The following is a 57,671-nucleotide window of genomic DNA, read 5'->3' as shown; positions in this document are numbered from 1 at the left end:
GTGCTCGTACGGTTAATGAATATTGGACCGACATAACAGGGATGAACTGGAATATCTCAGGAGATAGCTTCGACCTGCGCTTTGTCTATTTCCAAAATGACCGAGATAGAGAAACAATTCAGCAAGATGGCAGCATTGACCCATATACGCCGTTCTCGCAAACGTTTGTTGGTTTAGGCGGTAACGTATCTCTTAATAAATTTACCTTATTGTTTGATTTCAACTTTGTTGAGTACGATGATGCTTTGGGCACAGAATTCCCAACCTACCTAGTATCGTTGGTTTACAACTGGGATGACTACCAGCCTTATATCTCTTACTCAAAAGCGGATCATGAACGTACCAAAGTGCCTACTGAAGACTTGGAAGAGCATTATGTATTAAGTTATGGCCTACGCTACAACTTCTTACCTAACGCCGCGTTTAAAGTACAGTACGACAAATTTGTAGACCAAGGCCATGCGCCTAGCGGTTGGGCCTATCATGGCGATGCTCGAGCGATTAGTATGGGTGTTGACTTTGTGTTTTAACAAACTTTGAATTTAATCTTGGTATCTGTCTGTACAGATACCAAGATTATTAACCTCCACAACGCTTTCCTTCACTTTGCAAACACACTTTCTGCTAGATGAATCGTTTAGCTCATGGTAAATGAGTGATATCATTTTGAAGTAGATTTTTCGCTGTCAATTTCCCACTCTGTGCTTAACATTGCATTTTCTATAGCCTATAGCGGAAACAGACAAGACAGCCGCAGCATAGTGAAAATAAGGTTACTAAAATAACATGAAAATCATCTCTTTTAATATCAATGGACTACGAGCCAGAATCCACCAATTGCAAGCCGTAATTGATAAACATCAGCCAGACATTATCGGATTACAAGAAATCAAAGTGCATGATGAGGCCTTCCCATTAGACGAAGTACAAGCACTGGGTTATCACGTTTACTTTCATGGTCAAAAAGCACATTATGGCGTTGCTCTGTTATCTAAAATGCCTGCCAAAAATATCCAAAAAGGATTTGCGACAGATACTGAAGAGTCACAAAAACGCATGATTATTGGTACCTTCGAAAGCGATTCAGGTAAAGAAGTAACTGTCATGAACGGTTACTTTCCACAAGGCGATAACATCAGCCATGAAGTTAAATTCCCTTATAAGCGTCAATTCTACGCTGATCTTATGACTCACCTAAATTCTCACTACGATAAAGAGCAAGCAATTGTCGTAATGGGTGACATTAATATTTCACCCACAGACCTAGATATAGGTATTGGTGAAGCCAATCGTAAGCGTTGGTTAAAAACAGGTAAATGCTCATTCCAACCTGAAGAGCGTCAATGGTTAGACACCCTATTGTCATGGGGACTAAAAGATACCTTCAGAGAGCTCAAACCAGATGATACTCAGCAATACTCGTGGTTTGACTATCGTTCTCGCGGATTTGATGACAATCGTGGGCTACGCATAGACGTAATTTTAGCGACAGATTCATTGATGGCCCACTGTGTTGAAAGCGACATTGATTATGAACTGCGTGGTATTGAAAAACCTTCGGATCACGCACCTATTTGGGCGACATTTGAAATTTAAGCATGTTCCTAACTATGCTCACAGCGGCAATGTTTGCCGCTACGTTCAACAAACAAACCTATCAGGCCTTGCTCACACGCCCTGCACGCCAAACTGGCGTGTTTGCTTGTGCTGTGTGCTTGGCGCTTATCTGGCAAATCCAAGCCGGTATATTAGAGCACCTCAACATTCATATTCTTGGCATAACCGCTGTCACATTAATCATGGGTTGGCGCTTGGCGTTTTTGTGTTCTTTACTTGCAAGTTTGCTACTGCTCTATTTTACCGAGCTATCTTCCAATCAGTTTGCACAATTTCTTCTACTTAGCACATTTATTCCCATCTACTTAAGCCATGCACTTTACTTGCTGTGTTATCGGTTTTTGCCCAAACATTTTTTTGTCTACATTTTTGTGTGCGCATTTTTGTGCGCAGGCTTTGTCGGGGCCGCGAAAATTCTTATCAGTGGAGGTTACTTTTACTTGCTTGGTCTGTATGATCTGCCCACATTACTCGATAATTATATGTTTTATGCCGTAATAATGTGGTTTCCAGAGGCCATGTTAAATGGCATGGTGATCACATTGCTCATTACCTACCGTCCTCACTGGGTGAAAACATTTTACGATCAGGAATACTTAAATAAATGACACTATTGTACCGATGCCCGTTGTGTTCTGGGCCTCTAGAGCAGACCAAGCAAAGCCTGTGCTGCAAAAATCGTCACCAGTTCGACTTCGCCAAAGAAGGCTATATCAACTTGCTCCCTGTGCAAAACAAAAAATCAAAACAACCTGGCGACAATCTGCAGATGGTACAGGCCAGAAGAGCATTCTTTTCCACTGATCATTATGTCTTTTTAAGAGAAAAGCTGGTTGAGATAGTCGCTAAAAGAGCACCTAATACTGTTATTGATCTTGGTTGTGGTGAAGGATTTTATACCCATGCAATAGCCGACTCAATTGCTGCACAGGTGTACGGTGTAGATATCTCAAAAGCAGCTGTTAAGTACGCAGCCAAGAGATATAAGCATGTTAACTTTAGCGTCGCTTCAATTAAGCAAACGCCTTTTTCAAATAGCTGTGCGGATGTACTTCTCAGTGTTTTTGCGCCTATTTTTGCAGAAGAACTTTATCGCTTGTGCAATGACAATGGCACCTTAGTCATCGTTAGCCCTGGACCAAAACACCTGTTTGAACTAAAGCAACAGATTTACGACGATGTGCAACTTCATGAAACAGTAAACACACCGCAAGGTTTTGTATTGCAAGAACACACCCTGTTAGAAGTGAGACAACACATAGATACAGACGTGCTCGAAGACCTTATCCAAATGACTCCCTTCGCGTGGAAGTTTAAAGACAATCACTACGAAGAACTACGCAAAGCTAAAGCGCACGCTGTTACATTGTCTTTCTACATCAGTGAGTTTAAAAAGGATAATAGCGAGCAGCCCTAAACCTAGAACTGCTCCTTGGTAAATGCCTTGTCCATCTTATTGAACATATCAGACAATAATTTGGCCAACTCTCTATAACGTGGCTTTTTAGAAGTTGAGGGAGCATCATAGCCATTGGCAACCATTTTGTGGTACAGCTCGTTATACCAGCTATTTAACGATGGGTTTAATGGGGTATCACAGCGCTTACCCAACCACAGCAGACCTTGCACAGGTAGTGACAGGAAAAACAGTGCCGCAGCTATCGCTTGCGGTAAATATTGCATACCCAACTGGCTTGTTTGAAAAAACACAGTAAAGATTGCCAATATCGGCATTACGGTTAAAGACAATTCTGTTGCCTTTATGACCCTATATTCAGCAAACATTGGCGCAAGCTCTTTACGCATGGGCCACTCCTTTGCATATTGGCGTCCAAGCTGCACTTGTGTAATAAGACTATTTTGCATCATCACTCCTAGGTGCTAACTTTTAAGTAAAATTTCGGGTAAAATTATCATTAATAAGTCAATTATACCTTTGTCTAGCGTGTCGCTTATTGGCCACTATGCTTTAAGCTTAATACGCGTTTACTGTTATTGTCAAAACGGAAAGTCATTATGTCATCTTCCCACGTTCTGGTTTTAAACTGTGGTAGCTCAAGTCTCAAGTTCGCCATTATTGATATTCACTCTGGTTCTGAAGAACTTTCTGGATTAGCGGAGTGCCTAGCCGAACAACAACCGCTAATAAAATACAAATACGATGGCACCAAACAAACGATCACTCTCAACGCTGGAGATGCTCATCAAGTCGCCATCTCCCGTTTAGTAGAACTGGTCAAGCAACTTAACCTAGACAAGCAACTGATAGCTGTAGGCCACCGTGTAGTGCATGGTGGAGAGCATTTCACGCACTCTGTACGTATTACTCCTGAAGTCATTGCAGCTATCAAGCAGACCAGCGCGTTGGCTCCATTACATAATCCCGCCAATTTGCTAGGGATTGAAGCGGCTCAACAGGCCTTTGCTAAGTTACCACAGGTCGCTGTATTTGATACTGCATTCCATCAAACCATGTCTCCAAGAGCATTTTTGTATGCACTACCCTATTCTTTGTACAAAAACCACGGTATTCGCCGCTATGGTTTCCATGGCACTAGCCACTATTATGTATCGACCCAAGCGCACGAAATTTTAGCGCTGAACAAAGATGACTCTCGTATTATCAGTGCGCATTTAGGCAATGGATGTTCTGTGGCTGCCATCAAAAATGGTCAATCAGTAGATACCAGTATGGGTCTAACGCCACTCGAAGGCTTGATGATGGGCACACGAAGTGGTGACATCGACCCTGGGATCTTCGCATTTTTAGTGAATCAACTTAAATACTCACCAACGCAAGTAGACTTACTTTTGAATAAGCAAAGCGGTCTACTCGGTATTAGCGAATTATCTAACGATTGCAGAACAATCGAAGAGGCGGCGGCACAAGGTCATGAACAAGCTCAGCTTGCGTTGGATATTTTCTGTTATCGGCTTGCTAAGCAAATTGCCGCATTCGCAGTGCCTCTTGGTGGCCTAGATGCACTTATTTTCACTGGCGGCATCGGTGAAAACTCAGACGTGATCCGTGACAAAGTAGTATCGCAATTAGGGTTTTTAGGCCTAACTCTTGATAAAGAAAAAAACCTAGCTGCACGATTTGGGCAACGAGGAGTAATCACCACAACTGACCGCCCTTGTGCAGTTGTCATCCCAACTAACGAAGAATGGGTTATTGCCACTGATGCAGCAGCCTTAGCACAGGAGCAGTAAAATGGGACGCCGTATTATGCTGATCCCCGTTTCAACGGGCGTAGGCTTGACTTCCGTATCTGTGGGCCTTGTCAGGGCCTTGGAACAAAAAACAGTAAAGGTTAACTTTTTTAAACCCATCGCCCAACCGCGTAAAGACGAACATGGCCCAGAGAAGTCGACTGTCATCGTTCGCCAAGGCTCTGCGGTAAATCCTCCTACACCTTTTGAACTGAGCTATGCTGAGCAAATGATAGGTGACGGCAAAGGAGATGATCTGCTTGAGGAGATAGTTGAACGTTTCGAGAGCTCAATACAAGATGACGAAGTTGCCATCATTGAAGGTATGGTGCCCACAAGGCTGCAACCATACGCAGGCAGAGTCAACCGTGAAATTGCTCAAACCTTAGGAGCTGACATTGTTTTTGTACTCACGCCTGGTAACGACAGCAATGAACAGCTAGAAGATCGCCTCGAAATAGCAGCCGGTAACTACGGCACAGTAAATCATAATCGCGTGCTTGGCTGTATTTTCAATAAAGTGAATGCCCCATTAGATGAACAAGGCCGTGCACGTGCTGATCTTGTCGACCAACACAACCCCGATGAACTCGAAAACGAAATGCATCGTCTTGCCTCTCTTCCCATTTTTAGAAAGCACCCATTTATGCTATTGGGCTGCATTCCTTGGGATTTTGATTTGGTTGCACCGCGAGTCATTGACTTATCAAATTATCTCAAGGCTGAAGTGATTAATGCGGGTGATATGGAACATCGGCGTTTGCGCCGAGTTACGTTTTGTGCTCGAACAGTATCAAACATCCTGAACCACTTTACGCCTGGTGCGCTGCTGGTTACCCCCGGTGACCGTTCCGACGTATTAGTCGCTGCATGCTTATCAGCAATGAATGGCACCAAACTGGGCGCTATCTTACTCACGGGTGGTTTTAAGCCAGAGCCACGCATCATGACACTATGTGAACAAGCGATGGAAACGGGTCTGCCTATTTTAGCTACAACAGCGGATACTTGGCGTACATCGTTATTGCTGCACAATTTCAACATGGAAGTTCCCAGTGATGATGATCAACGTATTGATAAAGTTAAGCAACACAATGCTGATCATATTGACTCAGATTGGCTGGATGAACTGGCTGTTGGCGTAGCTAGAACGCGTAAGCTCTCCCCACCAGCGTTTCGTTACTTGCTAACTGACTTAGCAAGAAAAGCCAATAAAACCATTGTCCTTCCAGAGGGTAATGAGCCAAGAACGATTAAAGCAGCAGCAATCTGCGGAGAACGCGGTATCGCCAAAACGGTGTTGTTAGGTGAACGCGAAGAAATAGAACGCATTGCCGCCCAGCAAGGTGTTGAGCTCAACGAAAATGTTACGATTCTAGAGCCTCATGATCATCTCAATAAATATGTTGAACCTATGGTTGAACTGCGTAAAGGAAAAGGTCTTACCGAAGTGGTTGCACAGGAGCAACTGCAAGACAACGTGGTGTTAGGAACCATGATGCTGGCGCTAAATGAGGTAGATGGTTTAGTCTCTGGCGCTGTACACACCACAGCTAATACCATTCGTCCACCATTGCAATTGATCAAAACCGCTCCGGGTTCATCTTTAGTCAGTTCCGTATTTTTTATGTTACTCCCAGACCAAGTCCTTGTATACGGAGATTGCGCTATTAACCCAGACCCTACCGCAGAGCAACTGGCTGATATCGCAATCCAATCGGCTGATTCAGCAGCCGCATTTGGTATTGAACCCCGTGTAGCAATGATTAGCTACAGCACTGGTACTTCAGGCCATGGAGCAGACGTAGATAAAGTGCGTGAAGCGACTAAACTTGCACAACAGAAAAGACCTGACCTTGATATTGATGGCCCATTGCAATATGACGCTGCAATTATGGAAAATGTCGCAAAGAAAAAAGCCCCTAATAGTAAGGTTGCAGGTAAAGCAACAGTGTTTGTCTTCCCAGATCTCAATACTGGGAATACAACATACAAGGCGGTGCAAAGAAGTGCTGATTTAATCAGTATCGGACCCATGCTACAGGGTATGCGAAAGCCGGTGAATGACTTAAGCCGTGGTGCCCTCGTTGAAGATATTGTCTATACTATTGCTCTTACCGCAATTCAAGCTCAGCAAATAGCTGATCAGCAACAATAATAGTAAAAGTGCCAAGTGTTAATAGGGTTCTCTTTCTTAACTCTTGGCTATACTATCTAGATAATGTTTTTGGATAGAGGTAGAGCATGTCAAAACAAACGCTGCAATTGCTCAGCCATAAATTTACCATTCACAGCCTAGATTGTGACGCAGTCATTCCTGGTCAGGTAATTAATGCCAATATATTTTTTATCGCTAAAACAGAAGACGAACTGTCTATTGTTTGCCCCAGTAGTATTAAGGTTGATAGCTTTGCAGCAGAGGATGGTTGGCGTGCTTTAGAGGTTATAGGTCCTCTAGGGTTTTCTCTAACCGGCATTATGGCGAATATATCTGGGGTATTGGCGAAAGCTCAAGTGTCTATTTTCTCGCTATCTACCTATGATACTGACTATATCTTAGTAAAAGAACAGCAAATTGAGGCTGCTATCAAAGCCCTCAAAAAAGATGGATACCTAGTTTTATAATGCAATTTTCTATACCTGTTGAATATGCGCCAATCACCACTATTCAAAATCCTTTAATGCATTTAGCCAGTCCATTTACAGGGAAAGTACTGCCTTTGCCCTCTCATCCAGACCCTTTGTTCGGCAAAGGTATGCTTGGTAGAGGAGTTTGCGTAGACATGACCAGCAACAAGGTCTGTTCGCCCGTTACGGGCCAAATAGAAAGAATTAAACGTAAAGGTAGTGAGTTCATTCTGGTCGCCAATAATGGTCTTAAGCTACTCGTGCACATTCAACTTCCTCCCGACTGCAATGCGATGGAGCGCCAACCAATCAACGCTTTTGGTAAAGAGCATGTGGAACAAGGCGAAATACTTGCCTACTTCGACCTACCCGGTTCCCAAACGAGAATGTTAGGTACTCTAATCGTACTCAATGCAGACAAACTCGGACCATGTTATTATCCTCTAAAACAAGTGAACGCTGGGCAAGACCCATTACTCACTATCACCAAGAAACAACCATAGAAAGGCCATAATAAATGACCATCATGTACGGCATTCCTAATTGCGACACCATAAAAAAAGCCAAAAAATTACTGTCTGATAATCACATTGAATTTACCTTCCACGACTACCGCAAAGAAGGTATTAGCCCCGAATTAATCGATATATTCTTCGCGCACCTCGGCTGGGAAAATGTACTCAATAAACGTGGTACAACCTATCGCTCACTTAGTGAAGATCAAAAGCAAAATTTAAATGAACAAACTGCCAAGCAAATTTTGCTGGACGCACCTGCCATGATTAAGCGCCCAATCATTCTACACAATGATAATTACCATCTAGGCTTCAAAAAAGAACAGTATTTAGAGATTTTTGCAATATGAGTGAACACCGTTGCAGTGACGTTATCGAACTTGCTCAAGCTCTTATTCAGCGTCCTTCGGTCACCCCTGAAGACGCGGGTTGTCAAACATTGATAAACAGAAGGCTGGCAGCAATCGGATTTAATGTTGAAGAACATTTCTTCGTCGATACCCTAAACACTTGGGCGCGAAAAGGCGACACCGGACCACATTTTTGTTTCGCAGGCCACACGGATGTTGTTCCAACAGGTGATGAATCCGCTTGGCTGTATCCACCCTTTGATGGTCAAATCCATGATGGCGTGCTTCATGGTCGGGGAGCTGCTGATATGAAAGGTTCATTAGCTGCTATGGTCGTAGCAACAGAACGTTTTGTCAAAAAGCACCCTAACCACAATGGTTCAATATCGTTCTTAATCACATCAGATGAAGAAGGTCCCTTTATCAACGGCACCACACGGGTGATAGATTTACTTGAAGCACGCAATGAAAAGATAGACATGTGTTTGGTCGGTGAACCATCATCACGTCACCAGCTAGGGGACGTCGTTAAGAATGGTCGTAGGGGCTCGCTGACAGGCCATTTGAAAGTTAAAGGTAAGCAAGGACACGTTGCCTACCCTCACCTCGCTGACAATCCAATTCATAAAGCAGCTCCTGCTCTTGCACAACTCAGTGAAACTGTGTGGGATCATGGTAATGAATACTTTCCAGCGACCAGCTTTCAAGTATCCAATATTCAAGGAGGAACAGGGGCTGGCAATGTGATCCCTGGAACTTTGTATGTACAATTCAATTTTCGCTTTAGTACAGAAGTAACAGCCGATGAGCTGAAACATCAGGTGGCACTTATTTTACAAAGTCATGGACTTGATTATGAGCTAGATTGGATTGTCAATGGCTTACCTTTTCTAACCGAGCCTGGCCCACTATTAGATGTAACACTCAGTGCGATTGAAGACGTTACTGGGATCATTAGTACCCCTGAAACCTCAGGAGGTACATCTGACGGACGCTTCATCGCGCAAACAGGTTGCAAGGTTATTGAGCTGGGCCCAATAAACGCTACGATCCACCAACTTAATGAGTGTGTAAGTACTCAAGACTTAGATAACTTAGCGCTCATTTACGAACGTATTTTAGAAAAGTTATTAACTTAAAGGTGTCTCATGGATTTGTCTCTTATCGCCTGCGGTCTCAGTGACGTACACCTAACTGATTGGTACGGTAAACAAGTTCACAAAAATATCGTCTCTGATCTAAAAGCGCTGAGTCGTGCGTCTAAACAAGCGGGATTTGATTTGGCAATTGCATCAGCGTTTCGAAGCTTCGAAAGACAGGCAAGTATTTGGAATGGCAAATTCTCAGGACTGCGCCCAGTGTACAATATTGATAACTGTGCAGTAGAAGTTTCTACACTCTCTGAAATAGAAAAGTGTCAGGCTATTATGTTGTTTTCAGCATTGCCAGGAGCCAGTCGTCATCACTTTGGCAGTGACCTAGATATTTATGCAAAGAATTGTCTCGGTCACGGGCAGTCCTTACAACTTGCTCCTTGGGAGTATCTGCATGGTGGTCCTTTCGCTGAATTTAGTCTCTGGCTTGATGAGAATCTAGCCGAATTTGGCTTTTTTAAACCCTATGCGCAATACAATGGAGGTATCGCACAAGAGCCTTGGCATATTAGTCATATCGCCACAGCTAAGTTACTTGAACAACATCAAAGTATTGATGTCATCGCCGATGCTATCAGTCGGCACGATGTCCTAGGCAAACAAACAATTCTAGCTAATCTATCTCATTTGCATGAAAGGTTTATTACCAATATAACCAAAGTGTAACTGCCAACCGTACAAGTACAGCCTGAGTCGACTGTACTTGTCGAATATTTTAAGATTGACGGTAGCCATCAAAAAAGCGTTGCATACGCTCCATTGCAGGTTCCAACTCATCTTTATGAGGTAGAAATACCAATCTAAAATGATCAGGCTCTGGCCAGTGAAATGCTCGACCGTGAACCAATAATATTCTCTCTTCTCGCAGCAGATCCAACATTAACTTTTCATCATTTTTAACGTTGAACTTAACTGTATCTATTTTGGCGAATGCGTACAATGCCCCTTTCGGTTTGACACAAGACACGCCGTCAATATTGTTAAGACCTTGATATGCGATGTTTCTTTGCTCATAAAGTCGACCACCGGGCTCAATTAGAGCATCTATAGACTGTACACCGCCTAGTGCTTGTTGAATCGCAAATTGAGCGGGCACGTTGGCACACAAACGCATAGAAGCAAGAATGTCTAACCCTGTGATCAGATCAGCCATATCACTGACCTTGCCACTTAGAATCATCCACCCCATTCGCAAACCAGCTGCACGATAGTTTTTTGCTAGGCCGTTAAAGGTAATAACTGGCAAATCATCACACAAAGAGGCAATCGGGATATGCTTCGCGTCGTCATACAGAATTTTTTCGTAAATCTCATCGCTCAATATTAGCAGCTGATGTTCACGGGCAATATCGATAAGCCCTTGTAACAAGGCTTCATCATATACTGCTCCTGTGGGATTATTGGGATTGATCAATAGCAACGCTTTAGTTCTGTTCGTTACTTTTTTTCGAATATCCTCTAAATCAGGAAACCAATCTTGTTCTTCGTCACAGCGATAATGCACAGGCGTGCCGCCAGATAATTTTACCGAAGCGGTCCACAATGGATAATCAGGTGATGGGATCAAAACTTCATCACCGTTGTTCAGCAATGCCTGCGTGGTCATCTGAATTAATTCACTAACCCCATTGCCAATATAAATGTTATCTACACTAATATTTGGCAACGACATTTGTTGATAATGTTGATACACCGCCACACGAGCAGAATACAAACCTTTTGAGTCACAATAGCCTTGCGCTGAGTACAAGTTGCGAATGATATCGCGGTGCATATCTTCTGGCATATCAAAGCCAAATGCTGCTGGATTTCCAACATTTAGCTTAAGTACCTTAAGCCCGTCTTCTTCCATTTTCTTTGCTTGACTCAGCACCGGTCCACGGATGTCGTAACAGACTCCATGCAATTTATTACTTTTTGATATTTTAGACATTCATCCCCCCATTTCCAGCGCTTAGCATAGCCCAAAGTTGACCATGAAAACTAGAGGGATAAACAAAGATAAAACAAGAATCTAAAAAAAATTATCGATTCATGGATAACCACTGTAGTAACTGAGATTTAGAACCTATAACTTGCTCGGAAATCAGTGCCATATTCTCGCTAACAGATGCATCATCTCCTTTCATTAATCCTTGTTCAATAGCTCTTGCAGTACTACTTAGACTAGTTGCACCAAACTGCGCAGCATTAGATTTCAAGCTATGCGCATGGCGAATAGCTTCTTGTCTGTTAGAATTTAGCGCAAGCTTAAGATCATTCTCCAACCTCTCAAATTCGCTACAGCAAAAAATCAATGTTTCTTCGAACTGTTCCCCAAGCAGCGACTGCATACTTTCCAGTGCACTGTTATCTATGCTTACATTCATAAAGTTCCCTTCTCACTATTGTTAGTATCAATGCTAGACAATTCAGTTCATGTTAGCAAAACAATTTGATATTTATGATAAGATTCTGCAAACGTTTTTGTTTTAGAACATATCATGAAAAGAAATTTTTGCCCAAAATGCCTCTATCCAATAACAACATGTGTTTGCAAATATGTTTCATCTCCTGTGCATACACAAACGCAAATAATTATTTTACAGCATCCAGATGAAGCTAACTTGGCAAAAAATACAGCGCGACTGTTACAGTTGCAACTCAATAATATACAACTTTATGTTGGACAAGACCCACAGGACTTCCAACAACTAAAAACATTAATGAGCAACAAGCACTGTGCGTTGTTATATCCTAGCGAAAACGCTGTCACAGTTGAGAAAATGCAACTACAGCCCGATCTCGATATACTCTTTGTGATTGATGGAACGTGGAAAAAGGCGCATAAAATACTGGCATTAAATCCGTGGCTGCTAGCACTACAGACAGTAACATTTGATACCATTCCTAAGAATCAATATGTAATCCGCAAGGCCGAGCAAGCACACAGCCTCTCTACACTTGAGTCTGTTTCTTTGTTTCTAGCTCAATATGAAGGGATTGATCAACAGCCACTACTCACGCTGTTAAACGGCATGATCACAGAACAAACCAAACTCATGCCAGACCACGTTAAAGCCAGATATGATTTATGAGCCGTATACCCCGCCTTACCGATGGATTTGTGAGACTCGGTCCCGACTATCGCTTTGATGACCAAACAGATTTTCAAGAAATCAAAGACACCTTCGGTTTTTGTACCATCACAGTAGGAAGCTGGGTAACGCCGACGGAACAGCGTATAAGCGCAAACCTTGTGTATGATGCGCTTGCAGATTTGGCACAAATTCTAGCGGTGCCGCCTTGGGTAATAGGTCTAAACGGTACTTTGAATTTTGCTTTTGGTGCAGGTGGACAACTTGGTGTGCAAGCCCATTACCAACCGTCATCAAGAACACTTGCATTGGCTAAAAATGCAGGTGCTGGCGCGCTTGCTCACGAATGGTGGCATGCATTTGATCACTACATTTGTAAAAAGCTCTTTACCGACACAAATGCAATGTCTTTCGCATCGAGCTCATGGCTACACAAACCAATAGCCCACCAACATCCTTTGAACTTACATTTAAATCAGTTTTTTAAACTCATATTTTTGGACCACAAGGGTCAGGGTCCTAGTCAGTATTTCTTAAATGCTAAATTACTGGATAACCACTACGAGCAATTTTATTTCAGCCGCCCTCAAGAGCTTAGCGCAAGAGCATTTGAAGCTTGCATTTGCCATAACCCTATAATTCGTAATGATTTCTTGGTCAGTGGCATTAATAACAGTAAACTAGCCAGCCAAGGTGGCTTTCCCAATTCAGAGCATCTAACGCAGCTATGTGACGTTATTTTTACCTATTTCAAAGTGCTAGGTACTGCTTTACATCATCGCTCTGGCTGACTTTATATAACCAAACCAAGTAATCCTCGTAGTTCATTGGCTTAGCTATAAAGTAGCCTTGGCCAAAGTCACACCCATAGTGCTCTAACCTCGTGTAACTCTCAATACTTTCAACTCCCTCAGCAACCACCTTCAATCCCAAACTGTGCGCCATGTCAGACATGGCTTTGGCAATGGTCTGGTTGCTCGGTGAGGTTTCAATGTCCATTATAAACTGCTTGTCGATTTTCAGTTCATCGAAACCAACTCGACTCAAGTAAGCTAATGACGAATACCCAGTACCAAAATCATCAATGGCTAACTTAACCCCCACACTTCGATAATCATCTAAGATACTCTTCAAGTTATCTTCGTTATCGATAGTTACTGACTCTGTAATCTCGAGAACTATTTGTGATGGGTTTAAGTTAAGTTCGTTCACTAAAGTGATCAAATGAACAAGCAATTCTTTTTTGGATAAGTCTTTACCCGACATATTGAGAGATAGCACATGCCCGGGGTACTGCTCAACGAGCTGCTTTTGATAGTTCAACCCTTTTTCAAACACCATTTCCGTCAATAAATGAATGAGCCCTGACGACTCCGCGATTGGAATGAACTCATCTGGGGGAACTTGTCCAAGTTTGGGGTGAAACCATCTCAGTAAACCTTCAGCACCATAGACTTTACCCGTCTTTAAATTAACTTGAGGCTGTAGGTATAAGCTAAAACTATCATTATCAATTGCATCTTTTAGCGCTGAGGACAATTGCATACGCCGTTCTGAGATCACAGAATTGGCAACATCAAAGATTTGCCACCTATCACTATCATGTGATTTGGTAGACAGCGCCAACATGGCTCTTTGTATCAACGCATCCGCTGTTTTTGCGTGAATCGGTGAATGTGCTACACCTATTTCTATTTCATCAACAAGCCGAGTCCCTTTATATTCAATGCCTTCTTCAAATACTGAAGATAAAATGCAAACATACTGCTCAATTTGACTTAGCGATAATTTGCCAATCAGAGTAATAGCAAAGGTGCTATCATCAAGCCTGAAAATTTCAGTTTTTGTTCCTTCTGACACTTCAAGTGTAACGGAACCATATGTATCAAGTTGAGTGTACAGCTTGCCAAACAATTCGTTTAAATGCTTATTTGCGTTTGCTACCCCCAAGTTCAAGCGTATCGAGTGAATGATCAACGGCCTAAACAACAACAGTGTATGGTGAGTGTTTTTATTGGCGAGCTGATCCAAGTAATTGTTGAGCGCAAAACGGTTAGAAAGCCCTGTATCTGGGTCATGTAGGCTGTAAAACAAAAATCTATCTTTTTGTTTTTTGTCGTGCATAAACACACTAACAGTTAACAGTAGAATATGAGTGGTGACGGCTAGTTTACTAATGCCGAGCATTCGTCCATTAGTTACTATACCAAGTTGCATACCTACCCATACGATCCCGAGCATAAACATCGGTAACCAAGCTGCACACACTAACCAGACATCCCGTCCAAAACCTTGTTTTGCACTACGATACATCATGCCCAACACCACCATAGTTCCTAAACTTGCTATCGCTTGAAGCTGTACCGACAAAGCGGAACCCATGCCAAAAGACATCACAGCCATACCAAGTAAAGCTGCCGCGCTTCCCCAAGTCACATGGCTTAGTGTTTTATTAGTTTGTGGTATTGAGAAATAAGATTGGTGATACAGCAAACACAGCGCGCAAGCCAAAATAAGCCAACTACCATTGAATGACGACACCAACTGACTAACATCCGAGGGCAAATAGAAGTAAATACTGCCATTATTCACGCTACATTGAATGGCCAAAAAGCTAACGTATACTGATAGCAATGCTAGGTACTGACGCCGACTGAGCAACGCCATGATTACTAGTGCCATAGCTATAAAATACAACAGACCTAACTCTAAACCATACCAAAACAACCTTGATTGACTGTGCTTTTTAAAAGCCTCTTCCGACACAACTTGAAAGTTAAACATGACTTTGTATGGAGAACGCAGCCTAATATATATCTGAGCACCTTCGTTTTGTGCTGAAAAATAAATATGAGGAAAAATGCTTTGCATTCTGGAAGGAGAGAAATTGTCGCTAGGTATGTGTATTTGCTGTAACAGTTTGCTTTGCTGGACCAAGTACAACTCAAGCTCGCTATTTAGTGGCTTGTCCACATACAAAACGCTGCGCCCTTTTGAAGGTGGCAGTTCAGATACATCAACTTTGACCCATGTAGATACAAGTTTTGGCGCGGTTAGTGCAGCTTCATCTAAATCAACAAATGATGTATCGTCTTTTAAGATATCATCTATGGTCTTTTGATTGCTCACATCGTTATATGTCGATGTCGGCAACGCGATGGAAATATGACTAAAGACGATTAAACAAAATAACGAAGCGATTTGAATAACTTTGCTGGCACCCATCTTAGCTCCTTTAACAATCTCCATAGCCATTGGCGTAGGGACATATTTTAGTATGGAAGCTTTATACAGTAATGCCAGCTAAAATTAGACAAAATAACACCGCGCCACGGTGTATAACTAAATTCTAAGCCTCTAAGTTGACCTAAAGGCTATTATTATCCGCGCTAATGCGACTAGCAACAGCGCTGTTTTGCCCTTTATATTTGGCATCTTTACGAATGTTATAGGGGTTTTCTGCTGCACTCGTCATAGTCTCAAAACTCAGCGCACCAATTTTCATTTTAGGCCTCAGTGCTAAAGGTAGTTTACCCGAATTATAAAACTCTAGAACAATATTGCCCGACCATCCAGGATCGATACGATGTGCTGTTACGTGAACCATTAGGCCCAAACGTGCCAACGATGACCGTCCGTCAAGCCAGCCTACTAAATCAGCCGGTAATGTCACGGATTCATAGGTGATTGCTAGCGCGAGTTGCCCTGGGTGTAAAAAAAATGCCTGACCATCTTGTAAGACGATTTCATCACTCATGATAGATTCCATCGCTTCATTGAGCTGGTCTTTCGGACCACTCAAATCCACATAAGGCGCACCATGATCTTGAAAGACCCTGAACTTGTTACCCAATCTTAAATCAACCGTAATACCAGAAATCATCTCTTCACTGGGTGCAGGTTCTATAATAATCTGCTGGTTATCTATCGCTTGCTTAATGTGTTTATCTGATAATCTCATTGATTAGTCATCCGTAATCACAATATCAACGGTGGGCGTTGATAGTGTTTGATAATAGAGCATGCTACTTATTGTCTGAGCACACGAAATGTAATGTTCTGCAATATCAACATGCTGTGTTAAAAGGTTTTGCCCTTGTTCAGACGCTTCTCTTATCTGAATATTGAGCGGGATCTGAGTAAGTAATGGCACACCGTGTCGCACCGCTAGTCGTTCTCCGCCTAAGTGTCCAAAAATATGATTCTTACCGCCACAGTGTGTGCAAATATAATGGCTCATATTTTCGATAAGGCCGAGAATAGGCAGATTGACCTGATTAAACATTGCAATCCCTTTTTGAGCATCAAGTAATGCCAAATCCTGTGGTGTTGTCACTATCAGAGCACCACTTGCGGGCACTTTCTGTGTCATCGTCAATTGAATGTCACCAGTGCCAGGCGGCATATCAACTATCAGGTAATCGAGTTCACCCCATTTGGTCTCGTTGAGTAGTTGATTTAGCGCTTGTGATGCCATTGGACCTCGCCACACCGTTGCATTGTCGGCCGGAACTAAAAATCCAATTGATTGGATCTTTATATCATCTTTTATAATGGGGTTGAGTGTTTTGTTGTCTTGTGTTGTGGGTTGTTCGTCAATGGCACCAAACAATGATGGGATCGATGGACCGTAAATATCTGCATCCAACACCCCTACCGCTGCGCCTTGAGCTGACAATGCCAGAGCCAGATTAGCCGCAGTAGTAGATTTACCTACTCCACCTTTACCTGAGGCCACCAACACAATGTGTTTAATTTGCTTGTACTGATAGTGCTTGGGGAGTTGAGTTTTAATATTCACATCAACCTGAATACCGACCAACTCAGATAAAGTCTTGCTTAATAGATGTCGTTGCGCATTGGCTGCAAATGGCAATGTCAAGTTCACCGTTATCGTCGTTTTGTTTGTCTCAATGCTATTTACCCACTGTGGCTCAATTCCCAGCGGAAAGACGCTATTTTTGAAAGCAGTCAACTGACTTAAAATCTGCTGTTTTAACTGATTGTCTTTTTTAAATAGTTTATTGAGACCAAACATTGAAATAAAACGTACTCTGGTGATGAAAAAGGCTACGGAATTATGTAACATTCAACCCATTAAAACCAGTCTATTGATGCTACACACACCGAGTAAATGGCACGTGTTAGCTTTAACTAAGCGATTTGGCTGAAATTTGAGCGCAGCCACGCGATAATCTTGGAACAGTTATGACGAAGAGAAAAATTCTCATCACGAGTGCATTACCCTATGCTAATGGACCAACACACTTGGGTCACATGCTTGAGTACATTCAAACAGACATTTGGTCTCGCTTTCAAAAACTACGTGGCCATGAAACGTATTATGTATGCGCAGATGATGCTCACGGCACACCGATTATGCTCAATGCGCAAAAGCAAGGGATTTCTCCTGAAGAAATGGTGAGAAATGTTAGTATCGAGCGCCAACGTGACTTTGCTGACTTTAATATTGAGTTTGATAACTATCACAGTACACACAGTGAAGAAAATCGTGAGTTGAGTGCGCTTATATACAAGCGTCTAGATGAAAAAGGCCACATTAAGAAACGTACCATTTCACAACTCTTTGACCCAGAAAAAAGCATCTTTTTACCTGATCGCTTTGTAACAGGCACATGTCCAACCTGTGATGCACCCGACCAAAATGGTGACAGCTGCGACGCTTGTGGTGCAACCTACAGCCCTACTGAGCTAAAAAATCCACGCTCAGTAATGTCTGGAGCAACGCCTATACTCAAAGACTCAGAACATTTTTTCTTTGACCTTCCTGCATTTGAAACCATGCTTAAAGAGTGGCTGCACTCTGGGTCATTACAAGCCGAAATGGCTAACAAACTAGAAGAATGGTTCGCCGATGGCCTACAGCAATGGGATATTAGCCGCGATGCGCCCTACTTTGGTTTCGAAATTCCAGGTGCGCCAGGTAAATATTTCTACGTATGGCTAGATGCACCCATCGGCTATATGGCGAGCTTCAAAAATCTATGTGATAAAAAAGGCATGGATTTTGACGCCTTTTGGGGTGAAGACTCACAAGCTGAGCTGTATCACTTTATTGGCAAAGACATCATTTATTTCCACAGTCTGTTTTGGCCAGCAATGCTTGATGGCGCAAACTTCCGCAAACCGACCAATGTGTTTGCCCACGGCTTTGTGACTGTGAATGGCGCAAAAATGTCAAAATCAAAGGGCACCTTTATAAAAGCGCGTACGTATCTTGATCATTTAGATCCTGAATTTTTGCGTTACTATTTTGCTGCCAAGTTGAACGGTGGTATTACCGATTTAGACTTAAACTTAGAAGACTTTGCGCAACGCGTAAACTCGGATCTAGTCGGTAAGGTAGTCAATATCGCATCTCGTTGCGCCGGCTTCATCAGCAAAAAATTTGATGGCAAAATGAGCGACACGGTACTTGAGCCTGAATTAATCGCACAATTCCAAACTGCAGCGGATACCATCGCTCAACACTATGAACAGCGTGAATATAGCAGAGCAATTCGCGAAATTATGGCGTTGGCGGATAAAGCCAATCAGTTTATTGATGCTCAAGCTCCTTGGGTTCTTATCAAAGATGAAAATACACAAGCTCAAGCACATGATGTGTGTTCGACTGGCTTGAACATGTTCAAAATACTCATGACATACTTAAAGCCCGTTCTACCTGGAATGGCAGCCAACGTTGAGCAATTCTTAAATACAGAGCTCTCTTGGGAAAGCGCCCAAACAGTTCTAACCGGTCACGCTATCAACAAGTTCAAAGCACTAATGCAACGTGTTGATATGGATAAGGTGAACTTAATGCTTGAAGAATCCAAAGAAAGCCTAGAAGCGAGTAACAAAACCACACTTGACCCTAACAGCCCGCTAGCGAAAGAGCCTATCGGTGAAGAGATTGAATTCAATGATTTCGCAAAAGTGGATTTACGCGTTGCTAAAATAGCAAAAGCCGAGCATGTGGAAGGGGCTGAAAAACTACTCAAGCTGACGCTAGACTTAGGTGGTGAAACCCGTCAAGTGTTCGCTGGCATCAAATCAGCATATGCGCCTGAGGATATCGAAGGTAAATTAACTGTCATGGTTGCCAACTTAAAACCTCGTAAAATGCGCTTTGGCATGTCTGAGGGCATGGTGCTGGCGGCAGGACCAGGTGGTAAAGAAATTTACATTCTGAATCCTGATGAAGGCTCAGAGCCCGGTATGCGCGTTATGTAAGCGCGAAACCTTGAAACACTATAATGAGGCCCTTAGGGGCCTTTTTTATGTTTACTACTTGCTCTTAAATAACCACTGACTTGTTTGAAATACCCTATTCGATAATAAATATTACAAACCCGAAGCATATGTAATGCTTTGTTACAACTTTAGAACCTAAATAAACAACTAGACATATCTTATCGTTTAATATGCACCTAATGGTATTAACACAGATACATATACCAACAACATCAACAGTTGGAAGGAAGATAACGTGGCTAGTAAAAAACAAATATTCTTACCCATTGCGGTACTCCTCGGAGGCATAGGTGTCGCTGTAGCATTTTCAGCGATGAAGCAACCCCCTGAAGAAAAACCTGAACAAGTCGTTCACCCTCTTGTAGAAGCGCAACCAATTGTAGTTGCACCTATGCAGCTCAACGTAGACTCCTACGGCTTGGTTAAGCCCAAATACAGCACAGAACTGGTTGCTCAGGTGAGTGGACAAGTTATTAATGTGTCAGATGCTTTTGTAAAAGGCGGGTTTGTCAAAAAAGGTGAAGTCCTCGCGCGTATCGACCCCAATGACTATGAAGCAGCGCTCATCGAGTCGGAAGCAAATTTGGCTCGAGCCAGTTCCGCACTTGAAATTGAACAAGCACAAGCCCACGTTGCAAAAAAAGAATGGCAACGTATTAAAGACAACGCCAATGCAACAATTCCTTCTGAACTGTACTTACGTAAACCTCAGTTAGCTGAGAAACTGGCAAGTTTCCGAGCAGCTCAAGCCAGCGTAAAAAGAGCCAAGCGAAATCTGGAACGCACTTATATTAAAGCCCCATATGACGCAATCATCGCCAGCCGAGATTTAAGTTTAGGCAGTGTTGTTAATCCAGGCAGCATATTTGGCGAGCTAAACGCCATTTCTGTTGCGGAAGTTCGCCTTCCGGTTGCAGACAATGAATTACAATACCTAGTCGATGGCGGTATTAATGCCGATGTGACATTAACAGCACAAGTTGAGGGCAAGCCGGCACAGTGGCAAGGTAAAATTGTTCGTAGCGAAGGGGTAATTGACCAACGCAGTCGAATGACATATTTGGTAGCTCAAGTACAAGGCCCCTATTCCGACCAACGCACTCCACTTCGCTTTGGTGCCTATCTAAATGCTACGATCAACGGAAAGGTCATCGATAACGCAGCAGCAATTCCACAACATTTGGTAAAGGATGGCAGAATCGCTGTACTCAATAGCGATGAGACACTGAGCTTTAAAGCATTAAATGTTGTGCGCGAATACAATGGTAAATCAATCATTGATAATGGTGTCAGTGATGGTACCCAGTTAATTACATCCGCACTTGAATATCCAACCGAGGGAATGCAACTCAAGCTCAATGACGGGACTCACTCAGTTGCAGATACTCAACTTGCATTGAAAGAGGAATAAGCGATGAGTAATGTAACTGAAAAAGGCATTATTGCCTGGTTTGCGCGCAATCCTGTTGCTGCAAACCTGCTGATGGTGTTTATTCTAGTCGGTGGTTTGCTCAGTGCCTTCTCAATTCGCAAGCAGATGTTCCCACAATTTGAGAGCCACTGGTTAAGCGTACAAGCCATCTACCCTGGTGCCGCCCCTCAAGAAGTAGAAGAAGGTATCACGATTAAAGTCGAAGAGGCCATGGAAGGACTCGAAGGGATCAAACGTATGATCACTTATTCAAACCGCGGCTTTTCACAGACTTGGATCGAAGTAGAAGAACACTATGAACCACTGGTTGTACTAGATGAAGTTAAAATGCAAGTCGACTCCATTCCCAGCTTTCCTGTAGGAATGGAGCGCCCTATTGTCAGCTATGATAAGTTTGTACAAGAGGTAATGTGGCTGTCACTATACGGCGATCTAGACAACGCTCAGCTCAAAGACCTTGGTAATGTTATTCACGATGAAATGCTTGCACTACCGGGGATCAATCTCGTTGAATTTCACAGTGGCTTAAATTACGAAATAGGCATTGAAATAAGTCCAGATAAACTCAGAGAGTACGATCTAACTTTCAGAGATATTTCTCAGGCTGTAAAAGCCTTTTCTGCCAACATGTCTGCTGGGCAAATTCGTTCAGAAAATGGCTACATTTCAATGCGAGTTGAAAATCAAGCCTACCGAGGCAAAGAGTTTGAGAACCTCCCTCTAAGAACTCTTGAAGATGGTGCGCAAATTCGTCTAGGCGACGTAGCAACCATTCACGATGGCTTCGAAGAAGGCCTACAATACTCAAAGTATAATGGTAAGAATTCACTCACATTTGAAATTCAAGCATCTAAAGATCAAGATATCACTAAAGTTGCGAGCACCATTAAAAACTACCTTGCTGAACGCTCCAAAACACTCCCAGAAGGCACAGGAATTGAGCCTTTAGTTGATTTAACTTACTACTTAAATGGTCGCCTAAATATGATGATCGAGAATATGATTCTCGGTGGTATCTTAGTGATGCTCATGCTCGCTCTGTTCCTGAGAGTACGACTCGCATTTTGGGTAATGATGGGGCTACCTGTATCATTTCTAGGTGCATTTTTGTTTATGCCAATTGGGGCGCTAGATATAACTATTAACTTAGCCTCGTTATTCGCCTTTATTCTGGTGCTGGGTATTGTTGTCGATGATGCTATTGTTGTGGGTGAATCGGTCCATGCCGAAATAGAGCAACATGGACATACGTTAGATAATGTAGTGCGAGGTGTTAAGCGCGTTGCCATTCCTGCTACTTTTGGAGTACTAACTACTGTGGCAGCATTTTTACCCCAGACATTCGCTTCAGGACCTGCTGCGGCATTTTCCAAGGCAATTGGTGGTGTGATTATTCTGTGCCTTATATTCTCACTGATAGAGTCAAAGTTTATTTTACCGGCTCACTTAGCGGCAATGAAAGATAAACCTAGTAACCCTAACAACCCATTCCATCGATTACGTGCTTCTTTAGATAATGGATTAAAACGCTTTATTGAAAACCTCTATCGCCCGTTTATCGAGCGCTGTATTCACTACCGCTACACCGTTATTGTTGGCTTTTTGACGATTATCATAGTAACCGCAGGCCTGTTTGCTGGTGGCTTAGTTAAGTTTGTGGCTAACCCAAAAATTCCTCATGACTTCCCTGAAGTTCGTATTGAAATGAACTTATCGTCATCAGAATCTGCAACGCTGCAAACAGCACAGAAAATTGAGGCACTTATTCTAGACGTCGATAAACAAATAGCAGAAAAATATGGCACAGGCATGATCCGAGACTTATCTGTGAGCCTCAGAGGCCGTACCAATGCCAATATTATGGCTATCTTAGTCGAGCCAGATCTTCGTCCAATTGATACCTTTGCACTCAGTGCAATGTGGCGTGAGCAAATGCCGCCTCTACCAGGTGTAAAAACGCTTAATATTCAAGACAGTATTATGAATGGTGGACGCGACGACGGCGATATTAATTTCCGTCTAGAAGGCAAAAATAAAGACCAGCTCAAAGAAGTAGCAAACTTACTGAAGGAGAAACTCAACAGTATTGAAGGTGTTGGTGATATTAATGATTCATTGCAAAGCGCTACAGATGAGGTTCAATTAGAACTCAAACCTCTGGCCTACAGCATGGGACTTACACTGTCTGATGTCGCATCACAAGTTAATTTCAGCTACTACGGTCTAGAGGCACAACGTATCTTAAGAAATGGTGAAGAGATCAAAGTCATGATCCGCTATCCAAAAGATGCCCGTAATTCTATCAGTGATATACAAGACGTACGCATCATTACACCGTCTGGTGCTGAAGTGCCGCTTATTGAAGTAGCTGATGTAAAACTGGTTGATGGTGTAAACCGTATTCGCCGCGAAAATGCAAAACGTACAGTCAATGTATGGGCTTCGGTTGATACCAATCAGGCTGAGCCATTCAAGATAGCGGAAGAAATTCGTGATGAATACCTACCAACATTGCTAAAAAATTATCCGGGGGTGAGCAGTAATGTTGCTGGTCGTATTCAAGAGGAAATGAACAGTGTTGCAGAACAGATCAGAGACTTTGTATTGTCGCTGATGATCATCTTCGCTTTGCTAGCAATTCCGTTGCGCTCATATTCTCAGCCTATTCTCATTATGTCAGTCATTCCGTTTGGTATTGTTGGCGCGGTTGTCGGCCACATTGTGATGGGTATGACCATGAGTAGCCTATCATTTTTCGGAATCATAGCTGTGGCAGGTGTGGTTGTGAATGATTCTCTGGTTATGGTGGATTTCGTCAACAAAGCGAGAGAGCAAGGCAGTACCATCAAACAAGCTGTGGTAGAAGCTGGTTGTAAACGCTTTAGAGCAATCTTACTGACCTCGCTGACAACCTTTATGGGCCTAGTACCTATCATTACGGAAACTAGCCTACAGGCACAAATCGTCATTCCGATGGCTGTATCACTGGCGTTTGGTGTGTTGTTCGCCACAGTCATTACACTCATTTTAATCCCTTGTCAGTATGTCATGCTGGAGGATATCAAAGCACTGTTCAAAAAGCGGGAAAACAAAGCCAGTAATGAACAGCTCGCTTCTGAACATATTTAGATATTTGTAAACTTCCCAACCAAAAAGCTCGTTCATGAACGAGCTTTTTTTAATTCTGTGCTATTCCACCTTTACTTATTGCAAATTTGCTTACAAACTTAGTTCATCTAGAACTAATTCAATTCATTATGAAGTTAATACATACGATTTTAGTGACTTTATGTCTGATTCTAGTTGGCTGTGTTGAAGAAGATAAACCCAGAGGTGATGAAGACACACCAGGCTACATAGCTACGCTCTACTTTGATGCTTTGTACAACAAAAACAACATGGATATAGCACTTGAGCATGTCACGCCAAGACTTGCGAGAATTATGCGCTCTTATGGCACCGCATCACAATTTACCCGCAACCTCGTCAACATGCGCTTTGATGAAGTGACAATTGAAGTAGATATGACAAATGAGAGTTTGCGTGAGCAATACGGTGATAACGCCAAAGTAAATTTGGTATTCACAGGCTACTTTAATGGTGAAAAGGTAGACGATATGCGCAGTGTCCAAATGCTCAGGAAAAAAGGCAAATGGTATATAGATAAAATCAACCCTGACCCATTTGCCCGATAAACGTAGTTAATCAAAAAACATCAACCGCAATCGCTTTTTGACGAAGGTCTTCAGACTCAATAAGTGATTGCGCCTCATCTTCGCTCATTACCTGATCACCGACAGCCAACGACACCAAGTCCGCAAACGATTTATCGTAGTAGTAAACCTTGTAGTTGCTTTGCCACTGTTTAAGCTTTTTGCGCGATGCTATTGTGGACTTGTAGAGTTGGTATGCTTGCTCAACCTCAGCAACTGCGGGGTTAGACATACTACAACACAAATGGCTAATCCGCTCTCTGGCATTTTTATCCTTCCAAAGCGTCGTGCACACCTCACCTACCATACGATCACTAGGCCCATTCTCACCATGACCAAACATATGACACCAACGCTTTATCAACTGTCCGACAATACGGTTGCGAAATTATCTATAAATCCATCCAGTGCACAAAAGCCAGCCTTCAGGTGATGTGATAAAGCATAGTGAACAGCTTTAAGATCCCCCTGTTGGCGTCCGTCGTGCTCATACTTTTTCAGCACGCATGACGCAAGATATAAATGACTCAACACATCGCCTAACCGAGCCGATAGCATTTCTTTTCGCTTCAGCTCTCCCCCTAATTTGAGCATGGCCAAATCGGCACAGACCGCGAGACATGAACTCAGCCAGTTAAGCTTCTGATAGTACTTTTGTGTCGGTCCCGATATAGTTGAAGGCAGCCCATAACCTCGTGTCAAGCCTAACCATAAAACTTTAAATACATTGACCGTGGTATGTTGAATATGCGACATAAGCAGCTTATCAAACTCTCTAAGGCCATCATCTGCGTCATTATTCTGTATAACTTGGATCTCTTTAAATATAAAGGGATGGCATCGGGTTGCGCCTTGTCCAAATATCATAAGATTGCGTGTTAATATATTAGCGCCTTCAACCGTAATCGAAATTGGGATCCCGGTATAATTATTGGCAAGGTAATTACTGGGGCCTTTTTGAATGGCTTTACCACCGTGAATGTCCAGAGCATCGTTCATCACTATGCGTGACATTTCTGTTAAGTGATACTTCGCAATGGCAGTAATGACAGCAGGGCTCTTCTTCATATCTATAGCTTGAGCCGTAGTTTGTCGACACGCTTCTATGCTATAAGTCAGTCCTGCAATTCTAGCAAGGCTCTCTTGAACCCCTTCAAAATCAGCTATAGATTGTCCAAACTGCTCTCTAATTCTGGCATAAGCGGACGTCGTTCTAGTGCAGAGGTGAGCAGTACCTGCGCTCAATGCTGGTAGCGAAATGCCTCTGCCCGCACTCAAGCATGACACCAACATACGCCAACCCTTCCCTATACCTGCTTGACCGCCAATAACCCAATCTAAAGGGATAAACACATCTTTACCCTCAGTTGTACCATTCATGAATCCTTGATCTAACGGATTATGACGCGGTCCAGTTTTTACACCTTTATGGTCAGTAGGTATCAGCGCACACGTAATGCCCAACGCAGGTTTATCTCCTAACAAACCATCTGGGTCGTAGGCTTTAAAAGCTAGGCCTAATACGGTAGCAACCGGTGCTAAGGTAATATAACGTTTTGACCAAGTTAACTTTAGCCCTAGTACTTTTTTACCTTGAAAGGTTCTTTTACACACAACACCAAAATCAGAGATAGCGCCGGCGTCTGACCCTGCCTCCAATGCTGTCAATGCAAAACAAGGTAGCGCTTCTGCGGTAGCTAATTTAGGCAACCAGTTGCTCTTTTGTTCCTCTGTTCCATAGTGCATGAGTAACTCGGCGGGTCCTAGGCTATTGGGCACCATTACGGTTACGGCAGCAGACAAACTTTTGCTGGCTATTTTAGCCACAATAGTAGAATTAGCTTGTGCACTGAACTCCTTCCCACCAAATTTCTTAGGAATGATAAAAGCAAAAAAACCATTTTCTTTCAGGTAGTTCCAAACAGGTTCTGGTAAGTCTTTGTCATGCCGAATTTGTTGCTCGTCTAGCATCGATAACAAAGTTTGCAATTCATTATCAATAAAATCCTGTTCTTTATCGCTTAGTAATGGCGCATCATTTTGATGCCATTTATGCCAATTAGGATGGCCTGAAAACAGCTGGCTATCCCACCAAGTATCTCCGGCCTCCATGGCTTCTTGCTCTGTCTGCGTTAACTTTGGTAAAGCACGTTTAAAATACCGCATCACAGGTAAACTGATCACCCTATAGCGCAGCGGTTGAAATGCGAAAATAATACACACAAGTACAATGGTAAATACAATAATGCCCATACTGACCTCCTGTTCGTAACGCTTTAAGTATGCTTAAAAATCGCGCAAACTCAATTTATCCCCGTGATTGAACTTACATTATTTGTCGCTCGCCATGAGCGCTGTTATTATTCAACGCTCAAACAACAACAAGTGATAAAACAAATGAAACCTTTATTTCGACTGAGTGTAGGTGCATGTGTGGTTGCTACAGCACTGTCACTATCAGGCTGCAATAGCACTGAAAACAATAACCAAGCACTAACAGAAAAAGACGCTGAGATTTTCCTAGCAAACGCGCAAGCGACTTTGGAAGATTTAAGTATCAGGGAAAACCGCGCACAGTGGATTTACGCGAACTTTGTTACTGAAGATACTGCAGCCCTAGCTGCGAGCGTTGGCCAAGAATCAACAGACACCGTTGTGCGTTTAGCAAGTGAAGCCGCCCGTTTTGATTCGCTGAATTTAAGCGAAGATAACCGCAGAAAAATGGACAAGCTAAAACTCAAACTGACAATAGCTGCACCTCAAGACGCAGAAAAGTCAGAGCAACTTGCTGGGTTACTTGCAGAACTTGATGGTTTGTATGCAAAAGGTAATTACTGTAAAGATGGTAAAAACTGTCAAAGTCTTGGCGAGTTAACCACTACCATGGCAAACAGTCGTGATTACGAAGAATTATTGGATACATGGCAAGGTTGGCGTCAGGTTTCTAAGCCAATGCGCTCACTTTTCGAAAAGCAGGTTGTGTTAGCAAACGAAGGTGCTAAAGAGCTTGGCTATGAAGATACTGGTGCTATGTGGCGCAGTAAATATGATATGCCAGCCAATGAATTCGCTAACGAGTTAGACCGTCTTTGGGGTCAGGTTAAACCACTTTACAATGCGCTTCACTGTCATGTAAGAGCTAAGCTAGGGGAAAAATATGGCGAGGATAAAGTGCCTCAAGATAAGCCAATTCCAGCTCACCTTTTAGGCAACATGTGGGCACAACAATGGGGTAACATTTACGATGTCGTTGCGCCAGATAATGCAGATCCGGGTTATGACGTTACCGAGCTACTAGCAAAACATAACTACTCAGAAATGGATATGGTCAAAGGTGCCGAGAAGTTCTTTACTTCTATGGGCTTTGCGCCATTACCTGAGACATTCTATCAACGTTCTCTATTTCTTAAGCCTCGCGACAGAGATGTGCAATGTCACGCCTCTGCTTGGAACTTAGATAACCAAGATGACATCCGCATAAAGATGTGTATTCAGCGTACTGGTGAAGAGTTTTCAACTATTCACCACGAACTAGGACACAACTTCTATCAACGCGCTTACAAAAACCAGCCTATTTACTATCAAGATAGTGCTAACGATGGTTTCCACGAAGCAATTGGCGACACCATTGCGCTTTCAGTCACTCCCGGTTACCTAAAAGAAATCGGCTTACTCGATAGCGTACCGGATGAGTCAAAAGACATCGGTTTGCTTATGCGTATGGCGTTGGATAAAGTTGCCTTTATCCCATTTGGTTTATTAGTTGACCAATGGCGTTGGAAGGTGTTTTCGGGTGAAGTAAGCCCTGAACAATATAACCAAGCATGGTGGGATTTACGCGAGAAATACCAAGGTATCCAAGCGCCAATTGCTCGTACAGAAGCTGATTTTGACGCCGGAGCAAAATACCATGTACCTGGTAACGTACCCTACACGCGCTATTTCCTAGCGCATATTTTACAGTTTGATTTCCACCGTTCATTGTGTGAAATAGCTGACAATAAAGAAGCCATTCATCGCTGTTCAATTTACAACTCGAAAGAAGCTGGTGAAAAGCTTAATGCGATGTTGGAGATGGGTAGCAGTCGTCCGTGGCAAGAGGCTCTAGAGTCGGTAACAGGTAAACAGCAAATGGATGCAACAGCCATCCTAGACTACTTTGCACCGTTGCAAAAATATCTAGACGAGCAAAATAAAGGTCGTCAATGTGGTTGGTAATGCCCTAAACAGGTAATTGTTACATTAGCCACACTCTGAAACATATTTACAGTTTCTATCCTATCTCTAACAGGGTACTGTATGTTCAAAGGAGATATTATGAATATACAAAGAGTGTGGCAGTTAGCACAATTTGAGTTAACTCGCCTATTTGCCACAAAGCGTGGCCTACTTGCCCTATCCGCTTTCGCCATGTTGTGGCTTATGATACTGCGCTATCCAATTGGACACGCGGTCCCCTTTCTAAGTAGTCCAGAGTTTTCAGGGATTGCACAAGAGCTTGCGGGTAATATTGGCTTAAAAGCACTGGTCAGTTGGCCTGAAGCCGAGCTAGCTATTTTCTGGCTTATTGCGTTATACAGCTTTCCGGTGTTCGCTTTGTTTGTGTGCTCAGATCAGACTGTTGGAGACAGACAAAGAGGTACTTTGCGGTTTCTCAGTTTACGTTGTACTCGAGACGAAATTCTAATTGGTCGATTTGTCGGCCAGTTCACCATCATATTTAGCCTGATTGCTTTGACAGCTTTGGCTACACTCGCGGTAATGGCCTATCGCAAGCCTGAGTTACTGCTGTCAGGAATAGCTCTGGCCACAACCCTTGTATTGCAACTGAGTGTCATTGTCATGCCCTTTATCGCACTGATGGCGGTACTGAACCTAATATGTAGTTCATCACGATTATCTATTGTCCTTGCTATCTTATTATTTACGCTTGGCAATGCACTGCTGAGTTTTTTTAGCTATTATCTCAGCGTGTTAGATGTACTTTTTTATATGTTCCCAGGTGTACAATTACTAGATGTAGCGCCTCACTCTAACGTGCCTCTCATATTATGGGTATTCCCTGCTATACAAACCGTTGCACTACTGAGTGCGGGTGTATTCATTTTTAGGAGACGTGCACTATGAGTACACTGATTGAAGTAAATCAATTATCCAAATCATTCGGCAGTAAAAAGGCGCTAGAAGATGTGAGCTTTACCATTGAATCGGGCACAACAACTGCACTTGTGGGTCCCAACGGCGCTGGTAAAACAACCCTGTTCAGTATTCTATGCGGCTACCTCAGACCAGATAACGGCGATGTAAAAATTCTTGGCCAACCTTTGAATCATCCATCACTATTTGGCAAGCTAACCGCACTGCCGCAAGACGCGATGCTAGACCCAAGATTCTCCATACAAAAGCAACTATGTTTTTATGGAGTACTACAAGGGTTTAGCAAAAGTGACGCGCTGAAAGAGACTTCGCGGGTGTTAGAGTTAGTTGGCCTAAGTGAAAACCATCACTCCCAAATAAATGAACTTTCTCATGGTATGAGAAAACGCGTTTGTATTGCTCAGGCATTACTTGGTTCACCGAAAATTGTTTTACTAGACGAAGCGACCGCTGGATTGGACCCGCTGCACGCCAGAGAAATCCGCTCCTTAATCTCGTCATTGAGCGATGAAATTAGCTTTATCTTAAGCTCTCACGACTTAGCCGAACTTGAGCGTCTATGTGATCGAGTCTTGTACTTAGAACAGGGCAAACTCACCGCCCACAATCGTAACGCGCCTAGCGGCAGTAGCAAATACATTACACTGCAACTACATGAGCAATACAAAGATGCGCTCGAACGCTTAAAGCAGCTAAGTGGTGTGCTGTACGTGACCCAGAGTCAAAACAAGGAATATATCATTGAGTATCAGTGGGAGTTTGAACAATTTGATATACACTTGCTTAAATACTGCTATAAATGTAACTGGCAGTATCATCAATTGGTGAACGGCCATACACTTGAAAACCAACTATTTCAGAAGGACTAAGTAATGGGATTATTAAGCGGTATTTTAGGAAACGCCAGTGAAGTAGACCACGATAAACTGGATGCGTTACTTAAAGACACATTAATTGAAGGCGAGCATATTGAAAAAGCGTATCAAGTCATTCGTGATATGTTTGTGTTTTCGAATAAGCGCTTGTTACTAGTTGATAAACAAGGTGTGACAGGCTCTAAGGTTGAAATTGTTAGTATTCCTTACAGTAAAATTACTAAATTTAGTAAGGAAAGCGCTGGCCACTTTGACTTAGATTCTGAGTTAAAAATCTGGGTCGGCTCCGATCCCACACCTATCTGTAAAGAATTTAAAGCAGGCGATAATATTAACGAAGTGTATCGTATTATCAGCACCTACTCTCTTTAATAAAAAAAGCACTTGGGCTAGCCAAGTGCTTATCTAACAACCCACACATGTGTTTATCTTATAAACGGGCGTTGTTGACTTTAGACCATAAAGTTACGCCAACCTTTTCTATGGCTGCGCTAAAACCCAAACCCATTTTTTCAGAAAGTGACTTTTTACCTCGATAAGTAACCTTATATAGCTGATGTGTTTGATCTAAAGACATTAACACGTCATCACTGGTACTAATTTCGTCTACTAAGTTGAGTGATTTTGCATAGCTTGCGAACCAATGCTCACCAGTAGCTACCGCGGATATATCAAGCTGAGGTCTGTGTTGTGCAACAAAAGATTTAAACAAGCCATGTGTATGTTCAATTTCTTCTTTGAACTTCTCACGTCCCTTTTCAGTGTTCTCGCCGAACATAGTTAACGTTCTCTTATATTCTCCGGCCGTGATTTGCTCAAAATCTACATCATTCTTTTTTAGGAGCTTATGGAAATTCGGAATTTGCGCCAACACACCAATCGAGCCAACGATAGCAAAAGGCGCAGCAATAATTTTATCCGCAACACATGCCATCATATAACCGCCACTTGCTGCGACTTTATCTACACAAACCGTCAGTGGCAAACCATGTACTTTCACGCGGTTAAGTTGTGACGCAGCAAGACCATAGCCATGTACGACCCCACCACCACTTTCTACATTAACCACCACTTGATCTTTACTTTTGTCCGCAATGGTTAGAATAGCGCTAATTTCTTCACGCAAGTTTTTAACTTCATGGGCATCCAAGCTACCCGCAAAGTCCACCACAAACACTCTACCTTCAGGTTGCTCATCCTGTTGTTTTTTCAAGGTTTTACGATATGCCTTGAGTTCCTTTTTATCAAGTGCCTGTTCAACAAAGCGCGTGTTGGTTTCCTGCATTTGCTTTGACAGATCTTTTAACTCTACTTCTCCTGATTCATTTTTCGACTTTTGACCAGCGCCGACAATCAATACGATTACCGCCCCGATAGCAAAAACTATTGTGACCGCCTTCGCCAAAAATAAACCATACTCAAATAAAAATGCCAACGTTGACTCCTTTGAAATCTAGCAAATAAACCATAAAAAAAGCCGCTTTACAGCGGCTTATCATCTTGACTCAATAACTATTAATTAGCAATAACTGCTGGGTTGCTAATTGGCAGTAATAAACCTTGAGACTTTAAGAAAGACACGATTTGCGTTTGCATTTCTACTGTCGCCATTGCATGACCTTGTGCCGTGCCACCAGCGTTCTCACGATAAGCTGTAGTAACGACCGAACCATGATTACCTTGGCTAAAGTTAACAACATAACTCATTGGCGTAGTTGTCATCTGTGTTTCAGATACGGTTTGCAGACCCATCATACGTGCCATTGGCGTGCTACCAGCTAACGGGTTAGAAGTTGTTGGTGGAATAACCGTGTCTGCTTTATTGCCATCTACACCTCCTGTGATCACACTCATATAAATGGGTGTTTGCACAGCTTGAACAAGGCTCGCGTAGTTACCTGGGTCACCGCTATCTAGCACCGTTTGCGAAGCATAAACAAACTGTTGAACAATGCTCTTTATTGCTGCCAGTGACTGAGTGTCTCCCGTTTCTGTTAAGTGCTGGGTATAAGCTACAAATGCACATGGAGCCACTGCAGATAGGTAGGTCGGATCTTGTGGATTAACCGCAATTCCTTCATCAACAGGACAAATAGATGCCGCATCAGTCGCGATAAAGGTGATAAATGCTTTAGATGCGAGGTTGTTTGCCGCTAGCAATACAGAGCCTTGTACAAATGGACCAAACTCTTCTGACTCTGCTAAGAAACTCGCAATGCCACTACCACCGCTGGCCAATGCCGCACTTTGTACTCTAAATAGTGGATCGACTTGATCTGCTAATGGCATATTTGCATGAGCAATAAAGCTAGGTGCGACTACCGAACCCAAAGAGTGACCAATGAAGCTCACTTGTGTTGGATTTAAACCCAGCGCAGGGTTCACAAAGTTCAAGCCTAAACGTAAACCCAACAAATCGACAGATGACTGACGTAAATTATCACGTGCAACTAACAAAGATGTCAGGTTCATATATGATAATACAGAGCCCTTACCATCGGTTGCATTAAAGTCATCAGTACCATCACCATCAATGTCCAAACCACGCTCACCGTGCATTGGATGATCGATTGCAACCGTTGCAAAACCTTGTGAGCTCAGCGCTAAGGTCAGACCGAGCATTGCTTCTTTGCTGGTGGTAATACCGTGCTGAAGAATAACTACAGGCCAACCAGTTGCTGGCTGCTCAATGCCAAACAGTTCAGCTCTTGGTTTGGTAATTTGCACGGGTACGTTCGCCAACCATTGAACTTGTGGGATCGTGTTATATTTAGTTAAGAAACGCGTAGTATCCAAACCGAAATCACGCAGCACACCATTAGACATCGCGGCACAAGCAGCATCGTTTGTATCTGCTTGTGGTTCAGGCAACGTACCACCCACAGCCGCTTTGTAACCTAGCACTGCAACTGCACTATCACATTGAGCACGCCAGTAAGTATCTGCTGCACTGCTTATCTCAGTGGTCGCTGGCTTAGCTGAATACATAGGTAACTGAATACTACCTCGCATGTATTGAACAGCCTGAAATTGCGCAAGTGTCGCAGGGTCAGAAATCACCCCCGATAACACATCAGCTACTGTCATCATAGGTTGCTCAGGCACCACGACTTTCGGGTTAGTGCCTTGTGCAATGCTTGCCGCCATTAACTTTTTGATAGTGCCAACGACCGGACCTACCGATTGCATCGTTGCAGCGGCAGTATAAATGATATTTTCTTTGGCTAAATCACTGTCACTGGTTACCGCACTTTCGTAGCTTTTGATAACCGCTTGCAAAGCTTTTTGAGTGTCAGTAACTAAAGGAGCTTCTTGGCGCAGTAAGGTATACGTTGAAGAAGACTTAATTGCACGTCCGTCGCTCATGGTCAATGAATCAGTCAGTACCGTAATATAAGTCTTTCCCGCCTTGAATGGTTTAAGTGGCTGGATCACAATACCATCACCACTTTCATTTAAAACAGAAACAAAATCGCCAGTCATACCATTTTCAAGCTCACCAACTAGACGACATGCGATACCTGCTGGCACTGCTGCACATTGCTCATCGCTTTGATCGGCGCCCATCACCACTTCAAATATACGCACTGATTGTGGGTCACTAGCTGATTGCGCACTGACAGACTGTCCTGCTGGCACATTTAAGTCGATCACATAAGGCATTTGCGTAGACCAGCCATCTTGTGCCCCGAGGGCTAATGATGGAGACGCATAGTGGGCACGTGTAACCGCTGGACTACCATTTTCATCTAGCTCACCAGGTAGATTAAGGGTGCCGTCTTTTGTACCGCTCAAAAGTAAATCGTTAGGAATAGAAATTACACTGTTTGATGGATCAAATTTGATAGAAACTGAGGGCAGTACTGGGGTTGATTCTTTTTTTACATCTTCTAATGATTCACCGCCACCACAGCCGACGAGGACTGAAGAAACCGCGAGTGAGAGTAGCATTTTTTTCATTTTATAGGCTCCGACATAATCTTATTATTCTTAGTGCTCTAATTCGTTAAAACTATGTAATTTTGTTTTTAATAAGACATTAGACCAGTTAAAGTTAACGTAAAGTGTAGCCTTTCGCCACCTATATTTACAATAAATTCGATAACTTGTGGTAAAATGCCGAAAATTTACCAGTTGAGGTTGAAAATGCACGATTATATAGCCGCGGCTAATGCCTTAGAGAACAAAATAATTTTAGTAACCGGTGCTGGTGATGGTATCGGTCGAGTGGCTGCAATCACTTATGCTAAGCACGGTGCAACCGTAATTTTACTTGGCAAAACGACTAAAAAGCTTGAGTGTGTCTATGACGAAATTGTCAATGCAGGTTATCCACAACCTGCCATTGTCCCACTCGATATGCGCGGCGCAACCAAGCAGAATTATCGCGATTTGGCTGCCACTATTGAGCAGCAATTCGGTAAATTAGACGGATTACTCAACAATGCCTCGATTTTAGGCTCTTTAGGGCCGCTTGAGCACTTCTGTGTTTCGACGTTTGAAAACATCATGAAGGTCAACGTGACAGCTCAGGCAATGATCACTAAGTACATGTTCCCATTGCTACGCAAAGCGCCTAATGCATCGGTTGTATTTACCTCATCAGGCGTAGGCCGTCAGGGTCGTGAGTTTTGGGGTCCTTATGCGATTTCTAAGTTTGCCACCGAAGGTATGATGCAAACATGGGCATCTGAGGTGGGTAAAACCAATATTCGTATTAACTGCATCAACCCAGGTGCCACACGCACAAGTATGCGCGCATCTGCATTTCCGGGCGAAGATAAAGAGAGCTTAAAAACCCCTGAGCAGCTCATGCCAACTTATCTATATTTAATGAGTGATGATTCAAAGCAGGTAAACGGTCAGTCTATTGACGCCCAGCCTAAATAAAGCTACTCATGAGCTTGTTTTATAAGTGATGACGTCTCAAAGGAAGTCATCACTTTGGTTATTGCTTTTTATAGTTGCATAGTCGATTTGAACTGTAATTAATCTGAGTAGCTAACAACAAAACTGGTGAACCGACTAACTCCGTCGTTATTGCCAGGTAATGAACAGCCCAGCACACCACGGCCAACATCATTGAACTGAGACAACATAAAGCCTCTGGCAGCCAAATAGTTACGGCCCCTCTGCGCCTTGTTAGTCTGTTGATGAATTACGAGTGACTGGGCACCTGCATTATAGAAAGTCACATTGCAGCCTGTTCCATGGTTACTTTTTGCCTCCCATAAATCAATATTCGCACCTACCTCTAAAATATCTTTTCCTTCTCTAGTTGGGATAGGACAGTACACATGGTCATAGCTTTCGGTTCGGTTTTCTATTGTACCTCTAGAGATGTCTTTTTGCGCATGTCCTCTGCTGATTTCACAAAATGATGCGCCATAGGTTACGGTCTCGGCATAAGTAATTGGTGCCAGTAATAGTAGTGCAAGCGTACATATTTTAGTTTTCATTGACTTCCTTTTTTGTATAGATGTTATTACGTTCCTAGGCCATTGTAATCAAATTGGGTACTTCGTCAACATAAACAGAATTCCTCACTACAAGAATAGTTTTTTGCAAACTCCACTATTGAGTTAAAATCCAAAGCTGGCATTCAAGCCTAAGGTAATGTACCGACTCATTAATTAAGGATATTTGTGGCAAATTTTGAAACTCATTTTAAGGCGTCTGTCGTCACCAGCGCCGCACTTAGCTCGGTTATCTTAGCCACTTCACAGGCTAACCCAACCGACACACTGTTACTTTTTGTAATTGGTAGCTTAGCAGGATTATTACCCGATCTAGATGCAGACAAGTCCCGCTCGTTGAACAGTTTATTCTCTGTTTTTGCATTGTGTATTGGGATTTTTTTGCCCATATTTTTGGAACTAAACTCACTGACCGAAATTTGGTTAAGTGCGCTGGGAGCCTATCTCATATTGATGTATGCCATTAAACCTCTGTTTGAGCGCTTTACCGTACACCGAGGTGCCAGTCATTCTTTGCTCAATGTAGTAATGATTGCCTTGCTCACGCTTAATCTCGCGATCATGGCAGGAAAATCGATCAATTTTGCGTTGCTGTGTAGCGTATCGGTCACGGTAGGAATGCTGACCCATTTGATCCTAGATGAGTGTTATAGTGTAGATATTAATAATAACGAGATAAAAGCGTCATTTGGCAGTGCACTTAAACCTATTGCCGTCGCCTCTCCCTTCGCCTGTCTGTTACAAATTACAGTTATTGGATTATCTATTTATATGTTGACTCCATACTACGATGGACTAATAGCAGCTATAAACGGTTGGCACTATCAGTTGGCCAAGCTGCCGCTTTTACCAAACACTGACGTGATACAAAAATGGCTATAGTAAAAATCAGGCTGCCGGATAGGCAGCCTGAACTCAGTCGCTTGGTATTACCAAACTAAACGATATTTAACTGAGAACGTGCGGCCACGACCAGGGATTGAGCTGGTGTTGTTACCGTTACGTTGTAGCTGGCTGTACACAGGGAAGTATTGGTTATTGAATAAGTTTTCAATACCTACAGACACTGTGCCCTGTTCAAGCTCGATCTGAGAGTTAAAGTCAACCAAAGTGTAACTTTCAACGTCTCTTCGACCGAAAGCATTTTTACCTTCTAAACGATAGTCTTTGCTGCCACTGCGCATCAGTGTCAGGTTTGTGCGCCAGTTGCTGGTAATGTCATAGTTTAGCTGCGCGGTAAATTTACTTGGCGCAATGCTAAAGCCGTTCATCTGCCGGAATTGCTCTGCATTTTGTGGCTTTTCATCACCATTTGCTTTGCTGTAGCTAAAGTCTGCACTCAAATTATTGGTGATGTCCCATGATGACGCAATTTCAAAGCCATCAATTTCCACTTTGTTACGGCTGACTGAAAGGCCCATCCCCTCGCTTTTAACACCACCTAAATCAGATTCAGACACAAAATATGCAGCACTTAGGCTGACTGTTCCTAACTCACCACGCCAACCAATTTCACGGTCTGTTGACTCAATTGGTTGTAATGAAGACTGACTTAAGTCGAACTGACTGCTGGCATAACGGATCTGTAAGCCAATATCTGGTAATTCATACCCTTCATTGAAGGCAACATACACCGTATGGTTATCATTGATATCGTAGGTCACACCCAGATTGTAAACCGTAGAGCTATAGTCGTAGCTACTGCCAGAAATAGCAACTGCTTGACCTAATGTTGTGAAGTCCTCAAAACTCGCATCAATTCGCTCAGCTCTTATACCAGCCTCAACGCCTAGTTGTTCAGTGACACTCGCTCGGGCTTGGGCAAAAGCAGCTAAAGTACGGTGGCTGATCTCTGGTACAAAGGCTTTGTCACCCGTTTCTTTGAAAACTAAGTAACCGCTATTGTCGTATACCTCTCCATCATAGGTCGTCACTGGCATTTCACTGCGCTCATCTTGTGCGTCAAAGCCCCAATCCAACTCAAAGTTATCAGCTAGTTTTGAATTTATGGTTAGCTTAAGCCCTAAATTGGTACTCTGTAAGTACGTTTGTGCTAAGTGGTTCCATGTTGCATAAGGACGGCCATCAAACGGAGCGAAACGCGCATCATAATCGCGATAATAGAATTGTGCTGACAACTTATTATTGTCACTCAGTTGATTCTGATATCCTACATTAAAGACCAAGTTGTTGATCTGGTTCTGCTTATCAAGTTGTAACCCTTTGATAGACTGAGCTTTGCTTATGTATGGTAATGCTTTAACTGAGGGGTCAGAGGCATACTCTGTATCTTGCTCCAACACATAGCTTAGCACTGATAAAGACAGTGACTGTTCATTCCAAGTCCTAGAAACCTTTGCATCAAAGCTAAAAATATCGCTATCGAAGCTATCGCCTTGGCTCGGTTCAACCGCCAGACGATCGCCATCCGCATCTGAGAAGCTATCTACATTTTCATAGCTTGCCCCAATACGATATTGCCAATCATTAACTTCACCAACAAAAGATTGCGCCAGTGTATAAGCGCCGTTTTTCACTTCGATACTTGAAGCAATTTCTGACGCTTGTTGTCCACCCTTAGTATAAATGTAAATCACGCCCCCAGTTGCACCGCTGCCATAAAGCGCATTACCACCGCGGAAAATTTCTACGCGCTCAACTTGTGCGGGATGTAAGTTGTGCAAATCACGAGAAATATTGCGGTTAGTATTCATGGGTACACCATCAATCAGTACTAATGCATTGCGACCACGTAATGTTGTCCCAAAGTTTGTTAGTGCTGGAGTTGGTGGTGCCATACCCGGGACCGTTTTCGCCAGTACTTCAGCAATGTTTTGTGCGCTGGAAAATTGCGTACGCAACATTTGCTCATCAATCACTGAAACATTGCGAGCGATAGAGTTTAAGTCTGAAGCCATGCGCTCAGCACGGATTTCAACATGTTCAATATCGTCGGCTATTACGTTATGCGAAACACCAGCTAACAACGTGGTAATACTCACACAGAGCAGAGATTTTTTAAGAAGCATTCTAGTCCTTATACTAAGAAGTATTATTATTTATATTTAAAATCTAAATTCTGAGTGCATGATAATCTAACTGATAACTATTATCAATAAGTAACTTAAGTGAAATATTGCAATTTGGTAAAGGACGAACAAATTGATGGCGTGTACTTTTAGGTGGCAGCCGTTGCCCAGCCTTGGCGTGTTCAATAACACACTTTGGCGTTAAAGCCCTGCTTGGATGAGTGCTAATAAACTCAACTTCTTCATAATCCAGTAAAATACAAGGAACCTTTGCTAAGCCCAAGCGGCATGCAACTAAGTGCCTATGGTGGCCGTCCATGATAGAGCCTGAGAGCCTGTCTACTGTGATAGGAACACGCCACAGCTGTTCATGTAAAACTTTTTGCTGCAACCACTCTACGCGCTCAGGGATCACTTCTTCATTGGGTTTAAGATCTTGCGGTGACATAAAATGTATTGATTTATCTAGTGGCATAACATGGCTTCCTTATACATTGATTCATTTTAAATTTTGCGCAGCGAATACGCATAACCGCACTCGCTGCCGCACCGAAGGTTACAAATACACTCTTTGTGGATGTGGATGAGATAAAAAGTCATGATGAGAAATATGCCAACCATAGGCACCAGCCTTTTCGAAGACGATAATGTCTCCCGCACTCAAACGCTCCACCGTGACGCCTTTTGCCAATACATCTTTAGGGGTACATAGCTCTCCACATAAGGTGACAGGTTCATTGGCAACCGTTGGCTTGGCAAACGGATATGGCCAATCATCTCTCTCTAGTACCAAAAACGGATGATTATGCTGCCAAGACGACGGCAGTCTAAAGTGGTGGTTTCCCCCTCGTAGCACCGCAAAATTCTCGCCATGGTTACGCTTAATATCCGTCACTTGTGCCAAATAAACGCCACAATAGGCACTTACAAAGCGGCCACATTCCATGGCAATATTTAGTGTTGGAAAACGCTTCAGTAATACGCTTAGCTGCTCACAATAGCTTGACCAATCGAATGGGCGCTGATCATCTTGATAGGTAACACCAATACCACCACCTACATTGACAGTGCTCAGCTCTAAGTTATGTTGCTGTTGCCATTGCACTGCCGTTGTAATGTATTTTTCAATTGCCTTGATCTGGGTGTTTTCTTGTAAGTTATTAGAAATACAGTGGAAGTGAAAACCAACAACGCGTAAATTTGCATAATTACTAAGCTCGCCAAGTATCTCCTCCAGTTCACTTTGCTCAATACCAAACTGTGTTGCTTTGCCAGCCATTTGCAATGTCGCATCAGGCAGTTCAAAACTAGGGTTAACACGTAATAATACCTCTACCGTTTTTCCCTGCTCTTGAGCCAACCAATTTAGTCGCTGCATTTGCAACTGACTTTCAAGGTGATACAAAGTGACATCGTACTGCAATGCCGCTTTTAACTCAGTGAGTGTCTTACCTGGCCCGCCAAATGCAATGGGGACGCTTGCGCTGATGGCTCTCACCTTTGCTATTTCACCCATCGAGGCAACCTCAAAACCATATACATGCCCCAACAGTGCACGTAATACTTGTTCATCACTATTGGCCTTTATGGCGTAATAAAATTGCACCGTCTCTGGCAATGGGTTGAGAAGCGTTTGCACATGCTCTGTCAAACTGTTCAAGTCATATAGAAAGGCACACACTTCATGTTGCTGTTTAGCTACATATTCTTTTATTTTCTCAATACTGACCGTCACTGTTCCAGCTCCTTTTTGAATTGCGCAATATTCGCTTTATGGGCGTTGCGCATAATGCTTCTATCATCACCTAATACAAAGTTAGACACCCCGCTTTGCTGCCATAATGTGACAGCTTCTGTCGTACGTGGAATTGCCATAAAGGTGCTTTGTGCATGCTCACAAGCTTGTGCTATCTGAGTGATTGCGGCACGTACACTTGGGTGCTGAGTTTGCCACGCAACCCCTAGTGACTGTGATAAATCAGCCGCGCCTTCTAACACCGCATCTATCCCCAATGTTGACGCTATCTGCAACGCATTCTCAACGCCAAGCTGAGTTTCAATCATAGCGACCACCACCGTTTGCTTATTGGCTTCAATCAAGCTTTTGGCAAGCTCTTTTGTGGCGTATCCGTTGAGTCTTGTGGAGTTCAGCCCTCTCGTCCCCAAGGGGCTGTAATAGCAACGTTCAACCAACTCCTGCGCCTGTTCTGGCGTTTCAACCATGGCGCTGACTATACCGCTCGCGCCGGCATCCAATAGCGGTGCGATTAAGTCATAGCGCCCCTTGGGGATCCGCACCAATACTTCCAACTCAGCAACCCTTGCTGCTAGTAACACTTTTTCCACGTCATTTAAGCTGTGTAACGTGTGTTCAAGATCAAAAATGATGAAGTCATAACCAGCCAGAGCTAACTGTTCGATAGCCACCACATCAGAAATGGAGCTAAACACACCGAAACATTGGCTTGGCTGAGAAAGGCGTTGTTTTAATCTTACTTTACTCATCTGTCGGCTCCGAGTTTCGCATCTGCCAACGGATTGCTCACAGACATTACACGTAGGCGTTGTTCTGGCATAAAACGACGACAAGCTAACTGCTCTACGTCTATGCTCGGTGCAAAAAAGTCAAACATTTCAAAACGTTCACTAAGTTGAGAATGCGCACTTTGATAGCGCTCGATACGGCTGCGAACCAAATCCCAAAACGCCTCTCCACTGAATGCAAAATGTTGTTCGATAAACCAACCCAATTCCGCCAAATTGACAAAACACAATGCATCTTGCGTAAAGTCGCGTAACTCATCTTTACAATCAGTCTGTAAGAATGAGTTTGGATTAACACGGGCATGCTCCGCAGGTGACTCAATTAGACCCGGCAACAGTTCAGGTTTGTCGAGTAAAGCCACACTGAACCTCACACCATCGTGAAAGTCTTTCAGCGCAGCCTGAACTGGTAAACCTTGTTTATGTACCAACAACATATTTTGTGCGTGCGACTCCATTGCCACACCGTGTTGCCAGAGCATATGCATAACCGGAATATACACATGATCAACTAAAGCACTGAGCCATGTGGTCAAGCCATGCTGCTCTACCCAAGGGGCGATCACCGGTTTGTCATCAATATCCAGCTGCATCAATGCGGTCACTGGTACGACTGATTCGGGGGATTGTACATACTGATAAACACTTTCACGCCAGATACAACCCAATGCACCGTATTGGGCACTGAGCATGGGCTGAGACAATACGCTAACCCCTGCCACTTCCTTCAGAATTATGGGTCGCGTGACTTGCTGCCATGCCTGGTCATCTTGCAACAGGCTGCACAGCCAATCGCTGATCATGCCCGCATTGGCAATCGTGTGCGGCGCTAACACTCTGGAGGTTGAAGTATTAGTGATACTCAGGGCTAATTTCACCGATAATGCCGTAACGTCACTGTAATCGCTAAGTGTGCGGATTGACTGCTGAGGCAAGTAGCGGTGCCCATCGATCTCTAATGGGTAAAGTCCGCTGCGCGACGCAAAGTAAATTTCCCCAATATGTTCCCATTGCCATGGGTGTACCGGTATTAGCATTACTTGCTCTAATGTTGTACCAAAGGCTTTTAACTGGGTTTCTATTTGTAATAACTGACCATCATTAAAGTGATTTCTAGCCAAACTCTGGGCGCTATGACCATTTGCAAAATTTGCACTCACCTGTTGTAAGTCAACCGCTAACCAGCGCAGGTGCATGGGTTTGGCTAACTCAGGGCCATAATTGGCGTTATCTTTTAGTGTAAAACCCAATCTGGATTTAAAACTGGGGTGATAGAGATGACCATTACTGATCTTTGCCTCACAATGTGCATAGTCCATTTCTCTCAGTGGTGTCTGTGGTTTTGCCGCCAAAACCTGACTATGTTTTTGCGTCGTATGGTGCAATTCATCATAGAACCTAGACCAGACATCGGCTGGCGCTAACTCTAATTTGGCCAAGTCTGTCATCATTTTTGCCAATGAAAGCCCACAAGAACGTCCAAGGTGATGACGTACTAAGGTTGAGTAATCAATACGAATACGCTCAAAATGTGCCGTTTTTCTCGCTATCACTTCATAATAAGTTTGCTCATCCAAAGGCAAAATTAACTTATTATTCTGCCAGTGATATGGCAGCACTTTTTCATACAATAAGGCTTCTATAAGCTGAGTGACGACTCTTTGTTCAGCTTGTTGTTGCGCTGATAATGACAACCCACTTTGGTAACGTAATGGATTGTCTATATTTATCCACACAGGAGATTCACCACAGCCATGCAAAGTACTCAACAAGTTCCCTTTAGCTGGTAATGTGGCACAATTTAGCAAAGCCAGAGCCTGAGGTTTAGCAATATCGTCACTTGCGACACTCGTCAAAAACTCTCTCGTTACAGACCACAGTGCCTCTTCAGAGATAGCATGGTTACGCGCCACAGCAGACAGCACGTGTGCAATATGATTTACCACCACATAGTACTGATAGCGGAACCATGCTTCATCTTCACTGTAGCTTGCTGAACTGTCAGGGCTAAGGTTAGGCTGTCTTTGAATTGAAACACTACACCCTTCCATATCTCTGACTACCAGCATACTTGGCCAACCATTTTCAAAGTACATCAATGCATTTTGCAGGTGAGCTTCAAGACTCACACCGGAACTTGCGAACAGTCTCAAGGTGGGTAATAGCGCGGCATCTAAATATGCATACCACCATTGACTCAAAAATGTTTCATTAACTGTTGTGTTATGTGCTTGCGCCGCTGCATGAATAAAGTCACTTAAAGGCATTGTGCCAGTGATTGGTGATTCTTCCACTAAGGCCGCGAGAATGCGTGTTTGCGCTTGCATAGACTCACTCAAACCTTGTCGATACAACACCGCAAACGATGCAGCTAACGCTTCATTGTTGATTGTTTGATACGCGAGTTCAGGAAGCAGTCTCAGTCGCTCTATACCCTTATCAAGCTGGTTATCAACGATGATCTCACTTGCATCCAGCGCTCTTTCCAAGTGGCTTGGCGGATTATTACGTATGAAATTAGTGATACGTACATCAAGCGCTAACTTCACAAACAAACCCTGCTTTGGAGCAAACACCGTGCGCACCGATGAGGTTGGCCACACCGTCTCCCCCATCGGACCTAACGATATAATTTCATCCTCTGCTAGATACGCTTTTACGGCCTCATCTTCGAGCAGGTGATTGGCTTGCCATGGGTGACAGGGTAACAGTTGATATTCGTCAAAGCGATTACCCAGTAAAGACTTAGCTTGCGCAAGCATGATGGGATCTTGTGGTATTTTATAGTTACTGATCACACGTTGTTTCAAAAGTGCTGGAGACAGGGCAAAATAATGCAACTTAAATGCAGCACCTAATTCTGGGCTATAACGTGCCAAGTCTTCGTCACTAAAGCCCTGACACGCCTTTGATGTCACATGAAATGGATGGCCTAGAAGTAACCCCTGCTCTGCTTGAATGAATTCATCTCGCTGCATTGTGTTTTGAGATTGTTTTGCTACCTCGCTAACATAATGACGACAGTAACGTACGCTATTTGTTACTTTTTTAAAGAACTCATCAGAGGCCTCGATGCTGCTAACCTGTGCCAAGGCATTACACAAATGCGCAAGCAAAACATTAATATCCTTCAGCTCTGTTGTCACACCCGACGCATGGATTGCGACTGGCATGTGGTAGCGGTGATAGCCCGTCATCGAATAGTGTTGAATATCAAATAACACCTGTACACCATCATCAGACAAAGGCAATGCATATTGGTAGCGACCGGCATGACGACACTGTCCTAAATCGATTTCCCGTTCGCGAATATATGTGTTGAGATACTGTTCAACTAGCTTTGTATCTAACAAAGCCCATTCCATCGTGTTCATTGTGTTTTTACCTTAAAATTAACTTGTTGTACTGATAGTAAAAAACTCACCAAAATTGCGGCGGCGATAAATAATCCAGCGGTTAGCCAAAGCACACTGCTAGCACCAAAGTGAGCAAAGCAAAATGCTGCTGCAAATGGGCCAAGCAATTGCCCTGAAACTTGTGCACTTTTTGCATACCCTAATGCCTGACCTTGTTGATCATCTGGGCTTAGAATGCTGATTTGTAAAAATAAACTTTGTGATTGAGTTGCGAAAAAACCACCTTGTATGATGCGTAATATGGCAATAAACCAAAGCGACGACACAAAATCGATTAACATGACTGACAGTCCGCAGCCCAAAGCGCCAAATGCAAATGACTGCGCTCCCAAACCTCGGCTATTACGCCTTCCCCAGAAGCCCGCTAAAGCAAATGTGCCACACCAAGCCAAAGCGTGGATCACACCTATTTGGCTGGCTACGTTCGGGCTTGGCCACTTTTGTGTCATATACAAAGCAAAGCCTACGACCAGTGCAAAAGCGCCAGCCTGAGACAAAGCTCCCGCTACCAACCAGCCCCATATCTGTGAAGAAAGTTTACTTTTATCCGTCGCTAGCTGACCCAACTCAGAACCTTGAGGTTGCAGTACATCTTTATCTAGCAGCCACATCAGCGCCAATAAACAACTCACGGTGACACCCGCCGTAACTGTCAAAACGGTGTTCATACCAATCGTCTGTAGGCTATACCCACCAACCAATGGGCCCAATAAACATGCCAGTGAGATAGCCTGTTGCTGCATACCTAGTTGCTGACCTTGTGGTGCGATATTGGCACGGCTAAAAAACAACGTAAGCACCACGCCGATGCCTGAAATGCCAAGTAAAAAGCGCGCACCAATAAACAAGGTGATTGATTCAAACCAAGCCATTCCTAACAAAGACAACACAAACAACACCAACGCTGCGACAAAAATGTGCTTATAGCGATAACGATCGCCTAACATGCCGACCACTGGCGCGCTGAGTAAGCCACCCACCGCAGGAGCCGACAGTGCCATGGCTGAATAAAAACCTGATACCGTTTGCTGTTGACCTAGCTGCTCAAGATAAAGTGGCAACACTGGGATCAATACCATCAAGGAGAAAGTGACTAAAAATTGCGTTGTAAGTAGCAAATAAAGCGGCTTAGTTAGCGACGTCACATGCTCTCTCCTGTGGATACTGCATAACCGAAGCTAATGGATTGGCGATGGTAGACATTGCACTGGGCATACCTGTCACGTCATCCGCTGCTCCAAATAACGGCGCTAATACCGCTTTAAATGGCCACGACTTAGCATGCAATAGATGTTGCTGAGCCCATGCGCTAAATTCATCATCATTAATTTGCTCAACACATTGCTCTATATCGCGATAAAGTCTGCGCCAAAATACTTGCTCATCCCCTCCTTGGGGCATGGCTTTAGCAATTGGATACAGGTTCACTTGTAGTCCGAGCGTAATAAAGTATTTAGCCAGTTCGGTTAAGTCAGGCAGTACCAAAGTATTTGGGGTATGCCAATTGATCTGATAATCAGGTAAGGCCAACTGATTCGCTTCTAATTGCGAAGGACAAATCCGCAACGAATCGTGGTCGCGCAGTACAAAAGTAAAGTCGTCATGATCATTAATATACAAAATTATATTTTGCCCATGACATTCGGGCGCTACACCGTAGTACAGAAAAAGAAGCCCCATTTGTACGAAACGCTGACACACATTAGTAAAAAACTGCTGATTATTGACGCCAGCTTGTGCCAACAAATGCCACGTATAGGGGTGATTTAGCGCTGCCATTGAAAGTACAAACTTACTGTTATGAGATGGAAGACACCTAAGCTGCACGCCTATCTCACCTTTACATTGCAACATATCTCGATGTGTACTGAGGCTCCACCATTGACGCTCGTCACACAGTTTCACACACCGTGCCAGTGTTTTAGAGCGTAACAGAATCTCCTGCAATAACGCGTGCGCACAGTCACCGTTGTACAAATATCTCGGTGGCATGGTGCGCATTGCGCCTAGCGGCGTTGCACTACTGGCCATTTTGATATGCCGTAAAGGGTCGCTTGGGTGACAAAATGTGCGTAGCGAACTGGTTGCTAGTCCAAGTTCAGACGTAAACTCTAAATCGCGACTAGCCGAAATGTCACGCGCCACGACTGCTTGACTAGCAAGCAATGGTAAGGCGATATAATCTTCACTTAAATCAGCAAGTTTTGCTTGCAAACTCTGTTGCTGTGAGTGAGTCAGTAGCAAGTGGTATGCTGCGTGTGATTGGCGGGTAAACACCTGCTCTTTTGGAAAAGCCCACCATTGCACTTGCTGTGCAGTCCAATTCTCAAGCACAGATTGTAGACTTGCTTTGGCGTGGGCGAATGGGTGATTTGGTCTGTCAATTACCAATGCCAACCACTCAAATAAATCCGTCATTTGTGTCACCGGAGCTTGATTAGCTAGTACATCCACCGTTTGCACCACTTCATGCCACTTAGACAAAATTCTTTGCGTGTCACCGGGTGGCCACCAATCTGATTCAACAAAATGGCTCATCAATGATGTTAGAGACACGGATGTGAGTTGCTGGTTTTGCTTTTGTATAAAAATATCTGGGTCAGTTATGGTATAAGGAACCATGTTCACAGGATTAAACTGACACGCAAAAACCAAGTGACTATGTGGGTCAAGACGAACCAAGAGTTGTCCATGTTGATAACGACAATGGGTTTTGAAATCACCATAATTCTCAAGGAAAAGTGCGGCGATGAGTTTTTGCACCAGTGCAAAGCGGGGGTTATAAAGGTTAACCGATAAAGACATCTCAACTCCTTTAAATCGCAAAGCCTCTCAAAACTTTGCTCACACACGGCTTATGATTTAGAAAATTGGACATGCGCGGTTTGGCATGCCCGTGTGTTTCTTCAACGATTAAAATAGCGGTAACTTAGTACCCGCATCCTTTTCCAAGGCTGCTTGATAGAACCAACGCGCACACACAATGTCATCTATTGCCATACCCATTGGGTTTAAAAGGATGATTTCATCGTCATTTTCACGTCCTACTACTTCACCTAGTACGATTTCACCTAGCTCAGCATGTAGCGCGTCACGACTAAACTTGCCCTCTTCAACTAATTGATTAATAACCTTCTTCTCGCGGTTTGATTGATCCCAATCATCAACGATGACTTTATCTGCTTTCACAAATACTTCTTTTTCAATGTCCATGATGGAAATATTTGACACAAAACAGCCCTTTTTCAGCCACGCATAAGGAATGTAAGGCGCATCTGAAACAGTACAGGTTACTAATACATCTGCTTGCTCTACTGCCGCTTGTGCTGATGGATGAATAACAAACTCCACTGTTGGGTAATCACCCGCAAACTGACTAATCAAGCGATCAGCTGCTACTGCTGACAGATCATATAAATGAATTGTTTTGATAGATTGATATTGTTCAAGCAATGTCTGCACTTGCATCTGTGCTATCGGACCGCAACCGATGATAGACACATCACTGAAATCCTTTTTAGCTAAATATTTAGTCGCTACACCTGTGATGGCGGCTGTACGCATTGCACTGATCAAACTGGCTTCCATGATAGCCACAGGGTAATTGGTCTGTGCATCATTTAGGATGATCACGGCACTCGCACGCGGAATATCGAATTTACTTGGGTTGTGTTGACGAGAGCCAATCCACTTGATCCCTGCGATTGGGTTTTCACCGCCTAAATAACAAGGCATTGCAATGATACGGTCAGCAATATGCGGTGCATCAGACCATCTTAAATAAGGCTTAAGCGGTTGAACAAATTGTTGTTTCGCATGTAACCTTAGGCCTTCTTCAATTGCTTGAATAAAGGCATCACTGTGATCTGCGCCCAACTGCTTAAGGTCGGTTTGACTTAGATAGCGTAGTTCAGTTTGTACTGTCATTGATATTTCCTTAACTAGACGATTTGTTCTAATTGCGTATTTGAAAGGTGACGTTGTTTAACCATGTCAAACCAATCTTGGTCGTATACAAGATCCAGATAACGGTCGCCACGATCAGCAAACAGGGTTAACACAACGCTGTGTTTAGGGATTGAAGGAAGCAGCTTCTTAATCGCTGCAATTGCAGAGCCGCTGGAGCCGCCAGCAAAAATACTTTCTTTTTTGACTAGCTCTCGGCAGGCAGATGCGGACTCGTAATCATCCACATAAATTACTTCATCGACTTCTGTTGGGTCTAATAACTCGGGCACTCGGCTAGCACCGATACCTGGTAACTCTCTTGGGCCAGACGTACCACCGAAAAGTACTGAGCCAGTTATGTCTACAGCCACAACTTTTAGGTTTTTATTTGCTTCTTTTAAACGACGTGCAACGCCCATCAGAGTGCCTGATGTGCTGGCCCCAACAACTAAGTAATCAACTTTTACTTCGAGATCTTTTAGGATTTCTTCTGCTTCACCAAAGTAATGACTACGCCAGTTATCTGGGTTCGCATATTGATTTATCCACACGGCGTTGGCGGTTTGGGCTACTAAACGTTTTACTGTATCAATACGAGTTTGCAGGTAACCATTGTTCTGATCTTTTTCAGTAACCTGAACGATGTTTGCGCCATAAATTTCTAGTAGCTTCAGGTTGGTTGGAGAAATTTTAGGGTCAACGACCGCAGTAAATGGCAGTGCATGCTGTTGACAAATCATCGCCAGCGCAATTGCCAAATTGCCTGATGAGCTTTCGATGATATGACTGTAAGGTGTGATGTCTCCTCGTTTAATACCCTGCTCCACCATAAACTTGGCAGGGCGATCTTTAATACTACCTCCAGGATTTAGCATTTCTAATTTTGCTAAAACTGTATGCTCTTGATACGGAAACATTTTGCTTAAACGTACCGTTGGTGTATTGCCTACACAAGATAGGATACTGTCGTAAATCATTGTCCTTTGCCTCCACATTCGTTATGGAGCGCTAATTTACACCAAATGCAAATAAGATCAATTATTATTTGCATTTATAGTCAATAATACGACTTTGTTATGAAAAATTTAATAGACCAAATAGAAAAATAAGAAATAAGGACCGGTATATCTTTGCTTGATTTTCCTCAGACACTAAGGAAGAAAAGAAATTATTTAAATAATAACAATGACTTAAAATGCAAATAGCAAAGGTTCTAGCGTATACTTGAATATGAGTACAACAACAACAGTAAGATAAAAACAGTAACTCCAAACTTAAATGGTGGTTAACTTGTATTCTGGATAAGCATCTAACGGTCACAGAGCTGAAATTATTAGACCTATCCGCACCAACAAATAATTGAGTTTTTAACAGTAAGCTATAGCGTCAAACTTGTTTTAGAGTGAATTCCCCAGCGTACATCACTTATCGTTATGCATTTTTAAAAATGCACGTGACCAGATGATTTATCCCTGTTTTGTCAATTCAGATACCATATCTTCAATTCCCTATTAAACTGATTATGTGACGAGTGAACTTAGTAGCCGTTCCTTATGAGGATTAACAATGTCGAAAATGATTCTTGGGCTGTTAGTTGGCGGGTTTATAGGCATTATTCTTGGTGCTTGGTTAGGTTACAAGTTAAACATTGGCCGAGACAGACGCATCGAATTCAATGAAGCAATTGAGCCAATCAGAAAAGCCTTAATGAGAGGTGAGTACATCAATGAACAGGACATCAGTATACTTGTTGCTAAACTGGGAAGAGACAGTAAAGCGGTACTCAATACCTATCGTAAGATTTATCAACCAAAAATGAATATGTCTGATGCGATCCTCAGAAAAGATATTTATGGCAGGTTAACGTGCACAAAAGAAGAGTACGAACATGCGATGAAATTAAAAAAAGATGCCATGACCAGCCTACTCATAAAATGTAAGCATCGTTAAAAGAAGCCACACAAAGCGCTACACTACTCTGAATCTCTGCGGTTTACGAGACGCCATTGATAGCTTATCAGCAATAAAAAAGCACTGAATGTCTGTACATTCAGTGCTTTATTTTGTGATTGCCTCAGTACTTCACGGCATCACAACAAGTCTTGCTCAGTGTATCAGTCTCTGAAACGAACACCCTGTGTACGTCTCGTTACCAACAACGACAGTAGTAATAGCATCAGCATGCTTAAACTACCACCTGATCCGCCATCATCTTTACCACTGTTGCTATTGCCAGCGTTACTATTTCCATCGGTATTACCATCACCGTTGTCATTGGCAGCCATAACAGTGACCGTTGACATTTGTTCGCTCTGAGCCACACCGTCACTGACGATAACTTTAAAAATCAACTCAGATTGTTCTTGTACAGTCGGCGCTACAAATGACATTGTATCACTGTTGGCATTGTCGATATCAGCCTTAATACCACTCGTTTGAGTCCATTGATAGGTTAAAGCATCACCATCTAAATCACTGGCCTGAACAGTAATTGTCAGCGTATCACCACTTGTTACACTTGCATTAGAGATTGCTGAAACCTGAGGTACTCGGTTGACATTCTTCACCGCAATATCAAATCGAGTTTCAAAAAGTTCATGTCCATCGTTAATAAATAGTGTTACGACGGCGGAAAAATCTTCCTCAATATCACCAACTTTTAACTCTACAACACTCGCCTCATCATTTAGAGATAACTCTAAACGTGAGTCAGATGAAGTCCAACTATAACTTAAACTATCACCATCAGGGTCAACTGTTTTGCTCACGTCCAGCGTCATTTGAGAACGTTCATCCATAGTATCAGAGTAACCCTCTATGACTAATTCGGGAGCCTGATTAGGCATATCAATTGCCAGCTTAACAACAACTTCAATACTACCCGACTCTGAGCTATCGAGATCCATGTCATCACCGTCTGTGATAACGATACCCAAGCATGACTCGCATCCAGTTAACTGCGTATCTGAAGGCACCATCTCCACATTCTTCCAGCCGGTTTGGGTCAGTGCCCTAGCACTGATTTGGTCTGTTGCCACTAAGCTGTTCTTGACTGGTACATACAGCACAGACGAAGCGCCTTGGTTACCAACTTCAACGTTCAGGTTAACAAGCTCACTCACTGATTGAAACATTTCATCCGCTATCTCTGCATCCCATCCATTAGCAGAAAAATAACTCGTAATCGCTTCTTCAGAAATAGACACATCTCGAGTCATAAGCCCTGTTTCAGTCAGCTTCGCAGGGCCGACTTTCAGCTTATCGGTGACTTTGGTCGATCTTACGTACGCATTGTCATTAAGTTTCGCGAATGTTACATCAGGCTGATCATCAAGGTAATCAGGAATACCATCACGGTCACTATCTTTGGTTCCCTCTTCTGCATCTGAGATACCATCATTGTCAGAGTCAGCTTGACCATCAAGTTCTATAGAATCAACAAGCGGTAGCGCGTATTCTACTACCCCAACTAATTCGCCGACTGCACTCATTCGTACTGTGAGTGCAAACTCATCGTTCTCGACCTTTTCAGGGATTACGCCCAATGTTACGACATTATCGTTGTAAATAATGCTAACAACGGCATCAATATCACCGTTCAACATTTCAAAACCATATTCGTGTGTTGGATGAACATTAGCAAGAATAAAATCAATAGAAATCATATTGCCCTGTTTATCACCCAACGAGATCGGCTGTTCATCTTGCCATGCATTGATATCTACTTGTAACTTAGCTTCTTTGTGCGAATAACTGAATTCAGAAGCAAAGTATCGACCTACATAAACCTCATCTGTCTGTATTGAGCTAACGTACACACCATCGGCGCCCGTTAACAGCTGCTCACTAAGGTTTAGTTTGCCATTTTCTTTAACAGTGAAAGACTCTGAATATCCATTGTTATTTGATAGTGTTAACGAAAATTCTGTTGTCGGCCTACCGATAAATGAATAGTTCAACGTTGCGTTAGAATTGCTGTACACCAAAGTTTCAGATTCAATACGTAGCTCAACCAGCACGTTTAGGTTCAGTGTATAAATCGCGCTATTTCCAACCGCATCAGTTAATTTAAGCAATACTTTTTTTAGACCAGGGCTAAAGTTCGTAGGCTCTACCAATTCAATTCCTGTGACTTCACTTACAGTGTCATAGGCTATCTTGTTGTCTTTAACAGCTAAAATAAAGGCTTCTTCATTTCTGTCTTTAAGTTGCAAATTGTCGTTAAGCAGCACAGGTGCAGTGGTATCAACAATATGTACTGTCTGAACGACTTCAGCTTGATTACCAACAGCGTCTTCCGCCACCCAAGTGATTTGATGCTCACCAAGTGGCAACGATTGGGGGTTTAACAAATAAACGGTAGGTGCCTTATGACCGTTGTCTGTAGCCTCAGGTACTGACAACAATCCGTTGACGGGAGTAAATTTTGCGCTCGCTTCAATAGTAACCGCTCCCAACGCAGCAAATTCAGGAGCTGCATTTTCTCCTACATTTGGATTGCTCGGCTCAATGTCTTCAACATCTTTGACTCCATCGTTATCACTGTCTTGATTATTAGGCTCAGAGTTAAGGTTAAACTCTTCTAAATTCGTCAAACCATCCTGATCGCTATCTATAAGCGCATCCGTTGAAACCAGTGGGTTGAGGCTGTAGGATACTTCCCAGCCATCAGGCATTCCATCACTATCCGTGTCCGCATCGTGTGGATTGGTTGAATTAATGAATTCCTCCAGATTAGTTAGGTTATCCTGATCAGGGTCTAGGGTCGCATCTGATGGATCATTTGGATCCAAGCCATTTTCAGTTTCCCATCTGTCGAACATACCATCTTCATCACTGTCTTGAGATTCAATCACAAGGCCAGAAATGCTTAGGTTATCGACCAGCACGGCATCTAAACCATCTGATACACTGCTATCTTTGGAGTATTCGAAGCGAATTGTATAGTTACCGGCTGCTATTTCTTGCTCAAAATGCTGCCAATCATACTCACCTGCCAACCTCAAAACTTCCTGATTGTTTAAATAAACAGTCAGATGATCACAACACCCTTCTGTACTAACGAGGTAGTCAAACGATAGTATCCCCGCCTCCGATTCAAATTCATAATCAACATAGGTAACTTGTGAGTCATCAATATCATTGCTGCTCAGACTGAAGTTATCTTTACTACGTACCGTAGTTACAATCCAAGGCTGAGTGATATCAGAAAAAACAAACTCCTCAGGCAACCTTCCATTTTCAAAGTTAAATAACGTTGCTGGGGGGAGTTCCGGTACTGATTCAGGATCATTGGGGACTGTACCATATACATATTCAGCTAGGTTACTGACGCCATCTCTGTCTAGATCAAGGTTTCTATCTACGTCAGATATAGGATTTAAACCAAACGTGTGCTCCCAGCCATCAGGCATAAAGTCACCATCCGAATCGCTATTGTTTGGAAATGTGCCTAAGTCAAATTCTTGGATGTTGGTCAGACCATCTTCATCGAGATCACGATTTACATCAGCAGCATCAAGTGGGTCTAAACCATATAGAATCTCCCACACATCGGGCAGGCTATCTCCATCGCTATCTGCATTTTGGCTAACCACTCGAATATTATCTACAAAGACTGCGTCCAATCCGCTTGAAACACTCCCATCTTTATAGTACTCAAAGCGTATTGTATGCATACCTGCATCGACATCTAATCTAAACTCCTGCCAATCGTGCCGTCCAGAAGCTTGGTGGATCAGATCACCATCAATGTACACTTTTAAATAGTCACAACACTCTTCTGTGCTAACAAAATAGTCAAATGACAGTACACCACCATCAGTTAGAACAAGCGTCTCAGCATAGGTGCTTTGCCCATCCTCTATATTGTTATTGGTCAGGCTGTATGAACCTTGACTCTGGACATCGGTTATCTGCCAAGGGTTAGCTGGGTCTGAAAACAGCATCTGTTGTGGTAGTTCACCATTTTCAAAATCAATATTCCAAACGCTGGCGACATCAGGCGCTGATGCGCTGTTATTAGGTTCCGTTCCGAATAAAAACTCAACTAAATTACTAACCCCATCTTCATCTGCGTCTAATTGTGCATCTGCAGAAGAATTAGGATCTAAACCATAGCTAATCTCCCAGCCATCTGGCATTTGATCTGAGTCAGAGTCTGCATTAGTGGGATTTGTTTGATGGCTATGGAATTCATCATAGTCTGACAGGCCATCTTCATCGGTATCCGTCAAAGTTGGGTTCGTTTGTATTTCGTACTCTTTAAGGTTATTTAAACCATCATCATCAAGGTCACCCTGAGCATCAGTGGCATCGTTAGGATTCAACCCGTACAATAGCTCCCAGTTGTCATCCATCAGATCGCTATCAACATCAACAAATTGAATGTTATTGCACACAATACCTACAGTCTGAAAGGCTTGAATAACATCATGTGCATTATAGCTAAGATCAATAGCCGAGTTGATTACGCCACACGCACCATCTTCAAAATTAGAAGATGCAACCCAGTACTGTTGATTAGCTCTAACCATTAGATCAAACGCTTGACGAACATTCCAGCCATTGGTGTTTGACAACAAATAAAAGGCTCTATTAAAAACGCCGCTACTGTGATGAACATCTATTCCGTCATAATACTGAGAAGCGTGATCAATCGATCTTCCATCATTGGACGGTGTTTCAAAATACCGAAGCGCATCCTCTGTCTTCGTCATATCCCCACCGATAAGCCAATCATTACTTCCCCTGAGGTAATACTCCGCCGCGTCTCCTGCAATATCAGAAAAAGCCTCGTTCATACCGCCTGATTGACCATAGTAAATAAGATCTGAATTTTGATTTGTAAAACCATGGCTTACTTCATGAGAAACTATATCCAAAGTAACCAAGGGATGAAATCTATCAGCACCATCACCGAACGTCATGGCGTAGCCATTCCAGGTGGCATTTTCCCACCCGCTTCCTGCATGAATACGCATTAACAGCTTGAATGTTAAAGGTGCAGTGTTGTACCAATCATAATACATATCATAGACAGCTGTGCCAAAAGCATGGGCGTCATTGAGTGGCGAATAAGCACCATTTATCTCTTTGTGAGTATTGTGGCTACACGCAAAAGAAAAAGCGTCAATCGGCTCACTTCCTGACTCCATAGTAACCGTTTTGACCTTATCATTTTCCAGATAACAGGTATCGTCAATCTGTGTCACAACCAGTGCAGGATAATCCGTACCATATTCATACCGGCCAATTTTTGTATTACCACCCGGTCCAGTTGCTTCTGCACTGTGAACATTGTTCCAATGTTTTATTAATGTGTAGTCTGATTCAAGCACCAATACCACAGGCTTCGATTGCATCTGTTGCGTTAATATATTTAACTCAATCAAGCGCGCAAATTTCGCCTCTCCTGCGAGCATAACTACATAGCGTTCATTAGAACTAACAGTATATGGAACTGACTTTTCAAGCTTTTCCTTCTTTAAAGCTATTTGAGCTGCTTTGTTTACATCGAACTTAAGGTTTTTTGATTTTTGTAATGTAACCTCATCAATGCTCTGTACAAAAAAGCCACTAATATGTCCATTTATACCTTGCACACTCAATTGTTGTGCCCAAATAGGAGTGTCACCATAAAACTGTTGTAGTCGATATGGTTGATCAGCGCCTTTTGCCATACGATGAGCATTTACCGCTGTTTGTATCTTTTTAAAGTTCAGGCCATTACTGCCCTTACTCGCATAATTCCCTTGTGCTACAAGCGACTGAACTGTATCGTAATTATGCCTAGTAACCAGCTGAGACCCTTCAGCTAGAGCGCTTCCTGCAAATAGGGTAGCCGCTGCAACCACACCTATATTTGGTTTTATCTTCATTAATATTCCTATTATCCCAATATTTCCCTGTCAATTGTCTCTAATTAAGGGTTAAGTCACAAGTATTAAATTGGTCAAATTTGGGACAAGTTGAACGGTAGGTTAACGACAAACCGCATGTTGGAAAAGCGAAGTCTTTGGTACAAAAGTAAAACTCGTATAGCGGTAGGTTGGAAAAGCGACGCGCCTTCCAACAACTGCGCAAAAGTTTAATAGCGAATACTGACATTCCTTTTGCGCAAGGTGAGATGAGCAAGTTTGACTACCGCCGAGGGATTCACCTCTCACCCCTCGTCCTTAAACGTCGGATGGCGCTACGCTTATCACGACCTACAGACCCAAAACGCAAAAAGCCCATCCGAATGGATGGGCTTTTCACTTAATTAAGT

Annotated in this window: 43 protein-coding genes and 1 pseudogene (1 of these 44 only partly in view); 24 read left to right on the top strand and 20 right to left on the bottom strand. The window is 43.0% G+C overall.

Going from position 1 to position 57,671, the window contains the following annotated elements; translation table 11 throughout:
- From C2M32_RS08795 to rlmA, 4 genes are all read left to right on the top strand, one after another.
- Nucleotides 1-530, top strand: partial view of a porin gene (locus C2M32_RS08795; protein ID WP_105168078.1) — the 3' end only. Its footprint begins 607 nt before the window's first position; the window shows 530 of its 1,137 coding nt (coding positions 608-1,137); its start codon lies beyond the left edge, outside the window; its stop codon occupies nucleotides 528-530.
- A gap of 256 nt (nucleotides 531-786) precedes the next feature.
- The gene (xthA, locus tag C2M32_RS08790) at nucleotides 787-1,596 is read left to right on the top strand and encodes an exodeoxyribonuclease III (RefSeq protein WP_105168077.1); all 810 of its coding nucleotides are present in this window, start codon (nucleotides 787-789) and stop codon (nucleotides 1,594-1,596) included.
- A 2-nt stretch (nucleotides 1,597-1,598) separates the two neighbouring features.
- Entirely contained in the window at nucleotides 1,599-2,225 is a 627-nt protein-coding gene (locus tag C2M32_RS08785) for an energy-coupling factor ABC transporter permease (RefSeq protein ID WP_105168076.1), read from the top strand.
- Entirely contained in the window at nucleotides 2,222-3,034 is an 813-nt protein-coding gene (gene rlmA / locus C2M32_RS08780) for a 23S rRNA (guanine(745)-N(1))-methyltransferase (protein ID WP_105168075.1), read from the top strand. Before C2M32_RS08785 ends, rlmA begins: the two co-directional genes overlap by 4 nt.
- A gap of 2 nt (nucleotides 3,035-3,036) precedes the next feature.
- Here the strand turns inward: rlmA and yfbV are convergent, their stop codons facing one another.
- On the bottom strand, nucleotides 3,037-3,483 hold the full coding sequence (gene yfbV / locus C2M32_RS08775; RefSeq protein WP_105168074.1) for a terminus macrodomain insulation protein YfbV: 447 nt from the start codon (nucleotides 3,481-3,483) through the stop codon (nucleotides 3,037-3,039).
- A gap of 150 nt (nucleotides 3,484-3,633) precedes the next feature.
- On the opposite strand from yfbV, the gene C2M32_RS08770 reads away from it, so the two are divergent.
- From C2M32_RS08770 to C2M32_RS08740, 7 genes are all read left to right on the top strand, one after another.
- Nucleotides 3,634-4,830 (top strand): acetate kinase, encoded by a 1,197-nt coding sequence (locus C2M32_RS08770; protein WP_105168073.1) that lies wholly within the window; start codon nucleotides 3,634-3,636, stop codon nucleotides 4,828-4,830.
- 1 nt (nucleotide 4,831) lies between these two features.
- Nucleotides 4,832-6,988: a phosphate acetyltransferase gene (gene pta, locus C2M32_RS08765; protein ID WP_105168072.1), complete on the top strand. Its 2,157-nt coding sequence runs from the start codon at nucleotides 4,832-4,834 to the stop codon at nucleotides 6,986-6,988.
- A gap of 86 nt (nucleotides 6,989-7,074) precedes the next feature.
- Complete coding sequence (locus C2M32_RS08760) at nucleotides 7,075-7,455, top strand: ACT domain-containing protein (RefSeq protein WP_105168071.1); 381 nt, start codon at nucleotides 7,075-7,077, stop codon at nucleotides 7,453-7,455.
- Nucleotides 7,455-7,961 (top strand): PTS glucose transporter subunit IIA, encoded by a 507-nt coding sequence (locus C2M32_RS08755; protein WP_105168070.1) that lies wholly within the window; start codon nucleotides 7,455-7,457, stop codon nucleotides 7,959-7,961. The genes C2M32_RS08760 and C2M32_RS08755 overlap by 1 nt, the downstream gene beginning before the upstream one ends.
- A 14-nt stretch (nucleotides 7,962-7,975) precedes the next feature.
- The gene (locus C2M32_RS08750; protein ID WP_105168069.1) at nucleotides 7,976-8,323 is read left to right on the top strand and encodes an ArsC family reductase; all 348 of its coding nucleotides are present in this window, start codon (nucleotides 7,976-7,978) and stop codon (nucleotides 8,321-8,323) included.
- Nucleotides 8,320-9,462 carry a succinyl-diaminopimelate desuccinylase gene (gene dapE / locus C2M32_RS08745; RefSeq protein ID WP_105168068.1) on the top strand — a complete coding sequence of 381 codons (1,143 nt, stop codon included), beginning with the start codon at nucleotides 8,320-8,322 and terminating at the stop codon, nucleotides 9,460-9,462. Before C2M32_RS08750 ends, dapE begins: the two co-directional genes overlap by 4 nt.
- 9 nt (nucleotides 9,463-9,471) lie before the next feature.
- A complete protein-coding gene (locus C2M32_RS08740) occupies nucleotides 9,472-10,143 on the top strand; it encodes a M15 family metallopeptidase (RefSeq protein WP_105168067.1) in 672 nt (223 codons plus the stop codon).
- 49 nt (nucleotides 10,144-10,192) lie between these two features.
- Here the strand turns inward: C2M32_RS08740 and C2M32_RS08735 are convergent, their stop codons facing one another.
- Both C2M32_RS08735 and C2M32_RS08730 read right to left on the bottom strand, forming a co-directional pair.
- Complete coding sequence (locus C2M32_RS08735) at nucleotides 10,193-11,410, bottom strand: pyridoxal phosphate-dependent aminotransferase (RefSeq protein ID WP_105168066.1); 1,218 nt, start codon at nucleotides 11,408-11,410, stop codon at nucleotides 10,193-10,195.
- 91 nt (nucleotides 11,411-11,501) lie between these two features.
- On the bottom strand, nucleotides 11,502-11,846 hold the full coding sequence (locus tag C2M32_RS08730; protein ID WP_105168065.1) for an Hpt domain-containing protein: 345 nt from the start codon (nucleotides 11,844-11,846) through the stop codon (nucleotides 11,502-11,504).
- A gap of 114 nt (nucleotides 11,847-11,960) precedes the next feature.
- Between C2M32_RS08730 and C2M32_RS08725 the strand changes: the two genes are divergently transcribed.
- Together C2M32_RS08725 and C2M32_RS08720 are read left to right on the top strand one after the other, a co-directional pair.
- A complete protein-coding gene (locus tag C2M32_RS08725) occupies nucleotides 11,961-12,554 on the top strand; it encodes a tRNA-uridine aminocarboxypropyltransferase (RefSeq protein WP_105168064.1) in 594 nt (197 codons plus the stop codon).
- A complete protein-coding gene (locus tag C2M32_RS08720) occupies nucleotides 12,551-13,345 on the top strand; it encodes a CLCA_X family protein (RefSeq protein WP_199886143.1) in 795 nt (264 codons plus the stop codon). Before C2M32_RS08725 ends, C2M32_RS08720 begins: the two co-directional genes overlap by 4 nt.
- On the opposite strand, the gene C2M32_RS08715 is transcribed toward C2M32_RS08720, so the two are convergent.
- From C2M32_RS08715 to apbC, 3 genes are all read right to left on the bottom strand, one after another.
- Nucleotides 13,305-15,779 (bottom strand): EAL domain-containing protein, encoded by a 2,475-nt coding sequence (locus C2M32_RS08715; RefSeq protein ID WP_158678179.1) that lies wholly within the window; start codon nucleotides 15,777-15,779, stop codon nucleotides 13,305-13,307. The two genes, C2M32_RS08720 and C2M32_RS08715, sit on opposite strands and share 41 nt — an antisense overlap.
- Nucleotides 15,780-15,921: 142 nt before the next feature.
- A complete protein-coding gene (gene dcd / locus C2M32_RS08710; protein WP_105168062.1) occupies nucleotides 15,922-16,515 on the bottom strand; it encodes a dCTP deaminase in 594 nt (197 codons plus the stop codon).
- Between the two features lie 3 nt (nucleotides 16,516-16,518).
- Entirely contained in the window at nucleotides 16,519-17,592 is a 1,074-nt protein-coding gene (gene apbC / locus C2M32_RS08705; protein ID WP_105169263.1) for an iron-sulfur cluster carrier protein ApbC, read from the bottom strand.
- A 170-nt stretch (nucleotides 17,593-17,762) separates the two neighbouring features.
- On the opposite strand from apbC, the gene metG reads away from it, so the two are divergent.
- The 4 genes from metG (at nucleotide 17,763) to C2M32_RS08685 (ending at nucleotide 24,938) form a co-directional block, all read left to right on the top strand.
- Nucleotides 17,763-19,790, top strand: coding sequence for a methionine--tRNA ligase (gene metG / locus C2M32_RS08700; RefSeq protein ID WP_105168061.1), 2,028 nt, complete (start codon nucleotides 17,763-17,765; stop codon nucleotides 19,788-19,790).
- Nucleotides 19,791-20,046: 256 nt separating this feature from the next.
- Nucleotides 20,047-21,222 (top strand): efflux RND transporter periplasmic adaptor subunit, encoded by a 1,176-nt coding sequence (locus C2M32_RS08695; RefSeq protein ID WP_105168060.1) that lies wholly within the window; start codon nucleotides 20,047-20,049, stop codon nucleotides 21,220-21,222.
- Between the two features lie 3 nt (nucleotides 21,223-21,225).
- Nucleotides 21,226-24,372, top strand: coding sequence for an efflux RND transporter permease subunit (locus tag C2M32_RS08690; RefSeq protein ID WP_105168059.1), 3,147 nt, complete (start codon nucleotides 21,226-21,228; stop codon nucleotides 24,370-24,372).
- Nucleotides 24,373-24,500: 128 nt separating this feature from the next.
- The gene (locus C2M32_RS08685; protein ID WP_105168058.1) at nucleotides 24,501-24,938 is read left to right on the top strand and encodes a hypothetical protein; all 438 of its coding nucleotides are present in this window, start codon (nucleotides 24,501-24,503) and stop codon (nucleotides 24,936-24,938) included.
- 10 nt (nucleotides 24,939-24,948) lie between these two features.
- Here C2M32_RS08685 and C2M32_RS08680 read toward each other — a convergent pair.
- A pseudogene (locus C2M32_RS08680) lies at nucleotides 24,949-27,209 on the bottom strand (acyl-CoA dehydrogenase).
- A 144-nt stretch (nucleotides 27,210-27,353) separates the two neighbouring features.
- Here C2M32_RS08680 and C2M32_RS08675 point away from each other — a divergent pair.
- The 4 genes from C2M32_RS08675 (at nucleotide 27,354) to C2M32_RS08660 (ending at nucleotide 31,360) form a co-directional block, all read left to right on the top strand.
- The gene (locus C2M32_RS08675; protein WP_105169262.1) at nucleotides 27,354-29,174 is read left to right on the top strand and encodes a M2 family metallopeptidase; all 1,821 of its coding nucleotides are present in this window, start codon (nucleotides 27,354-27,356) and stop codon (nucleotides 29,172-29,174) included.
- A gap of 99 nt (nucleotides 29,175-29,273) precedes the next feature.
- Complete coding sequence (locus C2M32_RS08670; RefSeq protein WP_105168057.1) at nucleotides 29,274-30,083, top strand: ABC transporter permease subunit; 810 nt, start codon at nucleotides 29,274-29,276, stop codon at nucleotides 30,081-30,083.
- A complete protein-coding gene (locus C2M32_RS08665; RefSeq protein ID WP_105168056.1) occupies nucleotides 30,080-30,982 on the top strand; it encodes an ABC transporter ATP-binding protein in 903 nt (300 codons plus the stop codon). Before C2M32_RS08670 ends, C2M32_RS08665 begins: the two co-directional genes overlap by 4 nt.
- A gap of 3 nt (nucleotides 30,983-30,985) precedes the next feature.
- Nucleotides 30,986-31,360 carry a PH domain-containing protein gene (locus C2M32_RS08660; RefSeq protein ID WP_105168055.1) on the top strand — a complete coding sequence of 125 codons (375 nt, stop codon included), beginning with the start codon at nucleotides 30,986-30,988 and terminating at the stop codon, nucleotides 31,358-31,360.
- A gap of 58 nt (nucleotides 31,361-31,418) precedes the next feature.
- On the opposite strand, the gene sohB is transcribed toward C2M32_RS08660, so the two are convergent.
- Nucleotides 31,419-32,423: a protease SohB gene (sohB, locus tag C2M32_RS08655; RefSeq protein ID WP_105168054.1), complete on the bottom strand. Its 1,005-nt coding sequence runs from the start codon at nucleotides 32,421-32,423 to the stop codon at nucleotides 31,419-31,421.
- Nucleotides 32,424-32,503: 80 nt separating this feature from the next.
- Complete coding sequence (locus tag C2M32_RS08650) at nucleotides 32,504-34,948, bottom strand: VolA/Pla-1 family phospholipase (protein WP_105168053.1); 2,445 nt, start codon at nucleotides 34,946-34,948, stop codon at nucleotides 32,504-32,506.
- Nucleotides 34,949-35,134: 186 nt separating this feature from the next.
- Here C2M32_RS08650 and C2M32_RS08645 point away from each other — a divergent pair, with 186 nt between their 5' ends.
- Nucleotides 35,135-35,878 carry a YciK family oxidoreductase gene (locus C2M32_RS08645; RefSeq protein ID WP_105168052.1) on the top strand — a complete coding sequence of 248 codons (744 nt, stop codon included), beginning with the start codon at nucleotides 35,135-35,137 and terminating at the stop codon, nucleotides 35,876-35,878.
- Between the two features lie 98 nt (nucleotides 35,879-35,976).
- Here the strand turns inward: C2M32_RS08645 and C2M32_RS08640 are convergent, their stop codons facing one another.
- Nucleotides 35,977-36,447 carry a hypothetical protein gene (locus C2M32_RS08640; RefSeq protein WP_105168051.1) on the bottom strand — a complete coding sequence of 157 codons (471 nt, stop codon included), beginning with the start codon at nucleotides 36,445-36,447 and terminating at the stop codon, nucleotides 35,977-35,979.
- 186 nt (nucleotides 36,448-36,633) lie between these two features.
- On the opposite strand from C2M32_RS08640, the gene C2M32_RS08635 reads away from it, so the two are divergent.
- Nucleotides 36,634-37,347, top strand: a complete 714-nt coding sequence (locus C2M32_RS08635) for a metal-dependent hydrolase (RefSeq protein ID WP_158678178.1) — start codon at nucleotides 36,634-36,636, stop codon at nucleotides 37,345-37,347.
- Nucleotides 37,348-37,394: 47 nt separating this feature from the next.
- On the opposite strand, the gene C2M32_RS08630 is transcribed toward C2M32_RS08635, so the two are convergent.
- From C2M32_RS08630 to sbnA, 9 genes are all read right to left on the bottom strand, one after another.
- Nucleotides 37,395-39,494, bottom strand: coding sequence for a TonB-dependent receptor (locus C2M32_RS08630; RefSeq protein WP_105168049.1), 2,100 nt, complete (start codon nucleotides 39,492-39,494; stop codon nucleotides 37,395-37,397).
- 43 nt (nucleotides 39,495-39,537) lie between these two features.
- A complete protein-coding gene (locus tag C2M32_RS08625) occupies nucleotides 39,538-39,969 on the bottom strand; it encodes a ParB N-terminal domain-containing protein (protein ID WP_105168048.1) in 432 nt (143 codons plus the stop codon).
- 81 nt (nucleotides 39,970-40,050) lie between these two features.
- Nucleotides 40,051-41,229 carry a type III PLP-dependent enzyme gene (locus C2M32_RS08620; RefSeq protein WP_199886142.1) on the bottom strand — a complete coding sequence of 393 codons (1,179 nt, stop codon included), beginning with the start codon at nucleotides 41,227-41,229 and terminating at the stop codon, nucleotides 40,051-40,053.
- Nucleotides 41,226-41,999: an HpcH/HpaI aldolase family protein gene (locus C2M32_RS08615; protein ID WP_105168047.1), complete on the bottom strand. Its 774-nt coding sequence runs from the start codon at nucleotides 41,997-41,999 to the stop codon at nucleotides 41,226-41,228. Before C2M32_RS08615 ends, C2M32_RS08620 begins: the two co-directional genes overlap by 4 nt.
- Nucleotides 41,996-45,412 carry an IucA/IucC family protein gene (locus C2M32_RS08610; RefSeq protein WP_105168046.1) on the bottom strand — a complete coding sequence of 1,139 codons (3,417 nt, stop codon included), beginning with the start codon at nucleotides 45,410-45,412 and terminating at the stop codon, nucleotides 41,996-41,998. The genes C2M32_RS08615 and C2M32_RS08610 overlap by 4 nt, the downstream gene beginning before the upstream one ends.
- Nucleotides 45,409-46,599 (bottom strand): MFS transporter, encoded by a 1,191-nt coding sequence (locus C2M32_RS08605; RefSeq protein WP_105168045.1) that lies wholly within the window; start codon nucleotides 46,597-46,599, stop codon nucleotides 45,409-45,411. Before C2M32_RS08605 ends, C2M32_RS08610 begins: the two co-directional genes overlap by 4 nt.
- Nucleotides 46,583-48,259, bottom strand: coding sequence for an IucA/IucC family protein (locus C2M32_RS08600; protein ID WP_105168044.1), 1,677 nt, complete (start codon nucleotides 48,257-48,259; stop codon nucleotides 46,583-46,585). The genes C2M32_RS08605 and C2M32_RS08600 overlap by 17 nt, the downstream gene beginning before the upstream one ends.
- A gap of 108 nt (nucleotides 48,260-48,367) precedes the next feature.
- Nucleotides 48,368-49,381, bottom strand: a complete 1,014-nt coding sequence (gene sbnB, locus C2M32_RS08595; protein ID WP_105168043.1) for a 2,3-diaminopropionate biosynthesis protein SbnB — start codon at nucleotides 49,379-49,381, stop codon at nucleotides 48,368-48,370.
- 14 nt (nucleotides 49,382-49,395) lie between these two features.
- Entirely contained in the window at nucleotides 49,396-50,379 is a 984-nt protein-coding gene (sbnA, locus tag C2M32_RS08590; RefSeq protein WP_105168042.1) for a 2,3-diaminopropionate biosynthesis protein SbnA, read from the bottom strand.
- A gap of 589 nt (nucleotides 50,380-50,968) precedes the next feature.
- On the opposite strand from sbnA, the gene C2M32_RS08585 reads away from it, so the two are divergent.
- Nucleotides 50,969-51,352, top strand: a complete 384-nt coding sequence (locus C2M32_RS08585) for a hypothetical protein (protein ID WP_105168041.1) — start codon at nucleotides 50,969-50,971, stop codon at nucleotides 51,350-51,352.
- 164 nt (nucleotides 51,353-51,516) lie between these two features.
- Here C2M32_RS08585 and C2M32_RS08580 read toward each other — a convergent pair whose 3' ends face one another.
- Nucleotides 51,517-57,282: a M4 family metallopeptidase gene (locus tag C2M32_RS08580; RefSeq protein WP_199886140.1), complete on the bottom strand. Its 5,766-nt coding sequence runs from the start codon at nucleotides 57,280-57,282 to the stop codon at nucleotides 51,517-51,519.
- Nucleotides 57,283-57,671: the final 389 nt, after the last annotated feature.

Origin of the sequence: Pseudoalteromonas sp. T1lg23B, from assembly GCF_002964665.1 — a bacterium.
Lineage (GTDB): Bacteria > Pseudomonadota > Gammaproteobacteria > Enterobacterales > Alteromonadaceae > Pseudoalteromonas.
Note: the sequence above shows the minus strand (reverse complement) of the source record. Positions and strands in the feature narration are given on the sequence as shown.

What these genes read in the sequence shown, in the direction of transcription:
- xthA (WP_105168077.1), top strand. Translation starts at nt 787, where the DNA reads ATGAAAATCATCTCTTTTAATATCAATGGACTACGAGCCAGAATCCAC.
- C2M32_RS08785 (WP_105168076.1), top strand. Translation starts at nt 1,599, where the DNA reads ATGTTCCTAACTATGCTCACAGCGGCAATGTTTGCCGCTACGTTCAAC.
- rlmA (WP_105168075.1), top strand. Translation starts at nt 2,222, where the DNA reads ATGACACTATTGTACCGATGCCCGTTGTGTTCTGGGCCTCTAGAGCAG.
- yfbV (WP_105168074.1), bottom strand. Translation starts at nt 3,483, where the DNA reads ATGCAAAATAGTCTTATTACACAAGTGCAGCTTGGACGCCAATATGCA.
- C2M32_RS08770 (WP_105168073.1), top strand. Translation starts at nt 3,634, where the DNA reads ATGTCATCTTCCCACGTTCTGGTTTTAAACTGTGGTAGCTCAAGTCTC.
- pta (WP_105168072.1), top strand. Translation starts at nt 4,832, where the DNA reads ATGGGACGCCGTATTATGCTGATCCCCGTTTCAACGGGCGTAGGCTTG.
- C2M32_RS08760 (WP_105168071.1), top strand. Translation starts at nt 7,075, where the DNA reads ATGTCAAAACAAACGCTGCAATTGCTCAGCCATAAATTTACCATTCAC.
- C2M32_RS08755 (WP_105168070.1), top strand. Translation starts at nt 7,455, where the DNA reads ATGCAATTTTCTATACCTGTTGAATATGCGCCAATCACCACTATTCAA.
- C2M32_RS08750 (WP_105168069.1), top strand. Translation starts at nt 7,976, where the DNA reads ATGACCATCATGTACGGCATTCCTAATTGCGACACCATAAAAAAAGCC.
- dapE (WP_105168068.1), top strand. Translation starts at nt 8,320, where the DNA reads ATGAGTGAACACCGTTGCAGTGACGTTATCGAACTTGCTCAAGCTCTT.
- C2M32_RS08740 (WP_105168067.1), top strand. Translation starts at nt 9,472, where the DNA reads ATGGATTTGTCTCTTATCGCCTGCGGTCTCAGTGACGTACACCTAACT.
- C2M32_RS08735 (WP_105168066.1), bottom strand. Translation starts at nt 11,410, where the DNA reads ATGTCTAAAATATCAAAAAGTAATAAATTGCATGGAGTCTGTTACGAC.
- C2M32_RS08730 (WP_105168065.1), bottom strand. Translation starts at nt 11,846, where the DNA reads ATGAATGTAAGCATAGATAACAGTGCACTGGAAAGTATGCAGTCGCTG.
- C2M32_RS08725 (WP_105168064.1), top strand. Translation starts at nt 11,961, where the DNA reads ATGAAAAGAAATTTTTGCCCAAAATGCCTCTATCCAATAACAACATGT.
- C2M32_RS08720 (WP_199886143.1), top strand. Translation starts at nt 12,551, where the DNA reads ATGAGCCGTATACCCCGCCTTACCGATGGATTTGTGAGACTCGGTCCC.
- C2M32_RS08715 (WP_158678179.1), bottom strand. Translation starts at nt 15,779, where the DNA reads ATGGGTGCCAGCAAAGTTATTCAAATCGCTTCGTTATTTTGTTTAATC.
- dcd (WP_105168062.1), bottom strand. Translation starts at nt 16,515, where the DNA reads ATGAGATTATCAGATAAACACATTAAGCAAGCGATAGATAACCAGCAG.
- apbC (WP_105169263.1), bottom strand. Translation starts at nt 17,592, where the DNA reads ATGTTTGGTCTCAATAAACTATTTAAAAAAGACAATCAGTTAAAACAG.
- metG (WP_105168061.1), top strand. Translation starts at nt 17,763, where the DNA reads ATGACGAAGAGAAAAATTCTCATCACGAGTGCATTACCCTATGCTAAT.
- C2M32_RS08690 (WP_105168059.1), top strand. Translation starts at nt 21,226, where the DNA reads ATGAGTAATGTAACTGAAAAAGGCATTATTGCCTGGTTTGCGCGCAAT.
- C2M32_RS08685 (WP_105168058.1), top strand. Translation starts at nt 24,501, where the DNA reads ATGAAGTTAATACATACGATTTTAGTGACTTTATGTCTGATTCTAGTT.
- C2M32_RS08675 (WP_105169262.1), top strand. Translation starts at nt 27,354, where the DNA reads ATGAAACCTTTATTTCGACTGAGTGTAGGTGCATGTGTGGTTGCTACA.
- C2M32_RS08670 (WP_105168057.1), top strand. Translation starts at nt 29,274, where the DNA reads ATGAATATACAAAGAGTGTGGCAGTTAGCACAATTTGAGTTAACTCGC.
- C2M32_RS08665 (WP_105168056.1), top strand. Translation starts at nt 30,080, where the DNA reads ATGAGTACACTGATTGAAGTAAATCAATTATCCAAATCATTCGGCAGT.
- C2M32_RS08660 (WP_105168055.1), top strand. Translation starts at nt 30,986, where the DNA reads ATGGGATTATTAAGCGGTATTTTAGGAAACGCCAGTGAAGTAGACCAC.
- C2M32_RS08650 (WP_105168053.1), bottom strand. Translation starts at nt 34,948, where the DNA reads ATGAAAAAAATGCTACTCTCACTCGCGGTTTCTTCAGTCCTCGTCGGC.
- C2M32_RS08645 (WP_105168052.1), top strand. Translation starts at nt 35,135, where the DNA reads ATGCACGATTATATAGCCGCGGCTAATGCCTTAGAGAACAAAATAATT.
- C2M32_RS08640 (WP_105168051.1), bottom strand. Translation starts at nt 36,447, where the DNA reads ATGAAAACTAAAATATGTACGCTTGCACTACTATTACTGGCACCAATT.
- C2M32_RS08630 (WP_105168049.1), bottom strand. Translation starts at nt 39,494, where the DNA reads ATGCTTCTTAAAAAATCTCTGCTCTGTGTGAGTATTACCACGTTGTTA.
- C2M32_RS08625 (WP_105168048.1), bottom strand. Translation starts at nt 39,969, where the DNA reads ATGCCACTAGATAAATCAATACATTTTATGTCACCGCAAGATCTTAAA.
- C2M32_RS08615 (WP_105168047.1), bottom strand. Translation starts at nt 41,999, where the DNA reads ATGAGTAAAGTAAGATTAAAACAACGCCTTTCTCAGCCAAGCCAATGT.
- C2M32_RS08610 (WP_105168046.1), bottom strand. Translation starts at nt 45,412, where the DNA reads ATGAACACGATGGAATGGGCTTTGTTAGATACAAAGCTAGTTGAACAG.
- C2M32_RS08600 (WP_105168044.1), bottom strand. Translation starts at nt 48,259, where the DNA reads ATGTCTTTATCGGTTAACCTTTATAACCCCCGCTTTGCACTGGTGCAA.
- sbnB (WP_105168043.1), bottom strand. Translation starts at nt 49,381, where the DNA reads ATGACAGTACAAACTGAACTACGCTATCTAAGTCAAACCGACCTTAAG.
- sbnA (WP_105168042.1), bottom strand. Translation starts at nt 50,379, where the DNA reads ATGATTTACGACAGTATCCTATCTTGTGTAGGCAATACACCAACGGTA.
- C2M32_RS08585 (WP_105168041.1), top strand. Translation starts at nt 50,969, where the DNA reads ATGTCGAAAATGATTCTTGGGCTGTTAGTTGGCGGGTTTATAGGCATT.
- C2M32_RS08580 (WP_199886140.1), bottom strand. Translation starts at nt 57,282, where the DNA reads ATGAAGATAAAACCAAATATAGGTGTGGTTGCAGCGGCTACCCTATTT.